The 53,540-nt window shown below is 68.3% G+C and carries 63 protein-coding genes and 1 tRNA gene (2 of these 64 cut by a window edge); 33 read left to right on the forward strand and 31 right to left on the reverse strand.

Translation table 11 applies throughout. The features are described 5' to 3' along the window. Positions 1-728, forward strand: the 3' portion of a protein-coding gene (gene katG, locus IHE47_RS04320; protein ID WP_192104610.1) for a catalase/peroxidase HPI. 1,432 nt of this gene lie to the left of the window's left edge; only the last 728 of its 2,160 coding nucleotides appear in the window; its start codon lies off the left edge, out of view; the stop codon is at positions 726-728. A 124-nt stretch (positions 729-852) separates the two neighbouring features. Here the strand turns inward: katG and IHE47_RS04325 are convergent, their stop codons facing one another. Then, a complete protein-coding gene (locus tag IHE47_RS04325) occupies positions 853-1,431 on the reverse strand; it encodes a response regulator (protein ID WP_192104612.1) in 579 nt (192 codons plus the stop codon). Positions 1,432-1,912: 481 nt separating this feature from the next. Here IHE47_RS04325 and IHE47_RS04330 point away from each other — a divergent pair, with 481 nt between their 5' ends. Continuing rightward, entirely contained in the window at positions 1,913-2,263 is a 351-nt protein-coding gene (locus tag IHE47_RS04330; protein ID WP_192104615.1) for a hypothetical protein, read from the forward strand. Between the two features lie 156 nt (positions 2,264-2,419). Here the strand turns inward: IHE47_RS04330 and IHE47_RS04335 are convergent, their stop codons facing one another. The 3 genes from IHE47_RS04335 to IHE47_RS04345 all read right to left on the reverse strand — a co-directional run bounded on the left by IHE47_RS04335 (position 2,420) and on the right by IHE47_RS04345 (position 4,531). Further along, entirely contained in the window at positions 2,420-2,968 is a 549-nt protein-coding gene (locus IHE47_RS04335; RefSeq protein ID WP_192104617.1) for a response regulator, read from the reverse strand. 113 nt (positions 2,969-3,081) lie between these two features. Then, complete coding sequence (locus IHE47_RS04340; protein WP_192104619.1) at positions 3,082-3,489, reverse strand: RNA-binding S4 domain-containing protein; 408 nt, start codon at positions 3,487-3,489, stop codon at positions 3,082-3,084. A 136-nt stretch (positions 3,490-3,625) separates the two neighbouring features. After that, complete coding sequence (locus tag IHE47_RS04345) at positions 3,626-4,531, reverse strand: AEC family transporter (RefSeq protein ID WP_192104621.1); 906 nt, start codon at positions 4,529-4,531, stop codon at positions 3,626-3,628. Between the two features lie 121 nt (positions 4,532-4,652). Between IHE47_RS04345 and IHE47_RS04350 the strand changes: the two genes are divergently transcribed. Both IHE47_RS04350 and IHE47_RS04355 read left to right on the forward strand, forming a co-directional pair. After that, positions 4,653-4,958 (forward strand): 2-hydroxyacyl-CoA dehydratase, encoded by a 306-nt coding sequence (locus IHE47_RS04350; RefSeq protein ID WP_192104623.1) that lies wholly within the window; start codon positions 4,653-4,655, stop codon positions 4,956-4,958. A gap of 107 nt (positions 4,959-5,065) precedes the next feature. After that, positions 5,066-5,644: a hypothetical protein gene (locus IHE47_RS04355; RefSeq protein WP_192104625.1), complete on the forward strand. Its 579-nt coding sequence runs from the start codon at positions 5,066-5,068 to the stop codon at positions 5,642-5,644. A 119-nt stretch (positions 5,645-5,763) separates the two neighbouring features. On the opposite strand, the gene htpG is transcribed toward IHE47_RS04355, so the two are convergent. The 3 genes from htpG to htpX all read right to left on the reverse strand — a co-directional run bounded on the left by htpG (position 5,764) and on the right by htpX (position 8,887). After that, positions 5,764-7,632, reverse strand: a complete 1,869-nt coding sequence (gene htpG / locus IHE47_RS04360) for a molecular chaperone HtpG (RefSeq protein ID WP_192104627.1) — start codon at positions 7,630-7,632, stop codon at positions 5,764-5,766. 97 nt (positions 7,633-7,729) lie between these two features. Further along, a complete protein-coding gene (locus IHE47_RS04365) occupies positions 7,730-7,936 on the reverse strand; it encodes a hypothetical protein (RefSeq protein ID WP_192104628.1) in 207 nt (68 codons plus the stop codon). Positions 7,937-7,984: 48 nt separating this feature from the next. After that, entirely contained in the window at positions 7,985-8,887 is a 903-nt protein-coding gene (gene htpX, locus IHE47_RS04370; RefSeq protein WP_192104630.1) for a protease HtpX, read from the reverse strand. 110 nt (positions 8,888-8,997) lie between these two features. Between htpX and gluQRS the strand changes: the two genes are divergently transcribed. The 4 genes from gluQRS (at position 8,998) to IHE47_RS04390 (ending at position 12,651) form a co-directional block, all read left to right on the forward strand. Continuing rightward, positions 8,998-9,861 carry a tRNA glutamyl-Q(34) synthetase GluQRS gene (gluQRS, locus tag IHE47_RS04375; RefSeq protein WP_192104632.1) on the forward strand — a complete coding sequence of 288 codons (864 nt, stop codon included), beginning with the start codon at positions 8,998-9,000 and terminating at the stop codon, positions 9,859-9,861. Between the two features lie 82 nt (positions 9,862-9,943). Then, complete coding sequence (phbB, locus tag IHE47_RS04380) at positions 9,944-10,684, forward strand: acetoacetyl-CoA reductase (RefSeq protein ID WP_192104635.1); 741 nt, start codon at positions 9,944-9,946, stop codon at positions 10,682-10,684. 123 nt (positions 10,685-10,807) lie between these two features. After that, complete coding sequence (locus IHE47_RS04385; protein WP_192104641.1) at positions 10,808-12,142, forward strand: GGDEF domain-containing protein; 1,335 nt, start codon at positions 10,808-10,810, stop codon at positions 12,140-12,142. Positions 12,143-12,192: 50 nt separating this feature from the next. Next, positions 12,193-12,651, forward strand: coding sequence for a GNAT family protein (locus tag IHE47_RS04390; RefSeq protein ID WP_225561616.1), 459 nt, complete (start codon positions 12,193-12,195; stop codon positions 12,649-12,651). 15 nt (positions 12,652-12,666) lie between these two features. Here the strand turns inward: IHE47_RS04390 and IHE47_RS04395 are convergent, their stop codons facing one another. Beyond that, positions 12,667-13,461 carry a tRNA threonylcarbamoyladenosine dehydratase gene (locus IHE47_RS04395; RefSeq protein ID WP_192104645.1) on the reverse strand — a complete coding sequence of 265 codons (795 nt, stop codon included), beginning with the start codon at positions 13,459-13,461 and terminating at the stop codon, positions 12,667-12,669. 81 nt (positions 13,462-13,542) lie between these two features. On the opposite strand from IHE47_RS04395, the gene IHE47_RS04400 reads away from it, so the two are divergent. The 5 genes from IHE47_RS04400 (at position 13,543) to IHE47_RS04420 (ending at position 17,196) form a co-directional block, all read left to right on the forward strand. Next, positions 13,543-13,932 carry a cytochrome c gene (locus IHE47_RS04400; protein ID WP_192104647.1) on the forward strand — a complete coding sequence of 130 codons (390 nt, stop codon included), beginning with the start codon at positions 13,543-13,545 and terminating at the stop codon, positions 13,930-13,932. A gap of 152 nt (positions 13,933-14,084) precedes the next feature. Further along, the gene (locus IHE47_RS04405; protein WP_192104649.1) at positions 14,085-14,921 is read left to right on the forward strand and encodes an alpha/beta fold hydrolase; all 837 of its coding nucleotides are present in this window, start codon (positions 14,085-14,087) and stop codon (positions 14,919-14,921) included. 267 nt (positions 14,922-15,188) lie between these two features. Then, complete coding sequence (locus IHE47_RS04410) at positions 15,189-15,563, forward strand: EamA family transporter (protein WP_192104651.1); 375 nt, start codon at positions 15,189-15,191, stop codon at positions 15,561-15,563. Next, entirely contained in the window at positions 15,560-15,961 is a 402-nt protein-coding gene (locus IHE47_RS04415) for an EamA family transporter (protein WP_192104653.1), read from the forward strand. The genes IHE47_RS04410 and IHE47_RS04415 overlap by 4 nt, the downstream gene beginning before the upstream one ends. 23 nt (positions 15,962-15,984) lie before the next feature. After that, positions 15,985-17,196, forward strand: a complete 1,212-nt coding sequence (locus tag IHE47_RS04420) for a DegT/DnrJ/EryC1/StrS family aminotransferase (RefSeq protein WP_192104655.1) — start codon at positions 15,985-15,987, stop codon at positions 17,194-17,196. Between the two features lie 25 nt (positions 17,197-17,221). On the opposite strand, the gene IHE47_RS04425 is transcribed toward IHE47_RS04420, so the two are convergent. The 3 genes from IHE47_RS04425 to IHE47_RS04435 form a co-directional block, all read right to left on the reverse strand. After that, a complete protein-coding gene (locus tag IHE47_RS04425; protein WP_192104657.1) occupies positions 17,222-18,370 on the reverse strand; it encodes a hypothetical protein in 1,149 nt (382 codons plus the stop codon). Positions 18,371-18,468: 98 nt separating this feature from the next. Continuing rightward, a complete protein-coding gene (locus tag IHE47_RS04430; protein WP_192104659.1) occupies positions 18,469-19,350 on the reverse strand; it encodes a hypothetical protein in 882 nt (293 codons plus the stop codon). 246 nt (positions 19,351-19,596) lie between these two features. Beyond that, positions 19,597-20,667 (reverse strand): GNAT family N-acetyltransferase, encoded by a 1,071-nt coding sequence (locus IHE47_RS04435; RefSeq protein ID WP_192104661.1) that lies wholly within the window; start codon positions 20,665-20,667, stop codon positions 19,597-19,599. A 93-nt stretch (positions 20,668-20,760) separates the two neighbouring features. Between IHE47_RS04435 and IHE47_RS04440 the strand changes: the two genes are divergently transcribed. The 3 genes from IHE47_RS04440 to IHE47_RS04450 all read left to right on the forward strand — a co-directional run bounded on the left by IHE47_RS04440 (position 20,761) and on the right by IHE47_RS04450 (position 23,108). After that, on the forward strand, positions 20,761-21,033 hold the full coding sequence (locus IHE47_RS04440) for a phosphopantetheine-binding protein (RefSeq protein ID WP_192104663.1): 273 nt from the start codon (positions 20,761-20,763) through the stop codon (positions 21,031-21,033). Then, a complete protein-coding gene (locus tag IHE47_RS04445) occupies positions 21,033-22,265 on the forward strand; it encodes a beta-ketoacyl-[acyl-carrier-protein] synthase family protein (protein WP_192104664.1) in 1,233 nt (410 codons plus the stop codon). Before IHE47_RS04440 ends, IHE47_RS04445 begins: the two co-directional genes overlap by 1 nt. Before the next feature lie 372 nt (positions 22,266-22,637). Then, positions 22,638-23,108, forward strand: coding sequence for a hypothetical protein (locus tag IHE47_RS04450; RefSeq protein ID WP_192104665.1), 471 nt, complete (start codon positions 22,638-22,640; stop codon positions 23,106-23,108). A 346-nt stretch (positions 23,109-23,454) separates the two neighbouring features. Here the strand turns inward: IHE47_RS04450 and IHE47_RS04455 are convergent, their stop codons facing one another. Then, a complete protein-coding gene (locus IHE47_RS04455; RefSeq protein ID WP_192104666.1) occupies positions 23,455-24,855 on the reverse strand; it encodes an aminotransferase class III-fold pyridoxal phosphate-dependent enzyme in 1,401 nt (466 codons plus the stop codon). A gap of 54 nt (positions 24,856-24,909) precedes the next feature. After that, positions 24,910-25,608, reverse strand: a complete 699-nt coding sequence (locus tag IHE47_RS04460) for an MtnX-like HAD-IB family phosphatase (RefSeq protein WP_192104667.1) — start codon at positions 25,606-25,608, stop codon at positions 24,910-24,912. Between the two features lie 135 nt (positions 25,609-25,743). On the opposite strand from IHE47_RS04460, the gene IHE47_RS04465 reads away from it, so the two are divergent. Beyond that, positions 25,744-26,544: a MipA/OmpV family protein gene (locus tag IHE47_RS04465; RefSeq protein ID WP_192104668.1), complete on the forward strand. Its 801-nt coding sequence runs from the start codon at positions 25,744-25,746 to the stop codon at positions 26,542-26,544. A gap of 66 nt (positions 26,545-26,610) precedes the next feature. On the opposite strand, the gene IHE47_RS04470 is transcribed toward IHE47_RS04465, so the two are convergent. The 8 genes from IHE47_RS04470 to IHE47_RS04505 all read right to left on the reverse strand — a co-directional run bounded on the left by IHE47_RS04470 (position 26,611) and on the right by IHE47_RS04505 (position 31,776). Next, the gene (locus IHE47_RS04470) at positions 26,611-26,937 is read right to left on the reverse strand and encodes a non-heme iron oxygenase ferredoxin subunit (protein ID WP_192104669.1); all 327 of its coding nucleotides are present in this window, start codon (positions 26,935-26,937) and stop codon (positions 26,611-26,613) included. Further along, on the reverse strand, positions 26,934-27,470 hold the full coding sequence (locus IHE47_RS04475) for a GNAT family N-acetyltransferase (protein WP_192104731.1): 537 nt from the start codon (positions 27,468-27,470) through the stop codon (positions 26,934-26,936). Before IHE47_RS04475 ends, IHE47_RS04470 begins: the two co-directional genes overlap by 4 nt. Positions 27,471-27,506: 36 nt before the next feature. Further along, entirely contained in the window at positions 27,507-27,809 is a 303-nt protein-coding gene (locus tag IHE47_RS04480; protein WP_192104670.1) for a DUF962 domain-containing protein, read from the reverse strand. 10 nt (positions 27,810-27,819) lie between these two features. Continuing rightward, the gene (locus tag IHE47_RS04485; protein WP_192104671.1) at positions 27,820-28,689 is read right to left on the reverse strand and encodes a pirin family protein; all 870 of its coding nucleotides are present in this window, start codon (positions 28,687-28,689) and stop codon (positions 27,820-27,822) included. Between the two features lie 14 nt (positions 28,690-28,703). Further along, positions 28,704-29,762, reverse strand: a complete 1,059-nt coding sequence (locus IHE47_RS04490) for an NADH:flavin oxidoreductase/NADH oxidase (RefSeq protein ID WP_192104672.1) — start codon at positions 29,760-29,762, stop codon at positions 28,704-28,706. A gap of 55 nt (positions 29,763-29,817) precedes the next feature. After that, positions 29,818-30,708, reverse strand: coding sequence for an alpha/beta fold hydrolase (locus tag IHE47_RS04495; protein WP_192104673.1), 891 nt, complete (start codon positions 30,706-30,708; stop codon positions 29,818-29,820). Between the two features lie 306 nt (positions 30,709-31,014). Further along, the gene (locus IHE47_RS04500) at positions 31,015-31,224 is read right to left on the reverse strand and encodes a cold-shock protein (protein WP_077482570.1); all 210 of its coding nucleotides are present in this window, start codon (positions 31,222-31,224) and stop codon (positions 31,015-31,017) included. A gap of 342 nt (positions 31,225-31,566) precedes the next feature. After that, entirely contained in the window at positions 31,567-31,776 is a 210-nt protein-coding gene (locus IHE47_RS04505) for a cold-shock protein (RefSeq protein ID WP_192104674.1), read from the reverse strand. 234 nt (positions 31,777-32,010) lie between these two features. Between IHE47_RS04505 and IHE47_RS04510 the strand changes: the two genes are divergently transcribed. Beyond that, a complete protein-coding gene (locus IHE47_RS04510; RefSeq protein WP_225561617.1) occupies positions 32,011-32,367 on the forward strand; it encodes a hypothetical protein in 357 nt (118 codons plus the stop codon). Between the two features lie 98 nt (positions 32,368-32,465). On the opposite strand, the gene IHE47_RS04515 is transcribed toward IHE47_RS04510, so the two are convergent. After that, complete coding sequence (locus IHE47_RS04515) at positions 32,466-33,719, reverse strand: crosslink repair DNA glycosylase YcaQ family protein (protein WP_192104675.1); 1,254 nt, start codon at positions 33,717-33,719, stop codon at positions 32,466-32,468. 152 nt (positions 33,720-33,871) lie between these two features. Between IHE47_RS04515 and IHE47_RS04520 the strand changes: the two genes are divergently transcribed. The 3 genes from IHE47_RS04520 to IHE47_RS04530 all read left to right on the forward strand — a co-directional run bounded on the left by IHE47_RS04520 (position 33,872) and on the right by IHE47_RS04530 (position 35,938). Then, complete coding sequence (locus IHE47_RS04520; RefSeq protein WP_225561618.1) at positions 33,872-34,180, forward strand: hypothetical protein; 309 nt, start codon at positions 33,872-33,874, stop codon at positions 34,178-34,180. A gap of 173 nt (positions 34,181-34,353) precedes the next feature. Next, the gene (locus tag IHE47_RS04525; protein ID WP_192104677.1) at positions 34,354-35,421 is read left to right on the forward strand and encodes a phospholipase A; all 1,068 of its coding nucleotides are present in this window, start codon (positions 34,354-34,356) and stop codon (positions 35,419-35,421) included. 13 nt (positions 35,422-35,434) lie between these two features. Then, positions 35,435-35,938, forward strand: a complete 504-nt coding sequence (locus IHE47_RS04530; RefSeq protein WP_225561619.1) for a GNAT family N-acetyltransferase — start codon at positions 35,435-35,437, stop codon at positions 35,936-35,938. Positions 35,939-36,009: 71 nt separating this feature from the next. On the opposite strand, the gene IHE47_RS04535 is transcribed toward IHE47_RS04530, so the two are convergent. Next, positions 36,010-36,492 (reverse strand): peptidylprolyl isomerase, encoded by a 483-nt coding sequence (locus IHE47_RS04535; protein ID WP_192104678.1) that lies wholly within the window; start codon positions 36,490-36,492, stop codon positions 36,010-36,012. An 89-nt stretch (positions 36,493-36,581) separates the two neighbouring features. On the opposite strand from IHE47_RS04535, the gene dacB reads away from it, so the two are divergent. Beyond that, entirely contained in the window at positions 36,582-38,117 is a 1,536-nt protein-coding gene (gene dacB, locus IHE47_RS04540; RefSeq protein WP_192104679.1) for a D-alanyl-D-alanine carboxypeptidase/D-alanyl-D-alanine-endopeptidase, read from the forward strand. A 6-nt stretch (positions 38,118-38,123) separates the two neighbouring features. On the opposite strand, the gene IHE47_RS04545 is transcribed toward dacB, so the two are convergent. Further along, positions 38,124-38,609 (reverse strand): glutathione peroxidase, encoded by a 486-nt coding sequence (locus tag IHE47_RS04545; protein ID WP_192104680.1) that lies wholly within the window; start codon positions 38,607-38,609, stop codon positions 38,124-38,126. 77 nt (positions 38,610-38,686) lie between these two features. Here IHE47_RS04545 and IHE47_RS04550 point away from each other — a divergent pair, with 77 nt between their 5' ends. The 3 genes from IHE47_RS04550 to IHE47_RS04560 all read left to right on the forward strand — a co-directional run bounded on the left by IHE47_RS04550 (position 38,687) and on the right by IHE47_RS04560 (position 41,303). Next, positions 38,687-39,691, forward strand: coding sequence for a methionine ABC transporter ATP-binding protein (locus IHE47_RS04550; RefSeq protein WP_192104681.1), 1,005 nt, complete (start codon positions 38,687-38,689; stop codon positions 39,689-39,691). After that, entirely contained in the window at positions 39,688-40,371 is a 684-nt protein-coding gene (locus tag IHE47_RS04555) for a methionine ABC transporter permease (RefSeq protein ID WP_192104682.1), read from the forward strand. The genes IHE47_RS04550 and IHE47_RS04555 overlap by 4 nt, the downstream gene beginning before the upstream one ends. Before the next feature lie 179 nt (positions 40,372-40,550). Next, the gene (locus IHE47_RS04560) at positions 40,551-41,303 is read left to right on the forward strand and encodes a MetQ/NlpA family ABC transporter substrate-binding protein (protein ID WP_225561628.1); all 753 of its coding nucleotides are present in this window, start codon (positions 40,551-40,553) and stop codon (positions 41,301-41,303) included. Between the two features lie 121 nt (positions 41,304-41,424). On the opposite strand, the gene panD is transcribed toward IHE47_RS04560, so the two are convergent. From panD to pcnB, 5 genes are all read right to left on the reverse strand, one after another. Continuing rightward, positions 41,425-41,811, reverse strand: coding sequence for an aspartate 1-decarboxylase (gene panD / locus IHE47_RS04565; protein WP_192104684.1), 387 nt, complete (start codon positions 41,809-41,811; stop codon positions 41,425-41,427). 100 nt (positions 41,812-41,911) lie between these two features. Further along, positions 41,912-42,757: a pantoate--beta-alanine ligase gene (gene panC / locus IHE47_RS04570; RefSeq protein WP_192104685.1), complete on the reverse strand. Its 846-nt coding sequence runs from the start codon at positions 42,755-42,757 to the stop codon at positions 41,912-41,914. A 23-nt stretch (positions 42,758-42,780) separates the two neighbouring features. Beyond that, positions 42,781-43,611, reverse strand: a complete 831-nt coding sequence (gene panB, locus IHE47_RS04575; RefSeq protein ID WP_192104686.1) for a 3-methyl-2-oxobutanoate hydroxymethyltransferase — start codon at positions 43,609-43,611, stop codon at positions 42,781-42,783. Positions 43,612-43,657: 46 nt separating this feature from the next. Further along, positions 43,658-44,155 (reverse strand): 2-amino-4-hydroxy-6-hydroxymethyldihydropteridine diphosphokinase, encoded by a 498-nt coding sequence (gene folK / locus IHE47_RS04580; RefSeq protein WP_192104687.1) that lies wholly within the window; start codon positions 44,153-44,155, stop codon positions 43,658-43,660. Continuing rightward, positions 44,152-45,504, reverse strand: coding sequence for a polynucleotide adenylyltransferase PcnB (pcnB, locus tag IHE47_RS04585; protein WP_192104688.1), 1,353 nt, complete (start codon positions 45,502-45,504; stop codon positions 44,152-44,154). The genes folK and pcnB overlap by 4 nt, the downstream gene beginning before the upstream one ends. A 144-nt stretch (positions 45,505-45,648) precedes the next feature. Here pcnB and IHE47_RS04590 point away from each other — a divergent pair. Together IHE47_RS04590 and fdxA are read left to right on the forward strand one after the other, a co-directional pair. Then, positions 45,649-45,724 (forward strand) — tRNA-Glu (locus tag IHE47_RS04590). A gap of 338 nt (positions 45,725-46,062) precedes the next feature. Next, positions 46,063-46,386 carry a ferredoxin FdxA gene (gene fdxA / locus IHE47_RS04595; protein ID WP_192104689.1) on the forward strand — a complete coding sequence of 108 codons (324 nt, stop codon included), beginning with the start codon at positions 46,063-46,065 and terminating at the stop codon, positions 46,384-46,386. Positions 46,387-46,460: 74 nt separating this feature from the next. Here fdxA and IHE47_RS04600 read toward each other — a convergent pair whose 3' ends face one another. After that, complete coding sequence (locus IHE47_RS04600) at positions 46,461-47,021, reverse strand: hypothetical protein (RefSeq protein ID WP_192104690.1); 561 nt, start codon at positions 47,019-47,021, stop codon at positions 46,461-46,463. Positions 47,022-47,072: 51 nt separating this feature from the next. Next, positions 47,073-47,966 (reverse strand): 4-hydroxy-tetrahydrodipicolinate synthase, encoded by an 894-nt coding sequence (gene dapA, locus IHE47_RS04605; RefSeq protein WP_225561620.1) that lies wholly within the window; start codon positions 47,964-47,966, stop codon positions 47,073-47,075. A 116-nt stretch (positions 47,967-48,082) separates the two neighbouring features. On the opposite strand from dapA, the gene IHE47_RS04610 reads away from it, so the two are divergent. The 6 genes from IHE47_RS04610 to sigJ all read left to right on the forward strand — a co-directional run. Beyond that, positions 48,083-48,643 (forward strand): ACT domain-containing protein, encoded by a 561-nt coding sequence (locus IHE47_RS04610; protein WP_225561621.1) that lies wholly within the window; start codon positions 48,083-48,085, stop codon positions 48,641-48,643. 121 nt (positions 48,644-48,764) lie between these two features. Next, complete coding sequence (locus IHE47_RS04615; RefSeq protein ID WP_192104692.1) at positions 48,765-49,226, forward strand: peroxiredoxin; 462 nt, start codon at positions 48,765-48,767, stop codon at positions 49,224-49,226. An 82-nt stretch (positions 49,227-49,308) separates the two neighbouring features. Further along, entirely contained in the window at positions 49,309-50,688 is a 1,380-nt protein-coding gene (locus IHE47_RS04620) for a PhoH family protein (RefSeq protein ID WP_192104693.1), read from the forward strand. A gap of 120 nt (positions 50,689-50,808) precedes the next feature. Further along, positions 50,809-51,567, forward strand: coding sequence for a bifunctional hydroxymethylpyrimidine kinase/phosphomethylpyrimidine kinase (gene thiD, locus IHE47_RS04625; RefSeq protein WP_225561622.1), 759 nt, complete (start codon positions 50,809-50,811; stop codon positions 51,565-51,567). Between the two features lie 77 nt (positions 51,568-51,644). Continuing rightward, a complete protein-coding gene (locus IHE47_RS04630; protein WP_192104694.1) occupies positions 51,645-52,583 on the forward strand; it encodes an aspartyl/asparaginyl beta-hydroxylase domain-containing protein in 939 nt (312 codons plus the stop codon). Positions 52,584-52,641: 58 nt separating this feature from the next. Continuing rightward, positions 52,642-53,540 carry the 5' portion of an RNA polymerase sigma factor SigJ gene (sigJ, locus tag IHE47_RS04635; RefSeq protein ID WP_192104695.1) on the forward strand. It continues 19 nt past the right edge of the window, so 899 of the gene's 918 nt are visible here — the first part of the coding sequence; its start codon is at positions 52,642-52,644; its stop codon lies beyond the right edge, outside the window.

The raw sequence follows: 53,540 nt of genomic DNA on the forward strand, positions 1-53,540 counted from the left end.
ACAAGCGCGGCGGCGCCAACGGTGCGCGCATCCGCCTCGCGCCGCAGAAGGACTGGGTGGTCAACGCACAGGCCATCAAGGCGCTGCCGAAGCTGGAGGAAATCCAGCGGGCCTCGGGCAAGGCCTCGCTGGCCGACGTGATCGTGCTGGCCGGCGGCGTGGGCATCGAGATGGCGGCGAAGGCCGCCGGCACCGCCGTCGAAGTACCGTTCGCGCCGGGGCGCGTGGATGCAAGTCCCGAGCAGACCGACGTCGAGTCCTTCGGCCACCTGGAACCTTTTGCCGACGGCTTTCGCAACTACCTCAAGGCGAAGACGGACGTCCCTGCCGAACACCTGCTGGTCGACAAGGCGCAACGGCTCACCCTGACCGCGCCGGAGATGACCGCGCTGGTCGGCGGCCTGCGCGTGCTGGGCGCCAACCACGACGGCAGCGCGCTCGGCGTGCTCACCGACCGCCCCGGCGTGCTCAGCAACGACTTCTTCGTCAACCTGCTGGACATGGCCACCGAATGGAAGCCGGCCGGCGAGCTGTTCGAAGGCCGCGACCGCAAGATCGGCGCGCTGAAGTACACCGGCAGCCGCGCCGACCTGGTATTCGGCTCGAACGCGGTGCTGCGCGCGCTGGCCGAGGTCTACGCCAGCGCCGACGGCAAGCAGAAGTTCGTGCGCGACTTCGTGGCGGCCTGGGCCAAGGTGATGAACCTCGACCGCTTCGACCTGAGGTGATCTTTGCGATCATCCCTGATCGCGAGAATCAAACGGGCGGCCATCCATGGCCGCACTTCCCACTCAACCCTTCCCTTCGAAGGGAGGGGTTGAGTGGGAACAGTGTGGATGTAATGACTGGCCCTTACTGATCGCCCGGAGCCGGCGGCGCCATGTGCGCCTCGTCCGGCATCGCGATGTCGGGGATCGCGTCCCATTCGGCCTGGCTCACGCCCTGCGGCAACGCGGGCTTGACGGTCGAGGTGCGCGCCGGCAGGCGGCTGGCCAGTACCAGCTGGCAGATGCGCTCGAACACTTCCTCGCGGCCGAACGGCTTCTTCATGAAGTCGTCGGCGCCGTAGCGCTGCACGTAGAACTGCTCGGTGGCCTGCACGTTGCCGCTGATCATCACGATGGGAACGTCGCGGGTGGCGGCTTCGCGCCGCAGCGTGCGCAGCACTTCGAAGCCGGACATGCCGGGCAGCACGATGTCGAGGAAGACCAGCGCCGGATGCTCGCTGCGCGCCAGCGCCAGTGCGCTTTCGCCATCCTCGGCCTTGAACACCTCGTAGCCGTCCTGCGCGAGCATCTTGCCCAGCACCGCGCGTATCGTCGCGGAGTCGTCCACCACCAGCACGCGGGTGGCCACCGGCGCGCGCACGCGCGGCTCGCTGAGGCGGCGCTCGCTGCCCACCAGCCGCTTGAACAAACCAAAACCAGCCATCCCCTGCCCCTTCGCCGGCGAAGGCGCCCGCATCGGCGCAGTTTCCGCGTCGGCACGGGCGGACGCAAGCGGGGTCAAGGTCCTGCGGCACGCTCCGGGAGTACCCCGCATCCATGCCGGCACTGCGACCGGTCGCCCCGCATCCGCCCATGCCCGGATATGCGATGCATGCCCGAACGGCTCCCTATGGAATCGCCACCGCCGGTGTCGTCGCCAGCGACGCCCGCGACGGTGATGAAGCCGCATACAAGCTGAACCGAACAAAATCTTCACCGGCAGTGACTGTCAACACGGATTTCCATGGCTCGTTACCGGCAACTGCGTGAGTCAAGGGCACCCGATGAGGCAGGACGCGGGAGGAGATCATCGGCCAGGCAGCGAAGGCGCTGGCCCGCTCAACGCATGCATGCTGCTTTCCCCGGCAACGGCGAAGCGGCGGATCCCAACCCATGAAATCCGCTCACTCGAAGGAAAAATTGCCATGAATGCAAAGTCGAAGATTGCCCTGTTCGGCCTCGCCATCGGTGCCGCCATGCTGTGCGGCCAGGCGGTGGCGCAGACCGCGCCGCAGACCGACGTGCCGGGCCACCCGCGCGTCAACGAGGTCAACAACCGCCTCAACAACCAGCAGAAGCGCATCGACAACGGCCTGAAGAACGGCACGATGACGCAGGCGCAGGCCGCCCGCGACGAAACCCACGACGCGAACATCGCCCGTCGCGAAAGCGTGGACCAGGCCAAGCACAACGGCCACCTGACCAAGCAGGAAAAAAAGAACCTCAACCACTCCGAAAACAGCAACAGCCGCCATATCTACAAGCAGAAGCACTGAGCGCCCGCCGTCGCGTGACTCCATGCCTTCGCGCCCGAACGGGGCGACCAGGCAGGAGCACGATGGCGATGGCCCGGCAAGAAAAAACCCGGGAGCTCGTGCTCCCGGGCTTTTCGCTGCAGAGAAGGAAAGCCCCTGTCGAAAGACCGCCGGCGCTCAGGTGGCCAGGCTGGCCAGGCCCGCACCGTGGACAGCCTGGCGCAGGTCCTGCGCAGGCACGTGCCCGAGCGCGACCTCGCGCACCGGCAGCCGCCCCGAACGGACCAGTTGGTCGATGCTGGCGACGATATCGTTGCGACCGAACGGCTTCTTGACGAAGTCGTCGGCGCCGAAGCGTTGCGCGTAGAACTGCTCGGTGGCCTGCGGGTTGCCGCTGATCATCACGATGGGGACATGCGCGGTGCGCGGATCGTGGCGCAGCGCGCGCAGCACGGCGAAGCCGTTGATGCCCGGCAGCACGATGTCGAGGAAGATCAGCTCGGGTGCCTCGGCCTTGGCCAGTTCCAGCGCGCTTTCGCCGTCGGCGGCCTTCTGCACCGCGTAGCCGTCCTGCTCCAGCATGCGGCCGAGCACCGCGCAGATCGTGGGCGAGTCGTCCACCACCAGCATGCGCGTGCCCTGCGGCGCCTGCCGCCGGGCCTCCGGCCGCTGTGCCAAGCCTTCGCCGCCACCCAGCCAACGCTTGAAGAAACCCATGCCGTTCATCGCGATGCTCCCCTTGCCCGTCGGGTTAGGGATCGCGCCTGGGCGCGTACCGACGTTGGCGCATGGTGGGGCAGATCATCCGGGCAATCTGCGATGCACTGCTCACGGATCGCTCAGGAGCCGCCCGGATCGTCCTTTAAGCGACGCAGTTCACGGCGCGCGTGCTTGTCCGGGCGCCGGGGCGGTGCCTGCACGCCCACCAGTCGGCGCTGCTCGCGCCACGCTTCGCGCGCCAGGCGGCTCGCCTCGCTCTCGTGGTACAGCGCCTGCGCCACGCTGGCCGGGCCGCGCTTGTCGGCCAGTGCCAGCACTTCGACTTCCAGCCTTTCCTCGCCGCGGCCGATCTTCAGCACGTCGCCCACGCGCAGGGCTTTCGCCGGTTTGCAGCCTGCGTCGTTGACGTCGATCCTGCCGCCGTCGATGGCCTGCTTGGCGAGGCTGCGCGTCTTGAAGAAGCGCGCCGCCCACAGCCACACGTCGGCGCGCACTTCGGTCGGAGGGTCGTCATGCGGTGCTTTCATCGCCGGCATTATCGCTCCCGATCCGCGCGAGTCTCGCCATGGCCGACCGCCGGACTCCCTGCGGCTCGACCTGGCCGGCGTCGCCGTGTCCGCGACCGGCAGTGCGGCACGGCGGGACTGGCATCCCTGCCGCGGCTCAGCCGGCGGGCAGCCACAGGTTCAGCAGCGGCACCGTGAGCAGCGACAGCACGATGCCGGCACCCAGCACGGTGTTCGCCAGCTCCGGCTCCAGGTCGTACTCGTCGGCGAGGATGGCCGCGGAAATCATCGGCGCCATCGCCGCCTGCAACACGCCCGTGGTCAGCACCAGGCCATCCACGCCGGTGGCCATGCCCAGCAGCCAGCACAGCGCCGGCGCCAGCAGCAGTTTCCAGCCCAGCCCGCACGCCACCAGGCCGGACTGGTGGCGGATCGCCTGCAGGCGGAACTGCAAGCCCACCGAGAACAGCGCCAGCGGCGTGAGCGTGCCACCCAGCGAATGGAACACGCCCGCGAGCGAAGCCGGCCAGCCGCCCAGCATCCCGGCCAGCACGCCCACCAGCAAGGCGAGGAAGGCGGGGAAGACCAGGATCCGGCGCGCGATCTGCCGCGGATCGGCGGCGCGCCCCGCGTAGACGCCGGCCACCAGCACGCCGGCCGAGGCCAGCAGCGGGAAGCAGCCGAGCTGGTCGGCCACCACGGCCAGCGCCAGGCCCGCCTGCCCGTGCAGCGCCTGCAGCATCGGGTAGCCCATGAACGAGGTGTTGCCGAAGCCGCATACCAGCACCAGCGCCCCGATGCGTCCGCGCGACCAGCCCCGCCGCCGCCCCAGCCACGCGAACAGCAGCCATGCACCGAAGAAGGCGACCCAGGTCGCCGCCACCGGGAACCACAGCCGCGCGTCGGGCTTCAGCCTGGGGATCAGCTCCAGCACCAGGGCCGGCAGCGCGATGTTGAGCACCCACCAGTTCAAGCCATGCATGATGCCCGCCGGCGGTTGCGCGAAGCGGCGCACCGCCGCGCCCAGGGCCAGACAGACGAACAGCAGCAGCAAGGCACTCATCGAGCGGGCTTCGCGGGAACCAGCGCCGCATTAGACGCGATCCCCGCCACCGCCGGAAGCCCGTCGCGCGACGTGCCAACGTGCGAAAATGGCCCGTCCCCGCTCCACCCATGCCTGCACCATGAATTCAAAGCCTTACGATTTCCGCCAGTTCCAGGCCGAGCTTTCCGCGCTCGACCAGGGCAAGCCCGCGCCGGAGCCGGAACCCCGGCCCGAGCCGAAAGCCAGACCCTTGGGCAAGAAGGCCGCCGAAGCGGCACGCATCGCCCTTGCCCGCGAGGAATTCCTCGCCCTGCGCGAGCGCCACCAGCTCAGCGTGGCCGACGTGGTGGCCTTCTTCCCCGAGGAAGAAGGCATCGCCTACCTGCAGCAGTTGCTGGTGGCCACGGAGAAGAAGCCGCGGCGAAGAAAAGTCGTCGAAACGTGAGGAACCACGGCTGGCGTCGCGCCATCCGGGGCATGAACTTTCCTTCACTTGACCCGGCCATGGACGCGGCGTAGACAGGTCATACCCACTGTCACAAGGAGAAGGACATGCGTACGCAATTGCTTTCCGTCGCGGTCGTTGCGCTGCTGGGCAGCACCGGCGCCATCGCCAACGACACGATGTCGCTCAACCAGTTCCCCCACCGGCTCGAGCCCGTGCTGATGCAGGTGGACAGCCACGGCAAGGTCACCGAGGCTTCGCCGGCCTACTCGCTTCCGCCGAAGATGGCCCGCCTGCTGGATGCCAACCTGGGCGAGATGATCCACGCCCCCGCCACCGACAAGCACGGCAAGCCGATAGCGAGCCAGTTCGTGATGAACGTGGTGCTGCAGGCCAAACCGGATGGCGCAGGCAACTACGACGCCCATTTCACCTATGTCTCGACCAGGCCCGTGCCGGCGGGCGAATGGTACTGGGTGCATCTCGATGGCGACCGCCTTGCGCTGGCCAGCCGCGACTTCCTCCCCCACGGCGGGCATTTCCTGCCCCTGGAGCGTTATCGCGACGGTTATCGGCCGAGCTACAAGGGCAACGAGCGACCGTCGCCAGCCGCCATGCCCGTGATCCGGAACACGGCATACAGCAGCTCCGGCGCGTCCGCCCCTGCGCAGCCCCGCAGCCGGTAGGCACGGGCACGGGACAAGATCGCCGGGAGCGGCCCCGGGTACCCGCCAGGGAAGATGGCCACGAAAAAGCCCGTCGCAAGCGACGGGCTTTTTCGTGGGGCACGCGGAAACCCGCGGGCTCAGCCGCCCAGCAGCACCCGGTTCATGCGTTGCACGAAAGCGGCGGGATCGGCCAGTTGCGCACCGGCGGCGATCTCCGCCTGCTCCAGCAGCAGCGTGGCCAGGTCCTTCGCCTTGCCCTCGTCCGCCTCGCCTTCGACGCGCTTGAGCAGCGCATGCTGCGGATTGACCTCCAGCGTGGGCTTGCTCTCGGGCAACTCCTGGCCGGCTTCGCGCAGCAGGCGCGCGAGGTGCGGCGCCATCTCGTAATCGCTGAGCGCGAGGCAGGACGGCGAATCGGTGAGGCGCGCGGAGACCTTCACGTCGCCCACGCGATCGCCCAGCAGTTCCTTGAGCTTCTTCAGCAGCGGCTCGGCTTCCTTCGTCGCTTCTTCCTGCTTCTTCTTGTCGGCCTCGTCCAGCGGCAGCTCGCCCTTGGCGACGTTGCGTAGTTTCTTGCCTTCGTATTCGCCCAGGTAACCGACCATCCATTCGTCGATGCGGTCGAACATCAAGAGCACCTCGATGCCCTTGGCGCGGAACGCCTCGAGCTGCGGGCTGCCGGCGGCGGCGGCGTAGCTGTCGGCGGTGATGTACCAGATCGCGTCCTGGCCCACCGCCATGCGGCCGATGTAGTCGTCCAGCGACACCACCTGCTTCGCGCCCTCGCCCTTGGTGGAGGCGAAGCGCAGCAGCCTGGCGATGCGCTCGCGATTCGCCGTGTCTTCGCTGATGCCTTCCTTCAGCGTGTTGCCGAAGGCCTTGCAGAAGGTGGCGAACTTCTCCGGCTCGTCCTTGGCCAGCTTCTCGATCAGGTCCAGCACGCGCTTCACGCAGGCGGCCTTGATGCGCTCCAGCTGGCGGTTGTGCTGCAGGATCTCGCGGCTGACGTTGAGCGGCAGGTCGTCGGCGTCCACCACGCCGCGCACGAAGCGCAGGTAGTTCGGCAGCAGCTCCTCGGCCGCGTCCATGATGAAGACGCGCTTGATGTAGAGCTTCAGGCCCTTGCGTTCGTCGCGGCCGCCCATCATCAGGTCGAACGGCGGCTGCGACGGGATGTACAGCAGCGTGGTGAAGCTCTGGCTGCCCTCGACGCGGTTGTGCGTCCAGGCCAGCGGGTCGTTGAAGTCGTGGCCCAGCGACTTGTAGAAGCTGACGTAGTCCGCATCGGAAATCTCGGACTTCGGCCTGGTCCACAGCGCCGAGGCGTCGTTGACGGTTTCCCATTCGTCGGTGGGCTTGCCGTCCTCTTCCTTGGGCACGCGGATCGGAAAGGCGACATGGTCGGAATACTTGCGGATCAGCGACTTCAGCTGCCAGGGCTTGAGGAACTCGTCTTCGTCGGTCTTCAGGTGCAGGATCACCGCGGTGCCGCGCTCGGCCAGCTCGACCTGCTCCAGCGCGTACTCGCCCTTGCCGTCGCTTTCCCACTTCACGCCCTCGCCCGCCGGTGCGTCGGCGCGGCGGGTCAGCACGGTGACCTTGTCGGCCACCACGAAGGCGGAATAGAAGCCCACGCCGAACTGGCCGATCAGGCGTGCGTCGGCCTTCTGCTCGCCGCTCATCGCTTCCAGGAAACGGCGCGTGCCCGAGCTGGCGATGGTGCCGATGTTCGCCACCACTTCGTCGCGCGTCATGCCGATGCCGTTGTCACGCACGGTGATGGTGCGCGCGGCCTCGTCCCAGCTCACGTCGATATGCAGCTCGCCGTCGCCGGCCAGCAGCTCGGGCTTGCCCAGCGCCTCGAAGCGCAGCTTGTCGCAGGCGTCGGAAGCGTTGGAGATCAGCTCGCGCAGGAAGATTTCCTTGTGCGAGTACAGCGAGTGGGTGACCAGGTGCAGCACCTGGGCGACTTCGGCTTCGAATTTGCGGGTTTCGGTAGTGGTCATGGAGGCAGGATTTCAAAAAGTAGCGTTAAAAGGATATCGACCTGATTTTCACGTGGTCACGTTGCAGGTCGCCAGCAGGAGCCCGGCATCATGACGGTCACCCATAGACCTTGATGCCAAGCCAGATGAACAGCAATCCACCGATGATGTAGGCGACGCCCGCCCAGACGGCAGCGCTTCCCGTGTAGGTGGTTTTCGGGCCAATACGCCATCCGTCAGTCAGACTCTTGGTGACGATCCCACGTGCACCGATCGCCACAAGGGCGAACCCGGCCCCAGCAAACAAAACCCCGACTTTATTCACGACGCGCACCCCCTCTGGCACCATGCGGACGGCAGACTAGCAAGCTTGTCAGGCGTGCGGCGAGGCGTTCTGCAGCGCCGCGATGCGCTCGTCCAGCGGCGGGTGACTCAGGAACAGGCGCTGCAAGCCGCTGCCCATGCGATCGGAAATGCCGAACGCGGCCAGCGTCTTCGGCAGGGTGTTCTCGCCGTGGTCGCCCTTGAGCCGCTGCAGCGCGGAGATCATCGCGCCGCGGCCGGCCAGCTTCGCGCCGGCGGCATCGGCGTGGAACTCGCGCCAGCGCGAGAACGCCATCACGATCATCGAGGCGAACAGGCCGAACACCAGCTGCAGCACCATCACGGTGACGAAGTAGCCGATGCCGCTGCCGCCGCGGTTGTCGTCGCGGCCGCCGGACAGCCAGCTGTCCACCAGCCGGCCCACCACGCGCGCGGCGAGGATCACCAGCGTGTTCAGCACGCCCTGGATCAGGGTCATGGTCACCATGTCGCCATTGGCGACGTGGCCGACTTCGTGGCCGAGCACGGCGGCGACCTGCTCGCGGTCCATCTGCTGCAACAGGCCGGTGCTCACCGCGACCATCGAGCTGTTCTTCGTCATGCCGGTGGCGAACGCGTTCATTTCCGGCGCGTCGTAGATCGCCACCTCGGGCATGCCGATGCCGGCGTTCTGCGCGTGGTGGCGCACGGTGTCCAGCAGCCAGCGCTCGGCCTCGTTCGCCGGCTGTTCGATCACGCGGGCGCCAGTCGACATCTTGGCCATCCACTTCGACATGGCCAGCGAGATGAAGGCGCCGCCCATGCCGAACACCGCGGCGTAGATCAGCAGGCCCGTGCTGCCGCCGAAACCCTGGGCGGCCTGCATCTGGTCCACCCCGAGCAGGTGGCAGACGATGCTCAGCAGGAACAGGACGGCGAGGTTGGTACCGAGGAACAGGAGGATGCGGCGCATGGCTGTCTCTATGTGGCAGTCAATCCTGGCGATGAGTGTAGGCACGGCCGGAGGTTTTCAAGCGCGTGCCCCACTCGCCAGCGGGTTGGCGGACAGGCAGACTGCCGCGGATGGACTACCGCGGACGCTTCGCCCCCTCGCCCACCGGCCTGCTGCATTTCGGCTCGCTGGTCGCCGCCGTGGGCAGCTGGCTGTGCGCGCGGCACGCCGGCGGCCGCTGGCTGTTGCGCATGGAAGACATCGACCCGCCGCGCGAGGTTGCCGGCTCGGCTGACGCCATCCTCGCCGCGCTGCCGGCGTTCGGCCTCGTCGCCGACGGGCCGGTGCTGCGGCAGTCGCAGCGCAGTGATGCCTACGCCGCCGCCTTCGCCCGGCTGCGCGCACTCGACGCGGTCTTCCCTTGCTGGTGCAGCCGCAGCGGACTGGCCGCCAGCGGGCTGCATCGCGACGGCCGTTGCACCAGCCCGCCCGACCCGGACCGCGAACCCGCGTGGCGGCTGCGCACGCCGGACATCGAGATCGCCTTCGACGACGTCTTGCAGGGGCCGCAACGACAGAACCTGCGCGAAACCGCCGGCGACTTCGTGATACGCCGCGTCGAGGGCCTGTATTCCTACCAGCTGGCCTGCGTGGTGGACGACGCCCACCAGGGCATCACCGAGGTGGTGCGCGGCTGCGACCTGCTCGACTCCACGCCGCGGCAGATCCACCTGCAGCGCCTGCTCGGCCTGCCCACGCCGCGCTACCTGCACCTGCCGCTGGCGCTGGACGCGCAGGGGCGCAAGCTGTCCAAGTCGGCGCAGGCCCTGCCGGTCGATCCCGCCGACCCGCTGCCGGCGCTGCGCCGCGCGCTGGATTTCCTCGGCCAGCCGGTGCCGACGGATGCCGCCGATGCGCCGGGAATGCTGGCTGCCGCCCTGCGCCGCTTCGATCCCGCGCGCATGCCGCAGCGCAGCGGTTGCTTTGTCATCTGAACCGTTATAAATCCCCGGTGGGCCAACGCCGGTCGCCGACCGTCGCGCCATGCGCCCGCCACCATCCCCAAGGAGACTCGACATGACGCAACGCACGGCTTTGGTCACCGGCGGCACGGGCGGCATCGGCAGCGCCATCGTGCGCTACCTCGCCCGGCAGGGGCATCGGGTCGCCACCAACTACCGCAACGCGGAGAAGGCCGATGCCTGGTGCAAGGCCATGGCCGACGAAGGCATCGAGGTGTGCATGGTGGCCGGCGACGTCTCCGAGCCCGCCTCCTGCGAGGCGATGATCCAGGAGATCGCCGGCAAGATCGGCCCGGTGGACATCCTGGTCAACAACGCCGGCATCACCCGCGACACCACCTTCCACAAGATGAGCTACCAGCAGTGGACGGACGTGATCAACACCAACCTCAACGCCTGCTTCAACGTCACCCGCCAGGTGATCGACGGCATGCGCGAGCGCAAGTGGGGCCGCATCGTGCAGATCAGCTCGATCAACGGCCAGAAGGGCCAGTACGGCCAGGCCAACTACGCCGCCGCCAAGGCCGGCATGCACGGTTTCACCATCTCGCTGGCGCAGGAAAACGCCAAGTTCGGCATCACCGTCAACACCGTCTCGCCCGGTTACGTGGGCACCGACATGGTGATGGCCGTGCCGGAGGACGTGCGCGCGAAGATCGTGGCGCAGATCCCGGTGGGCCGCCTCGGCCGCCCCGACGAGATCGCCCACGCCGTGGCCTTCTTCACCGGCGACGAGGCGGCATGGATCACCGGCGCGAACCTCGCCATCAACGGCGGGCATTACATGGGTTGGTGATGGCCGCGCTGCCGGCACGGGGCAGGCCCGCTTCGGCCTGCCCCCGCCGCGATCCGGCGCCGGCCCGTGGCACGCCCCGTGCTTTCCGTTTCCGACACGAACAGCGCGACGCGCCGGGACCTGATGGAAACACCTGCCTCCACTCCACTGGACAAGATCCTCGACCTGCTGCTGGATGCCGTCTGCGTGGTTGACGCGGAGGGGCACTATGTCTTCGTCAGCGCCGCTTTCGAGCGCATCTTCGGCTACGCCCCCGCGGAGGTGATCGGCCGGCAGATGCTCGAGCTGGTGCACCCCGAGGACCGCGAGCTCACGCTGCGCACCGCCGCGGCGATCATGGACGGCAAGCACGCCTCCAACTTCCAGAACCGCTACGTGCGCAAGGACGGGCAGGTCGTGCACATCATGTGGTCGGCGCGCTGGTCCGGGGAGGACCGGCTGCGGATCGCCGTCGCCCGCGACATCACCGAACTCAAGCGCGCCGAATCGATGCGGCTGGCGCTGCACGCAATCTCCGAGACGGCGCATGCGGCGCAGGATCTGTCGACCGTGTTCGGCCAGGTGCACCGGATCGTCGGCGACATCCTGCCCATGGCCAGCTTCGTCGTCGCCCTGCGCAATCCGGCGGATGGCCAGTTGGATGTCCCGTATGCGGCCTGCGGCGGCGGAGCGCCGCCCACCGCCGGCAGCCTTGCCGCCGAGGTGATCCGCGGCAACCAGGTGGTGCAATCGGCCACCGGCGGTTCGCACTGGCTGGGCGTGCCGCTGTACGCGAAGGAAAGCCCGATCGGGGCGCTGGTGGTGGAGCGCCAGGGCGACGCCGGCTACGGCAAGGCCGACACCGAGCTGCTGGAGTTCGTCGCCACCCAGCTGGGCGCGGTGATCGAACGCAAGCAGGACCAGGTCCAGCTGCACCACCTCGCCCTGCACGACCCGCTCACCGACCTGCCCAACCGCACCCTGTTCCGCAACCGCCTGCAGGCCACGCTGGGCAATGCCTCGCGCGCGAAGACGCTGGCGGCCCTGCTCTACATCGACCTGGACGGTTTCAAGCAGGTCAACGACCTGCACGGCCACGCCGTCGGCGACCTGCTGCTGTGCGAAGTGGCCGCCCGCATCCGCGGTTGCCTGCGCGAGCACGACACCGCGGCGCGCATCGGCGGCGACGAGTTCGTCGTGCTGCTCGACACGCTGGCGGCACCCGGGCACGCCGTGGAAATCGCGGAACGGATCCGCACCACGCTGACCCAGACCTTCCTGCTGCAGGGCCAGATGATCCGCATCTCGGCCAGCATCGGCGTGGCCACGTTCCCGCTGGACGGCGAAACCAGCGAGCAACTGGGCAGGGCCGCCGACCGCGCCATGTACCAGGCCAAGAAGGCGGGCGGCAACCGCACTCGCGCCCCGGACAAGTCGGCCGGGGCCGACCTCCAGGAAGCGGACGCCCGACTGCCGTGACCGTATCGATCCGCCCTTTCGAGGCATCCGACTGGCCATCGCTATGGCCGTTGCTCCACGCTGTCTTCGCCAGGGGCGACACCTACACCTGCCCGCCCGATGCCGGCGAGGGCGAGGTCTTCGCCCTGTGGATCGAGGCGCCACGGTCCACCTTCGTGGCCTGCGACGGATCCGGCGCCATCGTCGGCTCGTACTACCTCAAGCCCAACCAGCCCGGCCAGGGCGCGCACGTGTGCAACTGCGGCTACCTGGTGCCGGAGGCGGCGCGCGGCCAGGGCATCGCCTCGCTGATGTGCGGACACTCCCAGGCCATGGCGCTGGCCATGGGCTTCCTGGCGATGCAGTTCAACTTCGTGGTCTCGACCAACCGCGGCGCCGTCCGCCTGTGGCAGAAGCACGGCTTCGACATCGTGGGCACGCTGCCGCGGGCATTCCGCCATCCGCAGGCCGGCCTGGTCGATGCCCACGTGATGTACAAGTGGCTGGCGGACGGGCGCGGCGACGCCTGACCCTGCCGGCGAAGATCAGCCCTCGCGTTCCGCCAGCAGCTTCTCGATCACCTTGCCCACCGCCGCGAACGCGAACGCGCCGGTGACGTGCGTCGCCGCGCCCAGGCCGCCGCCGCAAGCGAGGTTCAAGGCGTCGCCGCCGGGCGGGCGGTTGCCGCACACGCTGCCGTCGGGCTGCGGGTACTGCACGTTCTGCAGCGAATAGACCGCCGACACGCCGAAGTAGCGGTCCGGGTTGCGCGGAAAGTTGAAGTCCGTGCGGAGCTTCTTGCGGATCAGGCTGAACATCGCGTCGTGCTCGGTGCGCGACAGGTCGCGCACGCGGATCTGGGTGGGATCGGTGCGCCCGCCGGCCGAGCCCACGCTGACGATGGGCAGCTTGCGGCGGCGGCACCACGCGATCATCTCCAGCTTCACGCGGAACGCATCGCAGGCATCCAGCACCGCGTCGTAGCCGCGATCCAGCAGTTCGTCCAGGGTGGAGGTGGTGAGGAAACGCTCGATGCCCTCCAGCCGCAGGGCCGGGTTGATCGCGTGCAGCCGCGCCGCCATCACGCCCACCTTGGGCTTGCCGAACTCGCCGTCCAGTGCGTGCATCTGCCGGTTGGTGTTGGATACGCAGACCTCGTCGGCATCGATCAAGGTGAGTCGCCCCACTCCGGTGCGCGCCAGCGCCTCGGCCGCCCACGACCCCACGCCACCGACGCCCACCACGCAGACATGGCGCTGCGCCAGCTTCGCCACGCTGCCGATGCCGTACAGGCGCTCGACGCCGGCGAAGCGTTCGTGGGGGAATGCGATGTCGCTCATGGACGGTCACCTTGCTGCAGGACGCGGGATTCTATCGCCGGCCGGGTTATGCTCGCCCGTCTCCCCCATGGAATCACCGCAATGCGTGCAGCGCTCCTGATCCTGCTCGGCCTCGCCATCGGCGTGATCGGCACGTCCCAAGTGATGAATGCGCTCGCCGCACGCAACCCCATGCCCAAGGCGGTGATGCACACGCTGGGCTACCACGCGGGCGAGCTGAAACGGGCGGTGAAGTCGCAGCAGTGCGACGTGGCGAAGATCCGGCAGCACCTGCTGCGCCTGCAGTCCACCGCCACCGACATCGTGCCCACGTTCGGCATCGCCGAGCCGGGCTTCAGCGACGACGCGAACAAGCTGCAGACCGCCCTGCAGCAGGCCGTCGCCGCCGCGCCCGCCACCTGTGCGGCACTGACCACGGCGCTCAAGCCCGTGGGCGAGGCTTGCCAGGACTGCCACCAGAAGTACCGCTGAGGCGCTACGCGCAACGTGCCCGGGGCGCCGGCAAGCGCCCCAAGGCACTCCTCGCCTGCGAAAAGCCCCCGAAAGACTGAAGAAACCGCCTCCTGCCACCCTGTCCCGGTGAAGTGCCGCCACTGCGGCCTGATTTCCCCCGGGTACCCCACGTGATCCAACAGACCGATTTCTTCTTCGAAGGCGGCCGCAGCGGCGTGCTGCTGATCCACGGCCTCACCGGCACGCCGATGGAAATGAAGCTGCTCGGCAAGGGCCTGAACCGCGCCGGCTACACCGTGCACGGCATGCAGCTGGCCGGCCACTGCGGCAACGCCGACGACCTGCTCGCCACCGGCTGGCGCGACTGGTACGCCAGCGTGGAGCAGGCCGCCGACGCGCTGCGCGAAAAGGTGGACCACCTGTTCGTGGGCGGCCTGTCGATGGGCGCCCTGCTCTCGCTCAAGCTCGCCGCCGACCGCCCCGGCCAGATCGCCGGCGTGGGCGTGTACGGCGCCACCTTCCGCTACGACGGCTGGGGCATCCCGCGCATGGCGCGCATGTCCTTCATGCTGCCGCTGCTGAAGAAGCTAGGCATCGGCCGCCACCGCAGCTTCATGGAGCAGCCGCCCTACGGCATCCGCGACGAGCGCCTGCGCGCGCAGGTCAGCGCCGCGATGCTGGGCGGCGACAGCGCCGCCGCCGGCCTGCCCGGCAACCCGTGGTATTCGCTGGCCGAGATGTACGAACTGTCGGCCACGGTGCGCCGCCAGCTTTCACAGGTCACCGCGCCCTGCCTGGTGGCGCACGCCAGCGAGGACGACGTGGCCAGCGTGAAGAACGCCGAGCTGGTGATGCGCGAGGTGAGCGCCCCGGTCGAACTGCTGTTGCTGGACGACAGCTACCACATGATCACCATCGACAAGGAACGCCGCACCCTGATCGAGCGCTCCGCCGCGTTCTTCGACCGCGTCGCCGCGGCCGACATCTGCCAGCGCGTTGCCGCCTGAGAGCCTGCCCATGGCTTCCAAGTGCATCGCGTTGTCATCGAGTGGCCGTCAGGTGGTAGGGCGTGGCGCTGGCCTGACTGGCCGTCAGGTCAAGCCACGCGCTGCCGCATGGCGGCCACTCGGTGACAACCCGCAGGGCCGGGGCTGTTTGCCCGCATCCCTGCGTCATCACTCGGTCGTGGACAGACGTCCACTTCCTCGCTCTTCCTTGGCCTGCGCGCAAACAGCTCCCGGCGCGAAGCGCCTGGAAGCCATGGGCCGGCTCTGATGCCGACGGGTTCCATCACTCCGCTCGTCGCCCTGCTGTGGGTGTTGAACGTGGTGCTCGACACCGGCGGCCAGCTCGCCTTCAAGGCCGCTGCCGGCGATCCCGCGGCCGGCGACGGGTTGGCCCGCTGGCTGTACATGGCGCGGCGGCCGTGGATCTGGCTGGGCATCGCCAGCTACGTGATCGAGTTCCTGATCTGGATCGCCTTCCTCTCGCTGCTGCACCTCTCCGAGGCGATCCTGCTCGGCTCGATCAACATCGTGGCGATCATGGTGGCCGGGCATTTCCTGTTCGGCGAGAAGCTCACCCGCATGCGCGTGGCCGGCATCCTGCTGGTGACGCTGGGCGTGCTGATCGTGGGAGTCGGCGGATGAAGCGCGGCTGGTTCTACCTGATCGGTTTCCTGATCCTGGTGATGTTCGACTCGGTCGGCGCGATCAGCTTCAAGTACGCCGGCATGCACGCGCTGCCGGTGGAATTCAACGTCGCATGGCTGCTGCGCCTGTTCGGCAAGCCGTGGGTCTACGGCGCCGTGATCGGCTACGTCGGCGCGTTCTTCACGTGGATGACCCTGCTCAAGCACGCGCCGATCGGCCCCGCCTTCGCCGCCTCGCACCTGGAGGTGGTGTCGGTGATGCTGCTGTCGATCTGGCTGTTCAACGAGCCGCTCAGGTTGCCGCACGTGCTGGGCGCCATCGCCATCGTCGCCGGCATCGTCTGCCTCGGTTTCGCCGAGAGCCGCGAGCACGTGCCGGAAGCAGGCGAGACCTGAGAGAGCCTGCTCCAGGCCCGCGCATGCCGCCCAGTCGCCGCCACGAACTGCCCCCCACCGCCGGCCTGCCACTGACGCTGGCCGATCTGCGTCCCGGCAGGGCCTCGCTGGCCGCCGACGTCGCGGCGCAACTCGGCACGCCGCCGCTGGCGCTCACCTGCTCCGGCACCGCCGCGCTGCTGATCGCGCTGGCCGCGCTGCGCGAACTCAAGCCCGCGCGCCGCCGCGTGGTGATGCCCGCCTACACCTGCCCGCTGGTGCCGCTGGCCGTGCACCAGGCCGGATTGGAAGCCGTGCCGTGCGACCTGCGTCCCGGCCACTACGACATGGATCCGCACGCGCTGCGCGCAGCCTGCGACGAGCGCACGCTGGCGATCCTGCCCACCCACCTCGCCGGCCGCGTGGCCGACGTGGACGATGCGCTGGCCGTGGCCAACAACGTGGGCGCCCACGTCATCGAGGATGCCGCGCAGGCGCTGGGCGCGCGGCGCGACGGCGGCAGCGTGGGCCTGGCCGGCGACCTCGGCTTCTTCAGCCTCGCCGCGGGCAAGGGCCTGTCGATCTACGAGGGCGGCCTGCTCGTCGCGCGCGATCCCGGACTGCGCGACCGGCTGGCGCACACCGCCAGGCGCATCGCGCCGTTCAAGCCTGGCTGGGAACTCCGCCGCAGCACGGAACTGCTGGGCTACGCCGCGCTGTATCGCCCGCGCGGCCTGCGCCTCGCCTACGGCAACCCGCTGCGCAGCGCGCTGCGTCGTGGCGATCCGGTGGCCGCGGTAGGCGACGATTTCTCGCTGCCGCTGCCGCTGCATGCGGTGGGTCGCTGGCGGCAAGCCGTCGGCGCGCACGCGGCCGCGCGACTGCCCGCTTTCATCGAACAATGCACGGCGCGTGCGCAGCGCTACCTCCCGCGCCTGCGTGCCATCCCCGGCGTCGACGTGCTGGACGACCCCGCCGGCACGCACGGCACATGGCCGTTCTTCATGCTGCTGCTGCCCGACCAGCGCCGTCGCGACGCCGCGCTGGAACAGCTCTGGCAGGCTGGCCTGGGCGTGAGCCGCCTGTTCATCCACGCCCTGCCCGACTACGCCTACCTGCGCGGCATCGTGCCCGCCGCCGGCGTGCCGAACGCCCGCGACTTCGCCGCGCGCAGCCTCACCATCGGCAACAGCGCGTGGCTGACGGATGCGGACATGGATGCGGTCTGCGGCGTGCTGGAAGCCACCGCACGCTGAAACCACGCCGTACCGGATCGCGCGTTCAAGGCGGCGTAGGTATCAGCTCGACCTTGGCATCGTCGTACAACGTAGCCATCAAGGTACGTCCATCCGGCAGGAACGACACCTCGCGCGGGAACCCGGAAGCCGCCGCCGTCAGCATCTGCTTCGGCACGCCATCCACCAGCGTGAGTCCGGCCACCTGTCCGGCCGCCGCGGCGCCGAAACGCGAAGACAGGGCCGCCCACACCTGCCTGCCATCCGGCCGCACCGCCACGCCCACCGGACTGGTGCCGATGGCGAAGCTCGCGTAAGCGGACCTGCCGGATGCCGACAGCAGGTCGCCGGCACGGAACTCCAGCAGCGCGCCGCTGCCGCGCGCGGTCACCCAGATGGTGTCACCCGCAGGAGCCACGGCCACCCGCACCGGATTGCAACCGGCCGCCACCACCGACTGCACGGCCTTGCGCGGCGCGCTGGCGACCTTGGCGACGTCGATGCGGAACAGCAAACCGGGCGGATGCATCCGCTCGTCCTTCGTCTCCGGCGTGCATGTCGCATCCAGGCCGGCGGTGCGCGGGGCGATTTCGCTGGTGGCGTACAACCATTGGCCATCCGGCGATTGCGCCAGGCCGACGGGCGCCGGCGCCAGCGGAATGCGCCCCGCCAGCGCGTCCCCGCGAAAGCCGCTGCCGGCCGCCTTCGCGAGATCGAACACGCTGATCGCATGCGCGAGTTCCTGGCTGACGAAGAGCAGGCGACCATCGTTGCTGACCAGTGCATAGACCGCCTGCGAACCCATGCCGTCGCTCAACTCGCCCAGCAGCGGATGGCCCTGCGCGTTTTCCAGCTGGGCCACGTCGAACACGTCCGCACCCTTGCGTTCGGCGACGGCCAGCAATCTGCCGTCGTGCGACAGCGATTCCCCGTAGGCCGGCGCGGGCATCGGCACGGTGTGATCCAGCTGGAACGTGCCACCCTGGTTGCGCAGCACGGCCACCGCGCCATGCTGGCGATCGATGGTGAGCGACACGAACGCCCAGCAACCATCGGCGCTGGACAAGGCCGAGAAAGGATGGCCCGGCACCGCCACCCGCGCCGCCTGCGTGGGCATCGTGCAGGCCGCGGCCTGCGCCGTCCCCGCAAAAGCCGGCACCAGCATCCCGAACAGCCAGAAAAGCACGTGTTTCATGACTTTCCCCGAACGCCTGTCCATGGCCTCTCCATGGTCCGCGTACTTCAGCCAAACCCGGCGCGCCCGTCAACGCGCACGCCTTCGCGCAGGCGGAATCAGCCGCCGCGCTCGGCGATGGCGCCAAGCAGCCCGAGGTTCAACGCATGCTGCTGCGCCTGCCAGCCGGCGACCAGCGCGGGATCGATCTCGGGCTGCTCGTCCATCGCGGAGAGCCTGCGCTTCCACCACGTGCTGTAGCGGTAGTGCGAGACCTCGCCGTTGATGTCGCTGCCGGCCAGCCCGTTGCGCAGGCTGCCGATCAACGCCAGCGCGTGGTCGAGCTGCAGGCGGCCCTGGTCCCAGTTGGTGCGCGCCACCTCGGGCGCGAACGCGTCCTTGTCGATGGTGAGGTAGGTGGGCAGGGTTTGCGTGCGCTGGTGCCCGACGAAGGCATCGACCAGCGCGTCCGGCGTGTCGAAGCCGCGGAACGCGCGCGCGATGCCCAGCCGGCGCGACCAGGCGGTGTCCACGCCCATGCTCCAGTACGTGAGCTTGCCGCGCAGCAGCGGCGTGAGGTAGTTCTCCCACGCATGGCCGGCACCGATGTCGTGCGAGGTGATGCCCAGCACGTGCACGTGGTCCACGAAGGGCAGCGCGGCCACGCGGCGTACCCAGGAGCCGCAGTGCACGCCGAACGGGAAGCGCATGTTGTCGGGGTGGTTGTCCAGTACCACCACCTGGATGGACGTGGCCGGCTTGAGCCGCGCGATCAGCGGCCAGCTGAGGTGGTGGAAGTCGCCCGAGCCGGTGAACACGGTGCCGTACTGCGCGGGCAACTGCGCGTCCAGCAAGGCACGGAAGCGGCGCATGGTGGCGAGCGAACAACCGAAGCGGATCGCTTCCTGCCATTCGGCCAGCGGCAGCACGAGGCCGTCGGGCAGTGGGCCTACCGAGCTGTCGATGTCGAGCACTACCGGGCGATGCGCGGAGGCGTTCATGGGCACCTCGATGCATAGCCCCTCTCCCGCCGGGAGAGGGGTTGGGGTGAGGGTTCGGCCAGTGCGGAATGCTGCGCTCTGCCCGAACCCTCGCCCGCCTGGATTCGCGCCATCCATGGCGACTCACCCCTGCGGGGCCGGCTTCGCCGTTCCGCCGGCGCTCCAGCGCCTGCAGGTCGGCACCCTCTCCCGGAGGGAGAGGGATTCACCAGGAAAGGTCGGGGCAAGCAATGGGCGACAGGGAAATCACTCATCGTCCTTCTCCGCGGATTCCTGCCAGCTGCGGTCGCTCTCGAAATGCCCGCCCAGCCTGCGCAGCAGCGCGCGCAGCAGGGGATTGCGTGCGTACACCGCATGGCGGGTGAAGGTCATGCTGGCGCCGAGGAAGGATTTCACTTCCGGGTCGGTCCAGCCGGCCACGTAGTGTGTCAGCCCGCGTTCGCTCGCATAGCCCAGGTTGTGCATCCAGCTCACGAAGTACAGGTTGTGCTCGCGCGCCTCGGGATAGGCGAAGCCGATGTATTTGTCGACCAGCTTGCCGCCGTGTTCGTAGCAGAGGTTCCAGCCGATCAGCCTGCCTTCGTGGCGGTAGACGAACACCACGCCGCCGCTGCCCGCGTCCTGCAGCAGCAGGCGGAAGTAATCCAGGCTCAGGCGATCGAAGTGGATCTCGCTTTGCGCGTACACGTTGTCGAACAGCGCGTAGTACGCGGCCAGCACGGCCTCGTCGCGGAAGCGCACGTCGCCGGTGCGCACGACCTCGATGTCGAGGTCGGCGCGCGAACGCAGCTTGCGGCGGATGTTCTTCCGGCGGCTGTAGCTGAGCTTCGCCAGATACTCGTCGTCCGAGGCGAAGTCGATCGGCACCCAGGCCAGCGCCTGCCCCTCCAGCAGCACGAAGCCCTCGGCCGCGCAGGCCTCGGCGAAGGCGCGGGCGCAGGCGTTCTCCGCGTCGCTCAGCAGCGGCGAATCCTGCGCGATGTCCTTCACGATGAGCAGCTTGCACTCGCGACCCCAGGCGGCCTTCAAGCCTCGCGCCAACCCGGCCGGCGACACGTCCTGCGGCAGCGGCGCGTATTCGGTCACCGTGCTGCCGGCGAAGCGGGTGCGCCAGCGCAGCAGGCGGCTCCAGTACCGGTACAGCGGCAGCCCGGCCACGCGCCTGCGCAGTTCGTCGTCCGCCGTGGTCAGCAGGTCGAACGGCGCCACGAAGCCCGGCATGCCCTGCGGCGAATACCCGGCCGTGAAGCCGATCGGCGGCTGCGCCATGAATGCCGCCAGCAGCGCGCCCGGTTCGAGTTGCGAAATGAAAGGCATGAGTAAGCGAGTTTGCCTAGACTGTACGGGCCAAGCTTGGCCGGCACACCTTGCACCGGCCTTCCATTGTCGCCCGCCACCAAGGATCCCGTCATGACCGGAACGACCCAGCAGCAAGTGTTCGAGATCATCGCCAAGCAGGCCAAGGTCGACGTGGCGAACGTCACGCCCGAGTCCACGCTGAAGGATCTGGGCGTCGCCTCGCTGGAGGCCATCGAGCTGATCTTCGACATCGAGGAGCACTTCGACATCCACTTCCCGGAACAGCAGGGCGCCAACTTCGACAGCGACACCGCGCAGAGCCTGGTCGACGCCGTGCAGAAGGCGCTGGACGAGAAGGCCGCCGAAGGCGAAGGCGGCCAGTAATGCCCACCATCGAGACCCGCCGCGTCGTCATCACCGGCATGGGCGCGATCAGCCCGCAGGGCGTGGGCGCCCGGGCGCTGTGGCACGGCCTGAGCGAAGGACGCAGTGCGATCGGCCCGCTGCGCCACAAGGACAGCGAGGTGCTGCGCGTGAAGATCGCCGCGCAGGTGCCGGACAGCTTCGACCCGGCCACCGGCATCGACGAACGCACCCTGCCCCTGCTCGACCGCACCTCGGAATTCGCGCTGCACGCGGCGCGCGAGGCGATCGCGCATTCGGGCATCGACTTCAGCCGCGACGGCCTGGGCCTGCGCACCGCGGTGATCGTGGGCACCGGCGTGGGCGGCGAGACCACCCAGGACGAACAGAGCCGCCGGCTTTACGCGGAAAAGGCCAGCCGCACCCATCCGCTCACCATCGTGCGGCTGATGACCAACGCCTCGGCCAGCCAGATCAGCATCGCCTACGGGCTGCGCGGCGCCACCTATGCGGTGGCCAGCGCCTGCGCCTCGGCCAACCACGCGGTGATCCAGGCGGCGCAGATGATCCGCTACGGCATGGTCGACGCGGCCGTCACCGGCGGCACCGAGGCCTGCCTCAGCTACGGCGCGCTGCGCGCCTGGGAAGCGATGCGCGTGCTGTCCGACGACACCTGCCGCCCATTCAGCGCGAACCGCCGCGGCCTGGTGCTGGGCGAAGGCGCCGGCATCTTCGTGCTGGAATCGCTGGAGCACGCGCGGGCGCGCGGCGCCACCATCCTCGCCGAACTCGCCGGCACCGGCATGAGCGCGGACGCCAGCGACATCGTGATGCCCAGCGCCGACGGCGCCGCCTCCGCGATGCGCCAGGCGCTCGCCGAGGCCGGGCTGAATCCCGAGGACGTGGACTACATCAACGCCCACGGCACCGGCACCCAGGCCAACGACAGCACCGAGACGCGCGCGATCCGCCTCGCCTTCGGCGCGCATGCCGACAAGCTCGCGGTGTCGTCCACCAAATCCATGCACGGCCATGCGCTGGGCGCCTCCGGTGCGCTGGAGCTGGTGGCCGCGATCGGCGCGCTGCGCGAGAACGTGGTGCCGCCCACCGCCAACCTGGACAAGCCCGATCCCGCCTGCGATCTCGATTACGTGCCGAACACGGCGCGCGAGATGCCGGTGCGGGCGGTGCTCAGCAATTCGTTCGCGTTTGGCGGGTTGAACGCCGTGCTGGCGTTGAAACGGGCTCCGTAATCCCGCCTTCCGCCCCTCTCCCGTACGCGGGAAAGGGGCTCGCGGAGAGGGGCTCCCACTCCGCGTTTTCGCAAGTTCCAAAGCGGTTTCGTGCACCTGCCGAGGTGCAACCCATGTCCTGGCACACCTGTTACCTATGTCTCCGGTCCATACAGTAGCCAAGAGAAAATAGCCAAAGCGAAACAGCAGCCCACGGCTCGCTGCCTTTGAAACTTTTTCCCTGCACGCGAAGACTTTGCTCAAGCGCCGATCCTGCCGGCTGGAGCCGGCCACAGGATTGATCACGACGCGCCATCAGCCACGCTGATTGCTTGCGGCGAACTTTCCTGTTGGGCACACTCGGACGAGTGCGCCCCAGGGAGGAAGTGCGTGATGAGAGCACCACTTGGATGGTTGGTCCTGGCACTCGGGCTGGCTTGCGTACCGACGGCAAGCGCTGGCGACATCTACAAATGCATGGTCAACGGAAGCGCGGTTTACCGCGATCAACCGTGCTCGACGGTCAAACCCGACGAGGGCAAGTTAGCCGTTCGCGATACCCAGTCGGACGACAGCGCAACGGGGAACAGCCCGGCGGCCTTGATGCAGGGCATTCGCAGACTCACCGAACGAGAACGCCAACTGGATGCGCAACGCGACAGGGCGCAGGCCCTGCTCAGGGTACGCATGGCGAACGTCACCGACGATCACGCAAGGCAGCGGGAAATTGCCGCGTTCAAGAGTGACTGGCGGGATCGCTTCGCGGAAAACCGGCGTCAGCGCGAACTACTGCTTGATCAGCTAAGGAAACTTTGCCCGGGCGGCGCCTCAAGCCGTTCGGGTCGAACGACCTGCAACAAATAGCCCTTATTGCCGGAAAAGGGACGGGCAATTAAGCCTGACCCGCATCGTGACGCTTTGCCTCTAGCGCGCAGGATGCGCGCCTGCTTTTCCGGAGCACCGGCGGTGGGACGTGGTCGACAAGGCCGCACGACGAAACCGCCCTGAGACTTGCGAGAGTACAGAAGCAAAAGCTCCTCTCCCCCAACCCCTCTCCCGCAAGCGGGCGAGGGGAGATCGGGATCGTCTCGAGCACCGCTCCTCACTCCGCCCTTCTCCTCGGGGGGGCGAGGGAAAAAAGCAAAGAGCCGAAAAGCAAAAGGCCCGACGGTTTCCCATCGGGCCTTTCGTCCGCAAAGCGCGACGGGGGTCAGCCCTTCTTGGCCTTGGTCAGCAACTGGTCCAGCAGCGAGATCGCCAGGTCGATCTCTTCGTGCGTGATGTCCAGCGACGGCGCGAACGTGATCACGTTCTTGTACCAACCGCCCACGTCGAGGACGAGGCCGATCTTCTTGCCGTTGTGCTCCAGGTCGCCGGCGAGGCCGATGTCGACCATCTTGTCGAGCAGCGCCTTGTTCGGCGTGAAGCCGTCGTCGGTGCAGATCTCGGCGCGCAGCGCGAGGCCGAGGCCGTCGACGTCGCCGATTTCCTTGTGCTTCTTCTGCAGCTCGCGCAGACCTTCGAGGAAGTGCGCGCCCTTCTTCGGCACGGTGGTCTCGTAGTCCAGCTCGTAGCCCATCTTGATCACTTCCAGACCCAGCGAGGTGCCCAGCGGGTTGGAGTTGAAGGTGGAGTGGGTGGAGCCCGGCGGGAACAGGGTCGGGTTGATCAGCTCTTCGCGTGCCCACAGGCCGGACAGCGGGTTCAGACCGTTGGTCAGCGCCTTGCCGAACACGACGATGTCCGGCGTCACGCCGAAATTCTCGATCGACCACAGCTTGCCGGTGCGCCAGAAGCCCATCTGGATCTCGTCCGACACCATCAGGATGCCGTACTTGTCCAAGACCTTCTTCAAGCCCTTGAAGAAATTCATCGGCGGCAACACGTAGCCGCCGGTGCCCTGGATCGGCTCGACGTAGAACGCGGCGTATTCGCACTGGCCGGTCTTGGGATCCCACACGCCGTTGTATTCGGTCTCGAACAGCCGCTCGAACTGGCGCACGCAGCTGTCGGAATACTCTTCAGCCGTCATGCCCTTGGGGCGGCGGAACGGATACGGGAACGGCAGGAACATCGCGCGCTCGCCGAAATGGCCGAAGCGGCGGCGATAGCGGTAGCTCGAAGTGATCGACGAGGCGCCCAGCGTGCGGCCGTGGTAGCCGCCCTCGAAGGCGAACATCAGGCTCTTGCCGTTGCTGGCGTTGCGCACCAGCTTCAGCGAATCCTCGATCGCCTGCGCGCCGCCGACGTTGAAGTGCACGCGGCCGTCGAGGCCGAACTTCTTCTTCGCGTCCAGCGCGATGGTCTTGGCCAGCTCGATGCGGGTCTGGTGCAGGTACTGGCTGGCGACCTGCGGCAGCACGTCGATCTGCTTCTTCAGCGCGTCGTTGAGGCGCTTGTTGCCGTAGCCGAAATTGACCGCCGAGTACCACATCTGCAGGTCGAGGAACGGCGTGCCGGCCGTGTCGAACATGTAGCTGCCTTCGCCGTGGCGGAAGATCTTCGGCGGGTCCACGTAATGCACGGTGTCGCCGAAGGAGCTGTACTTGGCCTCGTCGGCGAGCAGTTGCGCGTCGTCGATGAAACCGACGGCGTTCTTGTCGATGTTCATGGTCGGGTTCCGGGGAACGGTCTTGAGGGATGCAGCAGACAGCAAGGCGGCCGATCAGGCCGCCGCTGCTTCGTGATAGCGCGCGTGGTGCACCAGGCTGCCGTCGAGCAGGCGCGGCAGGTATTCCAGCGCGTCCTCGAAGCCGGTGATCGGCATGTACGGGATGCCGGCGGCGCGGCAGTGCTCGATCAGGCGGTGCTTGGCGAACACGAAGTCCACGCGGTCGGCCGCGCAGAAATCCGAGGCGCCGTCGCCGATCAGCAGGGTCTTGGCGCCCGTGGTGCGGGCCTGCGCCACGCAGGCGCACTTGCAGGTGCCGCTGCGGCAACCCTCGGCCTGGAACGGCGAGGTGAGCTGCCACTGCTTCGGCGGCGTGGCGGGCGAAAGATGGTTGGCGGCCAGCGGCAGGTCGTCCAGGCCGTAGCGGCCCAAGATCTGGTGGATCGCGTAGTCGAGGCCGTCGCTGACGATGCGGATCGGCACGTTGAGTTCGCGCGCCTTGGCCACGAAGCCCGGGAAGGCGTGGTCGATCCACAGCTCGCGCAGGTGCTCGTCCAGCTCGGCGCGCGTCATCTGCAGCAGCTCGACCTGGCCCGACATGCACTCGCGCGAGCCGATGCGACCGGCGCGCCAATCCTGCTCCAGCACTTCCCAGCCGGGACGGCCGAAGCGGTCGAGCAGCGAGTCGATCACGTCTTCGACGGAAATGGTGCCGTCGAAATCACACAGAATGGTCCAGCCGGACGGGGACATCGGGAATCCATACCTATCAGCGATGACAGCGAGGGTAGAAACCCTGCCTTTCGGCGCCCTTTCCCCAACGGGGGCTAAGCCGGCAGCCCCGCACCACGGCAAATCGTACGCCCGGCCCCTTATGCTGCCGCCCCCATGACCCGCCCATCCCTGCCTGCGGACCTGTTCCGTCGCCTTGCCCTGTCCGCCTGTCTGCTCATCGGCCTGCCGTGGGCGCGGCATTGCCGTGCCGACGACGGCGACCCGCCGACCTACGCCTTCGGCGCCGGCATGGAGCGCATGCCGGCCTGGCCCGGCGCGCAAGGCTCGCGCAACCAGCCGATCCCCTACGTCGACATCGAGATCCCCGACCATCTCAGCCTGTCCACGCTGGACGGACTGCAACTCGACCTGATCGGCGGCCCGGTGCTGCACGGCGGCTTCTACGGCGACTACCAGTGGGGCCGCGACAGCGGCGACCTCGGCATGCTGCGCGGCAGGATCGCGCCGCTGTCGCCGCGCCTCACCGCGGGCGGCTACCTGGAGTGGCAGCTCACCAGGCAGATCGACGTGGGTACCGACCTCAGCCACGACATCGATGGCGCCGGCGCCTATCTCGACGTCTACGGCGAGTGGGACCTGCCGCCAGTCTGGCTGCTGCAGCATTCGTTCGAGCTGCACTGGCAGGCGATGAACGGCGCGGCGATGAACCGCTTCTTCGGCATCAGCCCCGCCCAGGCGGGCGCACTGGCCGTGCCCGCATGGCACCCCGGCGCCGGCAGCCAGTCGGCCACGCTCGAATACGACCTGTTCGTGCCCACCAGCCAGCACACCGGCCTCGCGCTGGCGCTGGACTGGGAACGCCTGCTGGGCGATGCCGGCAACAGCCCGCTGGCGACACGGTTCGGCTCGCGCAACCAGCCATCCGAATCAGTGGCCTTCGTGTACCACTTTTGAAAAGTGCGGCCAGGGATGGCCGCCCGTTTGATTTCAGCGATCAAGGACGATCGCAAAAACAACCATTCACCTGTCGTCGCGCGTCCAGATCGCGCCCTCTTCCACGCGCACGGGGAAGCAGGCAATCGGCTCGTACGCCGGCGGGCACGTCACCGCGCCCGTGCGCAGGTCGAAGCGCGCACCGTGGCGCGGGCATTCCACCTCGAAACCATGCACCTCGCCGCCGGCGAGGTCGCCGCCGTCGTGCGTGCAGACGTCCTCGACGGCGTAGAGGTCGCCGTCGATGTTGTACACGGCGATGGGCGTGTCGCCGTCGAACACCACCCTGAACTCGCCCGGCAGCAGTTCGCCGCGCGTACCCACGCGCACCCAGCCTTCGCTCGCCAGGCTCATGCGAGCTCCTTGCGCAGCACTTCGAAGCGCAGGTCGTCGCGCCGCGGGATGCCGAAACGCTCGTCGCCGTAGGGGAAAGGCTGGAATTCGCCGGTGCGGCGGTAGCCGCGGCGCTCGTAGAAGGCGATCAATTCGGCGCGCTGCACGATCGTCGTCATATGCATCGCGCGGCAGTCCCACGCGTCACGCACGATGCGCTCGGCCTCGGCCATCACGGCCTTGCCCAGCCCACCGCCCTGCTGCAAGGGATCCACTGCAAACAAACCGAAGTAGCCGGAGTCACCCTGCCGCTCGATGTGGCAACAAGCCAGCAGCACGCCATCGCGCTCAGCCAGGAGAATCACGCTGTACGGCTGATCCAATCGCACTGAAACATCGGCGGCGTCCGTACGCTGGCCACCCAGCAAATCGGATTCGGTCGTCCAGCCGCGACGACCGGAATCGCCGCGATAAGCGGACTCGACCAGGGCCACGATGGCGGGAACATCGGCCGCGACGGCCGGGCGGAAGCGGAGAGTGGCAGGTTCGGACATGCGCGGCATGTTAGAGCCTGCGCCCCTTGCGCGCATTCAGAAACTCACCTTCCCCCGCAGCATCTGCGCATACATCACCCAGTCGCCCATCAGGCTGTAGAGCGGGTGCCGGAAGGTGGCCGGCCGGTTCTTCTCGTGGGCGAAGTGGCCGATCCACGCGCAGCCGTAGCCGGCCACCGGCAGCAGCCACAACCACGCCAGCCGCCCGCTGGCGACCGCCAGCAGCAGGATCAGCAGCACCAGCGTGCTGCCGATGAAATGCCAGCGCCGGCACAGGCGGTTGGCGTGCTCACCCAGGTAGTAGGGATAGAACGCGCGGAAGCTGGCGAATTCGGCCATCTCGGTCTCCTCAACCCGGCAGCGGGATGAATTCCTGCTCGTCGCCGGGCACGACGGGGAAGCGCCCCTCGCGCCAATCGGCCTTGGCCTGTTCGATGCGATCGGTCTCGGCGGCCACGAAGTTCCACCACAGGTGGCGCTCGCCGTCCAATGGCGCGCCGCCGAACAGCATCACGCGGCTGGCGCGGCTTGCCTTGATGGCCGGCGCCGCGCCGGACTGCACCGCCATCCGCCCTTCGGCCACGTCCAGCCCGCCCCACGACACCTCGCCCTCGACCACGTGCACGCCGTGCTCGGCATGCTCGGCCGGCAGGACAAGTCCGGCGCCGGCATCGAGCCGCGCCTCGGCGAAGAACATCGGCGCAAACACTTTCACCGGCGACGCCGCGCCCCAGCCCGTGCCGGCGATCAGCACCAGCTCGACGCCGGGCTGCCGGATGCACGGCAACGCATCCGCCTCGTGATGGTGGAACTCCGGCGCGACCTCCGCCTGCCCGCGCGGCAGCGCCACCCACACCTGGATACCGTGCATGCGCTGGCCGGTGGCGCGCACGTCCGGCGGCGTGCGCTCGGAATGCACGATGCCGCGGCCGGCGGTCATCCAGTTCACCGCGCCGGGGCGGATGTCGGCGAGGCTGCCCAGGCTGTCGCGGTGGCGGATCGTGCCGTCGAACAGCCAGGTCACGGTGGCCAGGCCGATGTGCGGATGCGGCCGCACGTCCATGCCGCGGCCGGGCGCGAAATCCACCGGCCCCATGTGGTCGTAGAACACGAACGGCCCCACGTGGCGCGCGGCCAGCACCGGCAGCAGGCGCCGCACGGTGAAGCCGTCGCCGAGATCGTGCAGGCGGCCGTCGATCAATGTCGGTTGCGCATTCATTAGTCCAGCCTCGCTCACCAAGCCCGCTGATATTGCATCGGCGCGACCAGCTGCGCACCCAGCTCCTGCGCGGCGCGGCGCGGGAAATACGGATCGCGCAGGCTCTCGCGGGCGATCAGCACCACGTCGGCCTCGCCGTTGTCCACGATGTCGGCCGACTGCTTCGCCCCGGTGATGAGACCCACCGCACCGGTGGCGATGCCAGCCTCGCGGCGCACGCGCGCGGCGAACGGCACCTGGTAGCCCGGCCCCAGCGGGATCTTCACGTGCGGCAGCAGGCCGCCGCTGGAAACATCGACGAGGTCCACGCCCAGCGCCTGCATCCCGCGCGCCAGCTGCACGCTCTGCTCCACGTCCCAGCCGCCCTCGGCCCAGTCGGTGGCGGAGATGCGCAGCCACAGCGGCAACTCCTCCGGCCACACCTCGCGCACGGCGGCGACCACTTCGCGCGCCAGTCGCGCGCGGTTCTCGAAGCTGCCGCCATAGGCGTCGTCGCGCCGGTTGCTCAGCGGCGACAGGAACTGGTGCAGCAGGTAGCCATGCGCGGCGTGCAGTTCGATCAGCCTGAAGCCGGCGGCCAGCGCACGCTGCGCGCCGGCGCGGAAATCGGCGACCACCTGGCGGATGCCTGCCGCGTCCAGCGCCACCGGCACGTGCCAGCCCGCGTCGAACGGCAGTGCCGATGGCGCCACCGTGGACCATGCGCCCTGCCCTGCCGCCAGCGCGCCGCCGCCCTCCCATGGCCGCTGCGCACTGGCCTTGCGGCCGGCATGCGCGAGCTGCACGCCGGGCACCGCCCCCTGCGCGGCGATGAAGGCGGCGATCGGTTGCCACGCCGCCACCTGGGCATCGTTCCAGATGCCGGTGTCGCCCAGCGAGATGCGACCCTGCGCCGACACCGCGCTGGCCTCGGCGATCACCGCACCCGCGCCACCCACCGCGCGGCTGCCCAGGTGCACCAGGTGCCAGTGGTCGGGCACGCCGTCGGTGGCCGAGTACTGGCACATCGGCGATACCACGATGCGGTTGCGCAGGCTCAGGCTGCGCTGCGGGAGGGATTCGAACAGTTTCATCGGGCGGTCGGCGCGGGGGAGGAAGTCCCTACAGTGCCGGCGCGATGCGCCCGCATCAAGAGCCGGAACGGTGCGGGATCGTGGCCGTTGCGCCGTGCGCGGTGATCCAGGCGGCGATGTGCGCGGCGATGGCATCGGGCGTCTTCATCCAGCCGAAATGATCGGCCGGGCCGCCGCCGAGATCGTCCGGCGCGACCTGTTCGTGCCGGCGCGAGGCCTGCGGCATCTTGCCCAGCAGCCAGTCCAGCGAGGCGGCCGGACCCAGCCAGTCGTCGCGCAGGCGTTGTGCCAGCACGGGCAGCTCCAGCGCGGCCAGTGCCTGCTCGAGATCCACGGCCATGCCCTTCGCCGCGTAACGGCCGCTGCGCCCGCTGCGCGCCCAGTCGGCAATCACGCCGCGCGCCTCGTTGCCGCCGAAGCCGATGCGGCGGCCTGGCAGGTGCCCGCGCAGCGCAGCCAGCGCGGGCGCCAGCGCATAGGCCATGCCGACCAGCGCGCCATGGCGGAAGCGCCGCCAGTACGGTGCGCCGCTGGCCACCAGCGCGATGCCCGCCATGTCGCGCGGATGCAGCGCCGCGTACAGGCAGGCCAGTTGCCCGCCCAGGCTGTGCCCGCCGATCCACGCGCGCGCCTGCGGCCAATGCGTGCGCGACGCGGCCATGCCCGTGGGCAGGTCGAGTTGCAGCAACTCGCGGTAACCCCAGTTGCAGCGATGGCTGGCGCGCAGGCTGCTGGAACCGATGCCGCGCCATTCGTGCAAGGCCACCGCCACCCCGCGCGCCGCCAGCGCGGCGGCCAGCGGCAGGTAATGCTTCGCCGGCACGCCCATCGCCGGCAGCCAGTACACGACATCGCGCGGCTCGCCCTCCGGCGCCACGCACAGCAACTCCGCACGCGCATCATCGGCCATCGCCAGCTGCAGAACAGCGGGATCCGCAACGCTCATGAGGCCCATTGAAAAGTGCGGCCATGGATGGCCGCCCGTTTGATCTTCGCGATCAAGGACGATCGCAAAAGCAAGAGCCCGCCATGGATGGCCGCCCGTATGATTTTCGCGATCAAGGACGATCGCAAAGGCAAGAGCCCGCCATGGGTGGCCGCCCGTGTGATTTTCGCGATCAAGGACGATCGCAAAGGCAAGAGCCCACCATGGATGGCCGCCCGTTTGATCTCCGCGCTCATGGACGAACGCACGGATACACCCAAGAAAAAGGCCGGCTTGCGCCGGCCCTTTCCGCTTGCAAGGCAGCGATCAAGCCGGAGCGACTTCTTCGGCCTGCAGGCCCTTCTGGCCCTGCACCACCTTGAACGTCACCTTCTGGCCTTCCTGCAGGCTCTTGAAGCCCGTGCCGGTGATGGCACGGAAATGCACGAACACGTCAGGGCCATTCTCGCGGCTGATGAAGCCGAACCCCTTGGCGTCGTTGAACCACTTGACGGTACCCGTTTCACGATCCGACATGACTCACTCCGATCCAAATCCAGACGCTTGAGACGAATCGACCTCCCCTGGGGCCGACGGCTTACTGGGCATGCCGGGGTCGGGTGTAACGACATGGAATCGAAACGGTTCCACACCGGGCACGCACGTGGCCAAGCAGACGCAGTGAACCAAGCATAACGGAAATTCAGGAATGCGAGGGAAGTGTCAAGCGGCATTCCAAAAAGACTGCCACGGACATGAAAAACCGCCGGAAGCGACTCCCGGGATCGCGTCGGCACAGCCACCCGGGGCACCCGCCGCTAACGGCGGGCACAAAAAAACCGGGCATCGCTGCCCGGTTTCGTTTGACGCAAGCGGCAATCAGGCGGCGCTGACTTCATCGGCCTGCAGGCCCTTCTGGCCCTGCACCACCTTGAAGCTGACCTTCTGGCCTTCCTGCAGGCTCTTGAAGCCGTTGCCGGTGATCGCGCGGAAATGCACGAACACGTCCGGGCCGTTGTCACGGGCGATGAAGCCGAAGCCCTTGGCGTCGTTGAACCACTTGACGGTACCGATCTGACGATCAGACATTTGAATCACTCCACATGGGTAAAAGAGACTCGACCGCCGCAAAAGGCGGCAGCCGGCTTACTGGTGTGCAAAGGAAAACAACCCCGGGGTGAACTGATGAGGCAGATCGTGGATCGGCTGCATCGGGTCACCGGTGCTAGGCGACCCCGGCAAACGCAGTACCGCCATGATAGCCGATAACCGCCCGATGCCGCCCGATGCGAGAATCAACCCTTCCACGCCGAGGATCGCCGCTTGAACATCCGCCCGCTGCTACCGTTGTGCGCCGGCCTGCTGCTGGCCGCCTGCGCCACAACCAGGCCGACGCGCCCCGCCACGCCACCCGCCCCGGCCGCGGTCACCGGCGTCGCCTCCTGCGATGCCTACCTCGCCAGCTACCTGGGTTGCCATCGCGCCGCGGCGATCTATCCGGTGGACCAGTTGCAGGCGCACTACCAGGCCATGCGCGACAGCCTGCTGCAGGCTTCGCAGGATCCGCGGACCCGCCCTTACCTGGACGCACGCTGCCGTTTGCTGGCCAGCCAGATCGGCCAGCGTCTGCAGGGGCGCTCCTGCGATGCCCCGGCGCCTGCCGGTGCGGCGACGCGCTGAGCCGGCGCGACGGCCAGCCCCGGTTGGCGCGGGGCCCTCGAGGCCCTTGTGCTTCCGCAGGCGACGGCACGGGAGAAAACCCTCGCGGGCATTCGAACCTACTTCTTCCATCCGGCACGCAGCATCGACGCCAGCGCCGCCGGCCGGCAACGTCCCAGACGAACCGCCGGCGTCCCATGCCACTCCGCCGTGCGCTCGATCGCCGCAGCCAATTCGCCAGCCAGGCGCGGCGAAGGCTGCACGCCCGGCTCCAGGAACAGCGCCTTGATCTCGAACACCCCATCGGCCCGATGCGCCTTCGCATCCAGCCGGCCAACCAGCGCGCCTCGATGCAGGATGGGCAACACGTAATAGCCATAACGCCGCTTCGGTGCAGGCACGTAGCACTCGATCCGGTAATCGAAATCAAACATCGCCAACGCACGGGCGCGATCCCACACCAGCGGATCGAACGGCGACAGCAGCGTGGTATGCGTGGCACGCAGCCGACCGGCACGCGCCAGCTCCAGCGCCTCGGCATGCCCGCGATGCACGTACCCGGGCACGTCCCAGCCGCGCACCGCCACCTCCAGCAATTCGCCTTCGGCCAGCAGCGGCGCCAGCTCGCGCGCCGTCACCGCGGGCTTGAGGCGGAAGTAGTCGGCGATCCAGCGCGCCTGCGCGATGCCCAGCGCATGCACGCCCTCGAGGATGAAATGCCGGCGCAGCAGTTCCGTATCGAGTCCGCTGGGGACGAACGGCGGATCGAGCTTTGCCAACACGCGTCCGGCGAGGTCATAGACGCGCTGGAAGCGCTCGCGCCGCGCCACCATCAGGTCGCCCAGCGCGAACCACGCCTCCAGCCAGCGCTTCTCCGGCTTCCACTCCCACCAGCCGGAGACACCGCGATCCTCGCGCGGGAAATCCGCGGCCAATACCGGCCCGTGCTCGCGAACGCGCGCGAGCAGCGCATCCATCGACGGCTTGTGCTCGCGATGCATGCGCTCGGCATGGCGATGCGCCCAATGACTGCCGCGCTCGCGCCACGCACGATGCGCGGCGAGGTCACGCGCGCCGACGAAACAGGCCTCGTGCGCCCAGCATTCGGCGATGCGGCCGTCGGCCAGCGCCTCGTCCAGCCATGCCATCGGGTAGTCGCCGAGCCGCGAATGCAGCACCAGGTACGGGCTGCGCGCGACCACGTGGATGGAATCGATCTGCAGCAGGCGCATGCGTTCGATGGCCGCCACCACGTCGTCGCGCCGCGGCTTGCGGCGCGGTGCCCGCAGCAGGCCCTGTGCATGCAATTGCAACGCACGCGCCTGCGACGGCTGCAAGGCGGCCGCATTCGCTGAAGCTGCGTTCAACGGCATGCTGCTTTCACACCGAATCGACACGGATATTGCGGCGACATTTAGACAGCCTTTGTTAGCGTCCTTTGCAGGCCTCGCCGGCAGCGGATTCCCCCTTCGCCGCTGCCCACAAGACCCACACCACGCAAACATTCTGGCATGGAGTAACGATGATGAAATCACGCAATGCGCTGTTGTCCGTACTCGCCGCCGGCACCCTGGCTTTTGCCGGAGCCTCGCTTGCCCAGGACACCGCCGGCCAGGCGCCGCCACCCATCGTGACCGTGCGCGGCGTACCGCCCACCGCGCCGCAAATCGCGCCGCCGCCGTCGTTCGAGCAGCTTTCCGGCGGCGGCAAATGGATCACCCAGGAACAGGCCGATGCCTATCCGCCGCTGGCGAACGACTTCCTCAACGCCAGCCATGGCGCCGAACGCATCGGCAAGACGCAGTACGAAGCCTGGGTCAAGCATCTGCAGTGAGGCATGCAAACCGGAAACGGCCGCATCGGCGATGCGGCCGTTTTTTTGTGTCCGCCATCCCTGGCGACCGATCGGCACAGTGTCCGGAGCCGCTCCCGGCGAATCCCTTGGAAGCCAGGAACCGTCGCCATGCATGGCCTAGACTTCACGCACATCCGCGCGACGGAGTCGCCATGAAACACCTTCGCCTGCTTCTGCTGGCCGGCGCCCTCACCGCCGGCACCTGTCACGCGCAGAACCCCGATCCGATGGACATCCGCGCCTGCACCGCCATCGAGAGCGATGCACAGCGACTGGCCTGTTACGACCGGGCCACCGGACGCGATCGCCTGCCCGCCGCACAGAAGCGCGCAGATCCGACCGCCGCGACGAATGCCGGCGTGTTCGCGTATGACGGGCAAGGCGGGCCCACCGGGGTCCCGGCGCCCCTGTCGCTGCTGGACAGTCGCTGGGAGCTGTCGCCCGAAAGCAAGCTGGGCACCTTCAACCTGCGCGGCTACCAGCCGGTGTACGCGATGCCGCTGTTCGCCACCAGCAACCAGAACAACCTGCCGCACAGCCCGAACCCCGACAACACCGTGCAGACGCCGCAGCAGCTGCAGAACGTCGAGGGCAAGTTCCAGCTCAGCCTCAAGACCAAGGTGTGGCAAGGCGTGTTCGGCGACGTGGGCGACCTGTGGGTGGGCTACACCCAGAGCTCGCGCTGGCAGGTATACAACGCCGCGGTGTCGCGCCCGTTCCGCGAGACCGACTACGAGCCCGAAGCCCTGCTGGTGTTCGACACCAACTACTCATTGCTGGGCTGGGACGGCCACATGGCCGGCATTGGCGTCGACCACCAGTCCAATGGCCGCAGCAACCCGCTGTCGCGCAGCTGGAACCGCGTGATCGCCGACTTCGGCTTCGAGCGCCCCGGCTGGGTCGTCATCTTCCGCCCATGGTGGCGCATCCCCGAGGCGCGCAGCGACGACGACAACCCGGACATCAGCCGCTACATGGGCCGTGGCGACATGCAGATCATCCACGAATGGAACGGCCAGGAATTCGGCCTGATGCTGCGCGACTCGCTGAGCCTGGGCGACAGCAACCATGGCGCTGCGCGCTTCACCTGGAGCTTCCCCGTCGCCGGCAACCTGCGCGGCTACATGGAACTGTTCAAGGGCTACGGCGAAAGCCTGATCGACTACAACCACAACGCCACGTATTTCGGCGTGGGCGTGTCGCTGCTCGACTGGTATTGAAGCAAGGAGCACGATGCGCGACACGCTTTCCCAGGAACGCAACCGCGAGCAGCATGTGAACGACACGATTTCGATCCGTCCCGTGACGACCGCCGACTACGCCGCGTGGAAACCGCTGTGGGACGGCTACAACGCGTTCTACGGTCGCAGCGGCCCCACCGCCCTGCCGGAAGAGATCACCCGCAGCACCTGGGCGCGCTTCCACGACCCCGCCGAGCCGGTGCACGCGCTGGTGGCCGAACGCGACGGCGCGCTGCTCGGCCTGGCGCACTACCTGTTCCATCGCAGCACGATCCAGATCGCACCGAGCTGCTACCTGCAGGACCTGTTCACCACGCCGGACGCGCGCGGCCTTGGCGTGGGCCGCGCCCTGATCGAGCGCGTCTACGAACTCGCGCAATCGGCGCGCGCGCCACGCGTGTACTGGCAGACCCACGAGAGCAACGCCACCGCGATGCGGCTCTACGACCAGGTCGCGGAGAAATCGGGGTTTGTCGTCTATCGCAAGATGCTCTGACGACAAGGGCCCGGCAGTTCATGCCGGGCCCCCTGGGTATCGCGCATTGGCAACGCGCCGATGCGACGCGATCAGTGGTGATGGCCACCCGCGCCGTGCACGTGGCCGTGCGACAGCTCTTCCTCGCTGGCCTCGCGCACGCCGGTCACCTCGATCGCGAAGTGCAGCGGCTTGCCGGCCAGCGGATGGTTGCCGTCGATGTGCACCTTGTCGTCCTCGACCTTGGTCACGGTGACGTTGATGACGCCCTGCGGGCCGTGGCCCTGGAACTGCATGCCGGGCTGGATGTCGGCCACGCCCTGAAAGGCCTCGCGCGGCACTTCCTGCACCAGTTCCTCGTGGCGCACGCCGTAGCCTTCTTCCGGCGCGACGTGGGCGTCGAACTTGTCGCCCGCCTGGCGGCCTTCCATCTGCTTCTCCAGGCCCGGCACGATGTGGCCGTGGCCGTGCAGGTAGCCCAGCGGCTCGCGACCGGCGGAGCTGTCGACGACCTGGCCGTCCTCGTCGGTGAGCGTGTAGTGGAAGGTGACGGCGGCGTTCTTGGCGATCTGCATGACGGTGTTCCGGTATCGGTGAAAGAGCCGGTTTTGCGCCGGCATGGGCGTGCAAGCCTAGCAGATGGCGACTTTGCGATACTCCGCGCATGAAAGCCGCCCCGTGGATCGCCTCGCTGCCGTGCCTGTTGATTTCGCTGTGTGCCGGACTGCCGGCAACGGCATCTCCCGCAACAGCTGCAGCAGTGCAAAGCACGCGCCCGCTGGCCGCGCAGATCGACGCGATCATCCGCCAGCCGCGCTACGCCGCCGCCGACTGGGGCATCGCCGTGGTATCGCTGGACAGTGGCCGCACGCTGTACGCGCACCAGTCCGACAAGCTGTTCCAGCCCGCCTCCACCGCCAAGCTGTTCACTGCGGCGCTGACGATGGAAACGCTTGATCCGCAATCCCGCATCCCTACGCGCCTGCTCTCGGCCGCAGCCATCCGCCACGGCAAGCTGGATGGCCCACTGCTGCTGTACGGCATGGGCGACCCCACGCTGGGCACGCCCGGCGCGAATCCCGACTGGACGGACGATCTCGCCGCGCAACTGGCCGCGCATGGCATCCACGAAGTGCATGGCGACCTGATTGCCGACGCCACGTATTTTTCCGGCCCGCCGCTGGGCAAGGGCTGGGAGGCCAGCGACCTGCTGGGCTGGTTCGCCGCACCCGCTTCCGCGCTGAGCGTGCACGAGAACACCGTGGCCATCACGGTGACACCCGCCGCCGGTGCAGGCCAAGCAGCGGAGTTGAGCTTCAAACCCGACGTGGCGACACCGCCGCTTGCGAACACGCTGGCCACCACTCCGGCGCGCACACCCGACGACATCAACCTCTACCGCGCACCCGGCGATACGCTGCTGCACGCCTTCGGTGGCATCGCCATCGGCACGCCTGCGCACACCTACCAGCTGGCCATTCCCGACCCGGCACGGCAAGCCGGCGAAGAGTTGCGCGCGGCGCTGGCGCGCCACGGAGTACGACTGACCGGCAAACTGCGCGTGCTCGCGTGGCCGGAGCGCGACGACGCGCTGCGCGCCAACGCGCAGGTGCTGGCCGAGGTACTGTCGCCGCCGGTGCGCGACATCCTCGCCCAGGGACTCAAGCGCTCGCAGAACCTCTACCTGCAAAACCTGCTGCAACTCGACGGCGTCAGCGCGCAAGCCGCGGCGGCAAGCCAGCCCGGCGCGCCCACCGGTTTCCTCAGCAGCGAAGCGTGGGGCCTGCGCGCACTGCACGACCTGCTGGAACGCATCGGCATCGCGCCGTCGTCGGTGCTGGTGGAGGAAGGCAGCGGACTGTCGCGTGGCGACCTCGTGACGCCAGCGGCGATGGCGCAACTGCTGCAATACATCGCCACGCAACCGTGGGCGAACACTTTGCGCGACATGCTGCCAGTGGCCGGCGTGGACGGCACGCTGGAATGGCGCATGCGCGACGGCCCCGCCACCACCAAGGTGTACGCCAAGACCGGCAGCATGGGCTACGTGCACTGCATCGCCGGCTACGCCACCGCGGCGGACGGCCAGCGGCTGGCCTTCGTCGTCATGCTCAACAACTACGACCGCAGCGGTGGCGAACCGAGCGCCAACCGCGACATCGATGCCATCGTGCAGTTGCTGGCGGCCCAGCGCGGCTGAAACGGGTCAGGCGCCCAGCACCCGCCCCAACTCCTTCCCGATCTTCTCCGGCGTGTCGGTGGGCGCGTAGCGCTTCACCACCTGCCCCTGGGCATCGACCAGGAACTTGGTGAAGTTCCACTTGATCGCCTCGCTGCCGAGGATGCCCTTGCCTTCGCTCTTGAGCCACTTGTACAGCGGATGCGCGTCCGCGCCGTTCACCTCGACCTTGGCGAACATCGGGAAGCTCACGTCGTAGCTGGTGCTGCAGAAGTTGCGGATCTCCGCCTCGTCGCCCGGCTCCTGGTGGCCGAACTGGTCGCAGGGGAAGCCCAGCACCGCCAGGCCGCGCTCGCGCCCTTCCCGCCACAGCTTTTCCAGCCCGGCGTACTGCGGGGTGAAGCCGCATTTCGAGGCCACGTTGACGACCAGCAGGGTCTTGCCCCGCCATTCCGACAGCGGGCGTTCGTTGCCGTCGATGTCGCGTGCGCTGAAGTCGTAGATGTCGCTCATGGCTTGGATTCCGCATATGGCCGTATGGAAGGCCGGGCAACGGCTAGAATACTCGCCCGTATCGAAATCGTGCCGCCGTGATCCGCTTCCTCGACGTACACAAGTCCTACCGCGTGGATGGCCGGGAGATTCCCGCGCTGCAGCCGTTCAACCTCGACATCGTGGATGGCGAGGTGTTCGGCATCATCGGCCATTCCGGCGCGGGCAAGTCCACGCTGATCCGCCTGATCAACCTGCTGGAACGTCCCAGCGGCGGGCGCATCCTGATTGGCGATACCGAGATGACCGCGCTGGACGAGGCCGCGCTGCACGCGCAGCGCCGGCGCATCGGCATGATCTTCCAGCACTTCAACCTGCTCGCCTCGCAGACCGTGGCCGACAACGTGGCGTTTCCGCTGCGCCTGGCCGGCGAGCGCGATCAGGTGAACATCCGCGTCCGCGTGGCCGAACTGCTGGAACGCGTGGGTCTGTCCGAGCATGCGAACAAATACCCCTCGCAGCTCTCCGGCGGCCAGAAGCAGCGCGTGGGCATCGCGCGCGCGCTGGCGAACCGGCCCGAGATCCTGCTGTGCGACGAAGCCACCAGCGCGCTCGACCCGCAGACCACGGCTTCCGTGCTCGACCTGCTGGCCGCGATCAACCGCGAGCTGAAGCTCACCATCGTGCTGATCACCCACGAGATGGACGTGGTGCGCCGCATCTGCGACCGCGTGGCGGTGCTCGACGCCGGCCGCATCGTGGAAAGCGGCACGGTGGCCGACGTGTTCCTGCATCCCCGGCATGCCACCACACGGCGTTTCGTGGAGGAGGCGCTGCCCGAGGAGGCTGCCACCGCGCAGGCACCGGGAGTCGCCGGCCGCGTGATGCGCCTGACCTTCCGCGGCGCCGCCACGCTGCAACCGGTGCTGAGCCGCGTGATGCGCGAGCACGGCGTGGATTTCAACCTGCTCGCCGGCCGCATCGACCGCATCAAGGAGCTGCCCTACGGCCAGCTCACCCTGGCGCTGGAAGGCGCGAACACCGACGCCGCGCTGGCCGCGCTGCGCGCAGCCGGCATCGAGATCGAAGAGGTGGCCGCATGATGGCCTCGCCGCTGCAAAGCCTGTTCCCCAACATCGACGACTGGGGCGAACTGGGCCGCGCCTGCATCGACACCCTGCTGATGCTGGGCGGCTCGCTGGCGCTCACCGTGCTGATCGGCCTGCCGCTGGGCGTGCTGCTCTACCTCACCGGCCAGGGCCAGCTGCGCGCGATGCCGAAGTTCTACGGCATCGTCTCGCTGCTGGTGAACGTGCTGCGCTCGGTGCCCTTCATCATCCTGATGATCGTGCTGATGCCGGTCACCTACGCGCTGGTGGGCACCAAGCTGGGCGTGCGCGGCGCGATCCCGCCGCTGGTGATCGGCGCCGCGCCGTTCTTCGCAAGGCTGGTGGAAACCACGCTGCGCGAGGTGCAGAAGGGCGTGATCGAGGCGGCGCAGGCGATGGGCGCCAGCACCTGGCAGATCGTGCGCCACGTGCTGCTGCCCGAGGCGCGCGCCGGCATCGCCGCCGGCATCACCGTCACCGCGATCGCGCTGGTGGGCTACACCGCGATGGGCGGCGCGATCGGTTCCGGCGGCCTCGGCGACCTGGCCTACCGCTACGGCTACCTCAGCTACAAGTCCGACTACATGGTGGTCACGGTGGCGCTGCTGGTGGTGCTGGTGCAGTTGCTGCAGATGCTGGGCGACCGCATCGTGGCGCGTTATAAGCACCATTGATCCGGTTATTTCCCCGCCAAGGTTTGGCCATCTAGTCTGGAACTCCCCTGGAAACCGCCATGATCCATGCTGCTGCTCGCCGCCCTCTCCGCCGTCCTTTCGCTGCTGCTGCTCGCCGGCATCGCCCGCAAGCCGTCGTGAAGTGGCTGCTGCGCGCCGCCGGCGCCGCAGCCTTTGCCCTGCTGGCCGGCTGCTCCGCGCCGAAGCAGGATGCCGACACGCTGGTCGTGGCCGCCACCGCGATACCGCACGCGGAGATCCTTAAGCAGGTGCAGCCCATCCTGGCGAAGGAAGGCGTGAAGCTGGAGATCAAGGTATTCGCCGACTACGTGCAGCCAAACACCCAGGTGGCCGAGAAGAACATCGACCTCAACTACTTCCAGACCAGGCCCTACCTGGACGCCTTCAACAAGGAGCACGGCACCGACCTGGTGCCCATCGTGGGCGTGCACATCGAGCCGTTCGGCGCCTACTCGCGCAAGATCAAGAGCATCGACCAACTGCCCGACGGCGCCACCGTGACGCTGCCGAACGACCCGAGCAACGACAGCCGCGCCCTGCTGCTGCTTGCGAAGAACGGCCTGATCACGCTGAAGGACCCGGCCAACGCGCTGTCCACGGTCAAGGACATCACGGCGAACCCGAAGCACCTGCAGTTCAAGGAGCTGGAGGCGGCGATGCTGCCGCGCACGCTGGACGAGGTGGACCTGGCGCTGATCAACACCAACTATGCGCTGGCGGCGGGCCTGAATCCCACCAAGGATGCGCTGCTGATCGAGAGCAAGGATTCGCCCTACGTGAACTACCTGGTGGGCCGCCCCGACAACCGGAACGACCCGCGCGTGCAGAAGCTGGCGCAGGCGCTGACCAGCCCGGCGATCAAGGCGTTCATCGAGCAGAAGTACCAGGGCGCGGTGCTGCCGGCGTTCTGAGCATCGGCGTTACGCATCACGCCGGACGTAGGAGCGCACCCTGTGCGCGATTGCCTTGTGCTTCGATCAGAGTGCGAGGCAATCGCGCACAGGGTGCGCTCCTACGGATTCAACCACCGGCTCAGGCGGCCGCCATCTGCTTCGGGATCGAGCGGTTGGTGTGGGTGATGCGATTCTTCTCGTCCACGTAGACGCAGGTGGGCTGGAACTGCGCCAGCTCTTTCTCGTCGATCTGCGCGAACGCGGCGATGATGATGAGGTCGCCCACCTGCACGCTGCGCGCGGCGCTGCCGTTCACCGAGATGATGCCGGAGCCTTCCTCGGCGCGCAGCGCGTAGGTGACGAAGCGCTCGCCGTTGTCGATGTCCCAGGCATGGATCTGCTCGTACTCGCGGATGCCCGCGGCGTCGAGCAGGTTGCCGTCGATCGCGATCGAGCCCTCGTAGTGCAGCTCGGCGTGGCTGACGGTGGCGCGATGGATCTTCGCCTTGAACATGTTCAGTTGCATGACTTCGGTTTCCTGCGGGGACGGCCCGCGTGGGTGCGCATTATCGAACCGGCGACATTGCGCCGCAACATCGGCTGTTCAGCCAGGAAATGGGGGCGTTTCAGTCGAACGGCAAGTTGTCGATCAGGCGCGTCGAGCCCAGCCGCGCGGCGACCAGGGCCACCAGCCCTTCGCGCTCGCCATCGGCCGGCTCGGACAGGTCCTCGGCACGGCGGATCGCCGCGTAGTCCGGCACGAAGCCCGCACGCTCCAGCTTCGAATGCGCGGCCTCCTCGATGATGCGCCGGGCGTGGCCCTTGTCCAGCAGCTCGCGCATCTGCTGCAGGGTCTGCCGGATCAACGGCGCCTGCGCCCGTTCCGCCCCGGTGAGGTACTGGTTGCGCGAGCTCAATGCCAGCCCGTCGTCGGCACGCAGGGTGGGCGCACCGATCACCTTCACCGGCAGCGCCAGGTCGCCGACCATCCGCTCGATCACCTTGAGCTGCTGGAAGTCCTTCTGGCCGAACACCGCCAGGTCCGGCTGCACCAGGTTGAACAGCTTGCACACCACGGTGGCGACGCCGTCGAAATGGCCGGGACGGTGCGCGCCTTCCAGCGTGTCGGTGATACCGGGCACGTGGATGCTCACGCCCTGCTCCGCACCGAACGGATACATCGTCGCCACTTCCGGGGCGAACAGCAGGTCGCAGCCATGTTCGGCGAGGCCGGCCTGGTCCTGCACCAGGGTGCGCGGGTAGCGCTCGAAGTCCTCGTTCGGCCCGAACTGGGTGGGATTGACGAACACCGTGGCCACCACGCGGTCGGCGCGCGCGCGCGCCAGCTTCAGCAGCGAATGGTGCCCGGCGTGCAGGTTGCCCATGGTGGGCACCAGCGCGACGATCTGGCCCTGGGAGCGCCAGCCGCGGATGGCGGCGCGCAGCGCCGGGGCGTCTTGCACGGTTTGCATGGAATGTTCTCGGTCAGTGAGGCTCAGTTGAAGCAATGCTCGGGCGCCGGGAACGCCCCGCTGCGCACGTCGGCCGCATAGGCGGCGAGCGCGGCCGCCACAGAATCGCGGCCGGCAAGGAAATCCTTGCTGAACTTGGGCCGCTTGCCGGGCGTGATGCCGAGCATGTCGTGGATCACCAGGACCTGGCCGTCGCAGTGCGGGCCGGCGCCGATGCCGATCACCGGGATCTTCAGCGCCTGCGTCACCCGCTTGCCCAACGCTGTGGGCACGCCCTCCAGCACCAGCAGGTCCGCCCCCGCGGCCTGCACGGCCTGCGCCTCGGCGAAGATGCGGTCCGCCGTTTCCTGCTCACGGCCCTGGATGCGGAAGCCGCCGAACTTGTGCACCGATTGCGGCGTGAGGCCCAGGTGCGCGCAGACCGGGATCGCGCGCGCCACCAGTGCGGCGACCGCGTCGAGGATGTGCGGCGCCGCGCCTTCGATCTTCACCATCGCCGCGCCCGCCTCGCCCACCAGCCGCGCGCCGGCTTCCAGCGTATGTGGCACGTCGCGGTCGGCCATGAACGGCAGGTCGGCCACCAGCAGCGTGGCGGACAGCCCGCGCGCCACCGCCTGCGTGTGGTAGACCATGTGGTCCAACGTCACCGGCAGGGTGCTCTTGTGCCCCTGCACCACCATGCCCAGCGAATCGCCCACCAGCGCCACGTCGATGCCGGCCAGTTCCACCTGCGCGGCAAGGCTGTAGTCGTAGGCGGTGAGCACGGCGATGCGGCGGCCTTCGGCCTTCATGGCATGCAGGCCGGGCACGGTGACCGGCTTGCGCGCGGGAATGGTGGCGGGATCCACGTACACGATGATGCCTCGAATCGGGAATCCGCCAATTATCCGCTGCGCCGCATCATTCGGCCACCCGGCCCTCGGCCAGGCGCTCGCAACCCTGCGTATCCGTCGCGGCGAGCAGGTCGGCCACGCGGCCCTGCCCCGGCAGCACGAGGTCGGGCGACAGCTCGGCCAGCGGCAGCAGCACGAAGGCGCGTTCGGCGATGCGGGGATGCGGCAGGGTCAGGCGGGCGTCGTCCAGTTGCACGCCATCCATGTGCAGCAGGTCAAGGTCCAGCGTGCGCGGCCCGTTGCGCTCGGCGCGCACGCGGCCAGCGCGCTGCTCGATGGCCAGCAGCGCGTCGAGCAAGGCGTGCGGTTCCAGGCCGGTTTCCAGCAAGGCGGCGGCGTTGACGAACGGCGGCTGCGCCAGCACGCCCCACGGCGGGGTTCGATACAGCCGCGAACGGCGCAGCAATCGGGTATGCGGCAAGCGCGCCAGCGCGTCCATGGCATCCAGCACCTGCAGGCACGGATCGCCGATATTGCCGCCCAGCGCGACGTAGGCCGCGGTCACGCCGGCTTCGATTTCGCCGCGGGTTTGCGCCGGCGGCGCTTGCGCACGGGGCTGGCCGCGGGCGCGCCGGGGTCGGCGTCATTGCCGCCGCCGTGCGTCGGCAACGCCGCCGCCAGCGTGTCGTGCGGCAACTGCTGCGCGTGGTCCCACCACAAGCCCAGCTCGCGGATCGCCGGCGACTCGTGCCCGCGCAGCAGCAGGAAGTCGAACGCGGCGCGGAAGCGCGGATGCGTCAGCAGGCGCAACACCTTCTTGCGCTGGATCTGCTCGAAGCGCGGCTGCAGCGACCAGATCTCTTCCATGGTGAGGGTGAAACGCCGCGGGATCGCCACGCGCTGGCACTGCTCGGCCACCACCTGCATCGCGGCGTGCGCCCAGGCGTCGTTGGCGTCCTTGCCGCGGGCGATCTGGTGGTGCGCCAGGTCGCGCACCTCGCCCCACAGCAGTACGGCGAACAGGAAGGCCGGCGTCACCGACTTGCCCTCGGCCACGCGCTCGTCGGTGTTCGCCAGGCCCTGCTCGACCAGTGCGCGCAGGGCTTCGTCGCCACGCTTCAGCGCACGCGCCGTGGCCGGGAACAGGAACTGCAGCAGGCCACACTGCTCGAGCATGCGGAAGCTCTTCAGCCCGTGCCCGGCGAGGAACATCTTCAACGACTCATCGAACAGCCGCGCCGGCGACGCCTCCAGCAACAGCGAGCCCAGCTCCGCGAACGGCGCAGCGGCGGCCGCGTCGATGCTGAAGCCGAGCTTGGCGGCCAGCCGCGCCGCGCGCAGCATGCGCACCGGATCCTCGCGGTAGCGCGTGGCCGGCTCGCCGATCAGGCGCAGCACGTGGTCCTGCAGGTCCTGCATGCCGCCCACGTAGTCGCGCACCGAGAAATCGCTGATGTCGTAGTACATCGCGTTGACGCGGAAGTCGCGGCGAATGGCATCTTCCTCGATCGAGCCCCACACGTTGTCGCGCACGATGCGGCCGTCGACGATGTGACGCTCGCCCTCCGCGCCCTCCTCCTCGCCGGTGCCGCGGAAGGTCGCCACCTCGATGATCTCCGGCCCGAACACCACGTGGGCCAGCCGGAAGCGGCGGCCGATCAGGCGGCAGTTGCGGAACAGCTTCTTCACCTCGTCCGGCGTGGCACTGGTGGCCACGTCGAAATCCTTGGGCCGGCCGCCCAGCAGCAGGTCGCGCACCGCGCCGCCGACCAGGAAGGCGTCGTAGCCGGCCTCGTTGAGGCGGTACAGCACGCGCAGCGCGGCCTTGCTGATGTTCTTGCGGGAAATCGTGTGCTGCTCGCGCGGGATGATGCGCAGCGCGGGCCTGACGTCGTTCCTGGCTTCGGGATTCAAGCGGCTGGGATTCCTGGCGGGTACTTGTCCGGCACGCCGCCTCGCGACGGCGCGACGGCCTGCAAGCCGTGCATGATACCCGCCATCGCCGCGGCATTGCCGAACGGAACAATTCCGCTATACTACCGCGCTCTGCAAGACTCCGCTCCCATCGTCTAGCGGTCCAGGACACCGCCCTCTCAAGGCGGGAACACGAGTTCGAACCTCGTTGGGAGCGCCATTTGCTTGTGCGATTCGTCCGGAATCGCCGCACGGCGCGGGAATACGGCAAGCTTCGAGTGCTTGCCTTGTCCGAGCGCCACCAGCGGCCATCCATGGCCGCACTCCTCAGAAACAGCCGGCACGATCAAGCGATCGTGCCGCTTGTTTTTGGGCGACGGCCCAGGCGGCAGTCGCTTGCCCCGGCTCCCGGGTAAGGCGCGGCCACCTTGCACGCTCCCGCCCCAGCCCCGCTTCCGCAGGCGGGCAAAATGACCATGCCGGGTCGCGCCTGCGACTTCTCAGCCGGCGCGCATTGCAGTCATACTTGCCAACGCCCCAACGCAAGAGCCCCGTCCCATGACCTTCGTCGTCACCGACAACTGCATCAAGTGCAAGTACACCGACTGCGTGGAAGTCTGCCCGGTCGATGCCTTCCACGAAGGACCGAATTTCCTGGTGATCGACCCGGACGAGTGCATCGACTGCACGTTGTGCGAGCCGGAGTGCCCGATCAATGCGATCTACCCGGAGGACGACGTGCCCGGCGGCCAGGAAGGTTTCGTGGCGCTGAACGCGGAGTTGGCGAAGGCCTGGCCGGTGATCACCGAGCGCAAGGACGGCCTGGCCGACGCGAAGGAGTGGGAAGGCAAGCCGGACAAGCTCAAGCTGCTGCAGCGCTGAACCTTGAGCCCACGATACAAAACAAAAATGCCGCCTCATCGGGCGGCATTTTCGTTGGCGTGGACGGAATGGGATCAGCCGCCCATGCCCTTCTTCAACGCATCGATGAGCTTGGCGACCGCGCCTTCGTCGCCCTGCGCACGCACTTCGCTGGCACTGTCCCCGCTGGGGTTCACGGTGACCTGCACCGAGTGCGTGGCGGTGTCGGCGGAACTCTTGTCGTGGTGGAACATGCGGCCGAAGAAGCCGCGCTTCTTCGCCACCGTCGCACCGCCCACCACGCTCACCGTGTAGCTGTGCGCGCTGTCGTCATGGCTGGTCACCTGGCCCGCGCTGCCGGTGGCCGCCAGCAACTGGCCCACCTTCTGGTAGGCGGCGTCGACGGAACCGGACACCACGAAGGCATCGGAGATCACGCCGGGCACGGGAGCGGCCTGGGCCTGGCCCGAGCCGGGCGGCGGGATCACCAGCGCCGCCGTCGCCGGCGGCGTGTCCAGGCCCGGCGGGATTTCCAGCGGAGCCTCCTGCTTGGCCGTCTCCCACGCCTTCGTGGATCGGAACATGCCGCAACCGGAAAGCAGCAAGCCTGCAAGGGCCAGCGCCGGCAGGGTCACGAGTAGCGAGGATTTCTTCATGCAAGGGTTTTCCGTGGAAGGTTCGTTGATGGCCGCCGGGGCGGCTTTCTATCAGGCAGCTTGCGCCAAGGATGCCAGACTGGACAGCGCTTCGCGCAAACGGGCGCGCTCCGGGCCTTCGGCCAGTTCCACCAGCGGCAGCCGCGGCGATGCCGAGCCCAGCCCCAGTTCCGGCAGGCCGGCCTTGACCGCGATCGGGTTCGGCGCGCAGTTCAGCGCCTGCACCAGCGGCGCCAACGCATCGTCGCAACGCGTCGTGGCAGTCCGGTCGCCGCCGGTGGCCGCGTCGCACAGCGCGCGGAACATCTTCGGCACCAGGTTCGCCACCACCGAGATGGTACCGGCCGCGCCCGCCAGCATGGCCTGCCCGGCCGTACCGTCGTCGCCGGAGAGATAGACGAAATCCGGGCGCGCAAGTTCCGCCAGCGCGGCAATGCGCCCGGCGTCGGCGCGCGCTTCCTTGATGCCGACGATGGCCGGGTGACCGGCAAGCTGGGCCACCGTCTCCGGCAGCAGGTCGCAGGCGGTGCGCGCGGGCACGTTGTAGAGCAGCACTGGCAGGCCGCCGTGCTCGGCGACTTCGAGGAAGTGGCGGCACATGCCTTCCTGCGTGGGGCGCACGTAATAGGGCGTCACCACCAGCGCGGCATCGGCGCCCAGCGCCCTGGCGCGGCGCGTGAGCGCCACGGTCTTCGCGGTGCCCGCCTCGCCGGTGCCGGCGATCACCGGTACGCGGCCGGCGACGTGCTCCAGCGCGAACGCGAGCAGGCGGTCGAACTCGTCGTGTTCGAGCATGTGCGCTTCGCCGGTGGAGCCGGCCACCACCAGCGCCTGCGTGCCGCCGGCGAGCTGGTGGTCGAGCAGGCGCGCGAACGCCGGCAGGTCGAGCGCGCCGTCGGGCGCGAACGGCGTGGCCAGCGCGCAGATGCTTCCGCGAATGTCCAAGGTCGGATACCACTTGATAAACCAGCCTTGCATGTTACTTGCGGGCTTGCGGGAGCGGCAAGTAAGCTGGCCTGCGCGATTCCCGCGCCGCGCGGGTTCCGGCACAGGCCATTCCATTGAAATCGACGTCTCCCGCCCGTTCGGGCAGCGACAATCAGCTGCTGATCCACGCACTGACCTCGGCCGCCCATTCGCCGCTCACCGCACTGACCCGCCGCATCGCCGACGCCGGCTGCAGCCTGGCCGAGTCGCGCGTGGCCACGATAGGCAACGAGGTGTCGGTCATGCTGCTGGCCAACGGCGCCTGGGACGCGCTGGCCAAGCTGGAAACCGCGCTGAACAAGCTGGCGCGCGACGAGAACCTGCGCCTCGCCCACTACCGCACCACGCCGCGCGAGCCGAATTCGCACCTGCTGCCGTACATGGTGGAGATCATCTCCGCCGACCGCCCCGGCATCGTGGCGCGCATCGTGGAGTTCTTCAGCCAGCAGGGCATCAGCGTCGAGCAACTGCACTCCACCCGCTACCTGGCGATGCAGACCGGCGCGGAGATGTTCCAGGCGCAGTTCACGATCGGCATCCCGGCCGACATCCACATCGCCGCCTTGCGCGACGATTTCCTGGAGCTGTGCGACGGGCTGAACCTGGATGCCATCATGGATCCGGTGAAATTCTAGGATCCGGCGGATTTCTAGGATGCGCCTGCGCGGGATGCCTGACAAGGCTGTCTCCGTCACATTCATCGCGCTAGTCTCTCCCCGCACAACAGCGAAACCCCGCCGGGTTTCCGGAGAGACCATGCCAGACATCGGAAAGAAGGCCCCCGCCCTCAGCGGCACCACCGGCGACGGCAGCACGCTCAGGCTCGCCGACCTCAAGGGCCAATGGGTGGTGGTGTATTTCTATCCCAAGGATTCCACCCCGGGTTGCACCAACGAGGCGAAGGACTTCCGCGACCTCTACCCGAAGTTCAAGAAGCGCAACGCCGAGGTCGTCGGCGTCTCGCGCGACTCGGCGAAATCCCACGCCAACTTCGCCGCGAAGCAGGAACTGCCGTTCCCGCTGGTGTCCGACCCGGACGAAACCTGGTGCAAGGCCTTCGACGTGATCCACGAGAAGGTGCTCTACGGCAAGCGCTACATGGGCGTGGTGCGCAGCACCTTCCTGATAGCTCCGGACGGCAGGCTCGCCGCCGAGTGGCTCGGCGTGAAGGTGCCGGGCCACGCGCAGGCCGTGCTCGACGCCATCCCCGCCAAGTGACCGCCCCATTCCACGTCGTCATCGCCGCGGCATCCGCCATGCCGCGCTCCCTTCGTCCTGTCCCACGCGAGGTTCCTGCCGCATGACCGCAAGCAAGCGCATCTACGTCCTGGACACCAACGTGCTGTTGCACGACCCCACCTCGCTGTTCCGCTTCGAGGAACACGACGTGTTCATCCCGATGACGGTGCTGGAGGAGCTGGACGAGAAGAAGAAAGGCGGCTCGGAAGTCTCGCGCAACGGCCGCCAGGTCAGCCGCTTCCTCAACGAGCTGATCGTGCGCGGCAACGGCCACGGCATCAGCAACGGCCTGGAGCTGGCCAACCCGCAGGGCGTCAACCTCAAGCGCGGCGGCGCGGTGGGCCGGCTGTATTTCCAGCAGCGCACCACCGCCAACCACGGCAAGGCGGACAACCTGATCCTCGCCGCGGTGATCGAGCTGCGCGACCAGAATCCCGAGCGCTCGGTGATCCTGGTCAGCAAGGACATCAACCTGCGCATCAAGGCCAAGATCTACGGCATCGACGCGGAGGACTACGAGAACGACCGCGCGCTGGACGACTTCGCCCTGCTCTATACCGGCTCCACCGCGCTGCCCGAGAACTTCTGGGACGCGCACCCGGAAGTGGAGTCCTGGAACGAACGCGGCCGCACCTTCTACAAGCTGAGCCGCCGCGGGGACGAGGACTGGCACCCCAACCAGTGCCTGTACCTGCCCGGCGAGGGCGGCGTGGAACTGCGCGTGCTCAAGGTGGATGACGACAAGGCCACCCTCGCGCTGATGGACGACCACAGCCACGCCAACCATTCGGTATGGGGCATCGCCGCGCGCAACCGCGAGCAGAACTTCGCGCTCAACGTGCTGATGGACCCCGACGTGGATTTCGTCACCCTGCTCGGCACCGCCGGCACCGGCAAGACCCTGCTCGCGCTCGCGGCCGGCCTGGCGCAGGTGATGGACCAGCAGCGCTACCGCGAGATCATCATGACCCGCGCCACGGTCAGCGTGGGCGAGGACATCGGCTTCCTGCCCGGCACCGAGGAAGAGAAGATGACGCCGTGGATGGGCGCGCTCACCGACAACCTCGAAGTGCTCGCCAATCCCGAGGAAGGCGGCTCGTGGGGCCGCCAGGCCACCAACGACCTGCTCGCCTCGCGCATCAAGATCCGCTCGCTGAACTTCATGCGCGGCCGCACCTTCCTGTCGCGCTACCTGATCATCGACGAGGCGCAGAACCTCACGCCCAAGCAGATGAAGACCCTGATCACCCGCGCCGGCCCCGGCACCAAGATCGTCTGCCTCGGCAACGTGGAACAGATCGACACGCCCTACCTCACCGAAACCACCTCCGGCCTCACCTACGCGGTGGATCGCTTCAAGCAGTGGGAGCATTCGGCCCACGTCACCCTGCGTCGCGGCGAGCGTTCGCGGCTGGCGGATTTCGCGTCGGAGGCGTTATAGCCGGGATTCGAGATTGGGGATTCGGGATTCGGAAAAGCCGGCGCCTGAAACCATCGCAACCACACCGAAGCACAGACTGCCTTGCCGAATCCCGAATCCCGAATCCCGAATCCCTGCACTTTGACCATCGCCGGCTCCGACTCGGGCGGCGGCGCAGGTATCCAGGCCGACCTGAAGACCTTCCACGCGCGTGGCGTACACGGCTTGTCCGCCATCACCGCGATCACCTCGCAGAACACGCGCGGCGTGACCGCGGTACATCCAGTGCCGCTCACGCACATCCGCAGCCAGATCGCCGCGGTGTTCGACGACTTCCCCATCGCCGCGGTGAAGACCGGCATGCTGGGCAGCGCGGCCATCGTGCGGCTGGTGGCGCGCGAGATGGCGGCGCGCAAGCCGACGTGGCTGGTGGTCGATCCGGTGATGATCGCCACCAGCGGTGCGCGCCTGCTCGACGAGGGCGCCATCGCGGTGCTGGTGGACGAATTGATTCCTCTGGCCGACGTGCTCACGCCGAACCTGCCCGAGGCCGAGGCGCTGCTGGGCTACCCGATCCGCAACGCGAAGGATTGCGCCCGTGCCGGCCACGAACTGCGCGAACTGGGCGCAAAGGCCGTGCTGCTCAAGGGCGGCCACGGCAGCGGCCGCGAAGTGGTGGACCGCTTTTTCGATGCGCGAGGCGTGCTGGAACTGCGCCATCCGCGCCTGAAACTGGAGGCCCACGGCACCGGCTGCACGCTGGCCTCGGCGGTGGCCTCCGAACTGGCCAGGGGCCAGGCGCCGCGCCATGCCGTGCGACGCGCCGTGGCCTACGTGCAGCGCGCATTGGCGCATGGCTACCAGCCTGGCGGCGCGCCCTTGCGCGTGTTGTCGCACTGAAGCCCTTGCCCTGCGGCGATTCACGGCGCGGGCGGTAGAATGACGCGTCGCCCCGCCGCCCTCCCCTGCCCACGCCGATGACACCACGCCTCGTCCTGCTGACCCTGATCCTGCTGTTCGTGCTGTGCGTGCTGCTGGTGCACCTGCGCGGTCGCGCACGGTTGCGTTTCGACCGCCAGCTGGTGGACCACTCGGCGATCTTCGCGCCGTACAACCTGCTGATGTACGCGTTCTCCGCGGTGCCGGCGCGGCCCATCCTCGACCGCCGCGGCTTTCCGCAACTGGATCTGCTGCAGGCGAACTGGCAAACCATCCGCGAGGAGGCGCTGTCGCTGTTCGACGAAGGCCACATCCGCGCGGCCCAGGGCGGCAACGACGCCAGCTTCAACAGCTTCTTCAAGCAGGGCTGGAAGCGCTTCTACCTGAAGTGGTACGGCGAGCCGCTGGCCTCGGCCGAGGCGCTGTGCCCGCAGACCGTGGCGCTGCTGAAATCCATCCCCAGCATCAAGGCGGCGATGTTCGCCACGCTGGCGCCGAACAGCCGGCTCAACCCGCACCGCGACCCGTTCGCCGGCTCGCTGCGCTACCACCTGGGCCTGATCACGCCGAACTCGCGCGACTGCCGCATCTTCGTCGACGGCGAGGAGCACGCCTGGGGCGACGGCAAGGACGTGGTGTTCGACGAGACCTACGTGCACTGGGTGGAGAACAAGACCGACCAGACCCGGGTGATCCTGTTCGCCGACGTGGAGCGCCCGCTGCGCACGCGCTGGATGGGCGCGGTCAACCACCGCGTGGGGGCCTTCATGGGCAAGATCACCGCTTCGCCGAACACCGAGTCGCCGGAAGAGAAGACCGGCTTCGTCAACCGCGTGTTCGCGCTCAACCAGCGCAACCGCGAACGCAACCGCGCGTTCAAGAAGAAGCACCCGAAGCTGTTCCGCACACTGAAATACTTGGGCATGCTGCTGCTGGCATGGCTGATCGTCTGCGCGCCGTGGCCCTTCGTCCGCTGAAGCCGTAACGCCGGACCCCGGCCGCGCGTCCTTGCTGCGATCCTCCCAGGAGAACGCCGTGGATACGCAAACCGCCCTGTTCCAGCAGCACCGCCAGCGCCTGTTCGGGCTGGCCTACCGCATGCTCGGCACACCGGTCGATGCCGAGGACGTGCTGCACGATGCCTGGCTGCGCTGGCACGCGCAGGACACCGCCGCGCTGGACGACCCGGAAGCCTGGCTGGTCACGGTGACCACGCGCCTGGCGCTGGACCGCCTGCGCCGCGCCAGGACCGAACGCGCACGCTACCCCGGCCCATGGCTGCCCGAGCCACTGGTGGACGAGGACACGCAGCCGGCCGCCGAAACGCCCGAGTCGTTGCTCGAACGCGACCAGACCCTCACGCTCTCCTTCCTCACCCTGCTGGAACGGCTGGGCCCGGACGAGCGCGCCGCCTTCCTGCTCAACGAAGTGTTCGACTACAGCCACGCCGAGGCGGCGGCCATCCTGGGTATCGCCGAGAACGCCTGCCGCCAGCGCGTGCATCGCGCCAAGGCGCGCCTGCGCGAGGATCGCCCGCGCTTCCAGGTGGATGCGCGAGCGCAGCAACGCCTGCTGCAACGCTTCGTGGCGGCGATGGAAAAGCCCACGCTGGAATCGCTGCGCGCGCTGTTCGCCGAGGACGCCGTGCATGTCAGCGACGGCGGCGGCGTGGTCACCGCCACCCTGCGTCCGCTGCACGGCGCCGAGCGGCTGGCGCGGCTGTACCTGCAGATCGCGCGCAACACGCGCCTGCAACCGCAACGCCACGTGCTGGCCACGCTCAACGGCGAAAGCGTGCTGCTGATCTTCAGCGGCGACCGCCTCGCCACCGCGATGTGGGTCGAGGTGCGGGACGAGCGCATCGCCGCCGTCCATGCCCTGCGCCATCCCGGCAAGCTCGCCCGGCTGGCGGCGGCGGTAACGGATCCGCCGGC

The sequence above is a fragment of the Rhodanobacter sp. DHB23 genome, from assembly GCF_014842975.1.
Lineage (GTDB): Bacteria > Pseudomonadota > Gammaproteobacteria > Xanthomonadales > Rhodanobacteraceae > Rhodanobacter_A.

Bases quoted from the DNA above. Each gene is read 5' to 3' on its own strand.
- IHE47_RS04325 (WP_192104612.1), bottom strand. From the start codon at position 1,431: ATGGCTGGTTTTGGTTTGTTCAAGCGGCTGGTGGGCAGCGAGCGCCGC.
- IHE47_RS04330 (WP_192104615.1), top strand. From the start codon at position 1,913: ATGAATGCAAAGTCGAAGATTGCCCTGTTCGGCCTCGCCATCGGTGCC.
- IHE47_RS04335 (WP_192104617.1), bottom strand. From the start codon at position 2,968: ATGAACGGCATGGGTTTCTTCAAGCGTTGGCTGGGTGGCGGCGAAGGC.
- IHE47_RS04340 (WP_192104619.1), bottom strand. From the start codon at position 3,489: ATGAAAGCACCGCATGACGACCCTCCGACCGAAGTGCGCGCCGACGTG.
- IHE47_RS04345 (WP_192104621.1), bottom strand. From the start codon at position 4,531: ATGAGTGCCTTGCTGCTGCTGTTCGTCTGTCTGGCCCTGGGCGCGGCG.
- IHE47_RS04350 (WP_192104623.1), top strand. From the start codon at position 4,653: ATGAATTCAAAGCCTTACGATTTCCGCCAGTTCCAGGCCGAGCTTTCC.
- IHE47_RS04355 (WP_192104625.1), top strand. From the start codon at position 5,066: ATGCGTACGCAATTGCTTTCCGTCGCGGTCGTTGCGCTGCTGGGCAGC.
- htpG (WP_192104627.1), bottom strand. From the start codon at position 7,632: ATGACCACTACCGAAACCCGCAAATTCGAAGCCGAAGTCGCCCAGGTG.
- htpX (WP_192104630.1), bottom strand. From the start codon at position 8,887: ATGCGCCGCATCCTCCTGTTCCTCGGTACCAACCTCGCCGTCCTGTTC.
- gluQRS (WP_192104632.1), top strand. From the start codon at position 8,998: ATGGACTACCGCGGACGCTTCGCCCCCTCGCCCACCGGCCTGCTGCAT.
- phbB (WP_192104635.1), top strand. From the start codon at position 9,944: ATGACGCAACGCACGGCTTTGGTCACCGGCGGCACGGGCGGCATCGGC.
- IHE47_RS04385 (WP_192104641.1), top strand. From the start codon at position 10,808: ATGGAAACACCTGCCTCCACTCCACTGGACAAGATCCTCGACCTGCTG.
- IHE47_RS04395 (WP_192104645.1), bottom strand. From the start codon at position 13,461: ATGAGCGACATCGCATTCCCCCACGAACGCTTCGCCGGCGTCGAGCGC.
- IHE47_RS04400 (WP_192104647.1), top strand. From the start codon at position 13,543: ATGCGTGCAGCGCTCCTGATCCTGCTCGGCCTCGCCATCGGCGTGATC.
- IHE47_RS04410 (WP_192104651.1), top strand. From the start codon at position 15,189: ATGCCGACGGGTTCCATCACTCCGCTCGTCGCCCTGCTGTGGGTGTTG.
- IHE47_RS04415 (WP_192104653.1), top strand. From the start codon at position 15,560: ATGAAGCGCGGCTGGTTCTACCTGATCGGTTTCCTGATCCTGGTGATG.
- IHE47_RS04420 (WP_192104655.1), top strand. From the start codon at position 15,985: ATGCCGCCCAGTCGCCGCCACGAACTGCCCCCCACCGCCGGCCTGCCA.
- IHE47_RS04425 (WP_192104657.1), bottom strand. From the start codon at position 18,370: ATGAAACACGTGCTTTTCTGGCTGTTCGGGATGCTGGTGCCGGCTTTT.
- IHE47_RS04430 (WP_192104659.1), bottom strand. From the start codon at position 19,350: ATGAACGCCTCCGCGCATCGCCCGGTAGTGCTCGACATCGACAGCTCG.
- IHE47_RS04435 (WP_192104661.1), bottom strand. From the start codon at position 20,667: ATGCCTTTCATTTCGCAACTCGAACCGGGCGCGCTGCTGGCGGCATTC.
- IHE47_RS04440 (WP_192104663.1), top strand. From the start codon at position 20,761: ATGACCGGAACGACCCAGCAGCAAGTGTTCGAGATCATCGCCAAGCAG.
- IHE47_RS04445 (WP_192104664.1), top strand. From the start codon at position 21,033: ATGCCCACCATCGAGACCCGCCGCGTCGTCATCACCGGCATGGGCGCG.
- IHE47_RS04450 (WP_192104665.1), top strand. From the start codon at position 22,638: ATGAGAGCACCACTTGGATGGTTGGTCCTGGCACTCGGGCTGGCTTGC.
- IHE47_RS04455 (WP_192104666.1), bottom strand. From the start codon at position 24,855: ATGAACATCGACAAGAACGCCGTCGGTTTCATCGACGACGCGCAACTG.
- IHE47_RS04460 (WP_192104667.1), bottom strand. From the start codon at position 25,608: ATGTCCCCGTCCGGCTGGACCATTCTGTGTGATTTCGACGGCACCATT.
- IHE47_RS04465 (WP_192104668.1), top strand. From the start codon at position 25,744: ATGACCCGCCCATCCCTGCCTGCGGACCTGTTCCGTCGCCTTGCCCTG.
- IHE47_RS04470 (WP_192104669.1), bottom strand. From the start codon at position 26,937: ATGAGCCTGGCGAGCGAAGGCTGGGTGCGCGTGGGTACGCGCGGCGAA.
- IHE47_RS04475 (WP_192104731.1), bottom strand. From the start codon at position 27,470: ATGTCCGAACCTGCCACTCTCCGCTTCCGCCCGGCCGTCGCGGCCGAT.
- IHE47_RS04480 (WP_192104670.1), bottom strand. From the start codon at position 27,809: ATGGCCGAATTCGCCAGCTTCCGCGCGTTCTATCCCTACTACCTGGGT.
- IHE47_RS04485 (WP_192104671.1), bottom strand. From the start codon at position 28,689: ATGAATGCGCAACCGACATTGATCGACGGCCGCCTGCACGATCTCGGC.
- IHE47_RS04490 (WP_192104672.1), bottom strand. From the start codon at position 29,762: ATGAAACTGTTCGAATCCCTCCCGCAGCGCAGCCTGAGCCTGCGCAAC.
- IHE47_RS04495 (WP_192104673.1), bottom strand. From the start codon at position 30,708: ATGAGCGTTGCGGATCCCGCTGTTCTGCAGCTGGCGATGGCCGATGAT.
- IHE47_RS04500 (WP_077482570.1), bottom strand. From the start codon at position 31,224: ATGTCGGATCGTGAAACGGGTACCGTCAAGTGGTTCAACGACGCCAAG.
- IHE47_RS04505 (WP_192104674.1), bottom strand. From the start codon at position 31,776: ATGTCTGATCGTCAGATCGGTACCGTCAAGTGGTTCAACGACGCCAAG.
- IHE47_RS04515 (WP_192104675.1), bottom strand. From the start codon at position 33,719: ATGCCGTTGAACGCAGCTTCAGCGAATGCGGCCGCCTTGCAGCCGTCG.
- IHE47_RS04520 (WP_225561618.1), top strand. From the start codon at position 33,872: ATGAAATCACGCAATGCGCTGTTGTCCGTACTCGCCGCCGGCACCCTG.
- IHE47_RS04525 (WP_192104677.1), top strand. From the start codon at position 34,354: ATGAAACACCTTCGCCTGCTTCTGCTGGCCGGCGCCCTCACCGCCGGC.
- IHE47_RS04530 (WP_225561619.1), top strand. From the start codon at position 35,435: ATGCGCGACACGCTTTCCCAGGAACGCAACCGCGAGCAGCATGTGAAC.
- IHE47_RS04535 (WP_192104678.1), bottom strand. From the start codon at position 36,492: ATGCAGATCGCCAAGAACGCCGCCGTCACCTTCCACTACACGCTCACC.
- dacB (WP_192104679.1), top strand. From the start codon at position 36,582: ATGAAAGCCGCCCCGTGGATCGCCTCGCTGCCGTGCCTGTTGATTTCG.
- IHE47_RS04545 (WP_192104680.1), bottom strand. From the start codon at position 38,609: ATGAGCGACATCTACGACTTCAGCGCACGCGACATCGACGGCAACGAA.
- IHE47_RS04555 (WP_192104682.1), top strand. From the start codon at position 39,688: ATGATGGCCTCGCCGCTGCAAAGCCTGTTCCCCAACATCGACGACTGG.
- panD (WP_192104684.1), bottom strand. From the start codon at position 41,811: ATGCAACTGAACATGTTCAAGGCGAAGATCCATCGCGCCACCGTCAGC.
- panC (WP_192104685.1), bottom strand. From the start codon at position 42,757: ATGCAAACCGTGCAAGACGCCCCGGCGCTGCGCGCCGCCATCCGCGGC.
- fdxA (WP_192104689.1), top strand. From the start codon at position 46,063: ATGACCTTCGTCGTCACCGACAACTGCATCAAGTGCAAGTACACCGAC.
- IHE47_RS04600 (WP_192104690.1), bottom strand. From the start codon at position 47,021: ATGAAGAAATCCTCGCTACTCGTGACCCTGCCGGCGCTGGCCCTTGCA.
- IHE47_RS04615 (WP_192104692.1), top strand. From the start codon at position 48,765: ATGCCAGACATCGGAAAGAAGGCCCCCGCCCTCAGCGGCACCACCGGC.
- IHE47_RS04620 (WP_192104693.1), top strand. From the start codon at position 49,309: ATGACCGCAAGCAAGCGCATCTACGTCCTGGACACCAACGTGCTGTTG.
- IHE47_RS04630 (WP_192104694.1), top strand. From the start codon at position 51,645: ATGACACCACGCCTCGTCCTGCTGACCCTGATCCTGCTGTTCGTGCTG.